Below are 55,090 nucleotides of genomic sequence, written 5' to 3'. Positions count from 1 at the left end.
CCATCGCCCGCGAAATTAAAGACCGTCTAAGTGAGGGTGAGGCATTGGGCAATTTGGCAGGTGCTTACTACTCTCTGAGCAACTCGGCCAAAGCCATTGAGTATTCACAGCAGAGTTTAGCGATCGCCCGCGAAATTAAAAACCGCCAGGGGGAGGGTGCGTCACTGGGCAATTTGGGACTCACTTACCACTCTCTGGGCAACTGGGCCCAAGCCATTGAGTATTTGCAGCAAAAGTTAGCCATCGCCCGCGAAATTAAAGACCGTCTAAGTGAGGGTGAGGCATTGGGCAATTTGGCAGGTGCTTACTACTCTCTGGGCAACTCGGCCAAAGCCATTGAGTATTCACAGCAGAGTTTAGTGATCGCCCGCGAAATTCAATACCGCCAATTGGAGGCTATGTCACTGGGCAATTTGGGACTCACTTACGAGTCTCTGGGCAACTATGCCCAAGCCATTGAGTATTTGCAGCAAAATTTAGCCATCGCCCGCGAAATTAAAGACCGTCCCAGTGAGGGTAGGGCATTGGGCAATTTAGGAATCGCTTACCGCTCTCTGGGCAACTATACCCAAGCCATCAAGTATGCAGAGCAGTGCTTAGCCATCGCCCGCGAAATTAAAGACCGCCAGATAGAGGGTGCAGCACTAAGCAATTTGGGAGCCACTTACCACGATCTGGGCAACTATGCTAAAGCCATTGAGTATGCACAGCAGCCGTTAGCCATCGCCCGCGAAATTAAAGACCGCCAAAGTGAAGGTGTGGCGCTCAACAACCTTGGAGTGGCGTTCTTGGAAGCTGGCAACCCAACAGAAGCTGAAAAAATGCTCCTCAATGGGATTCAAGTTTGGGAATCAATGCGTCAAATGCTCGGCTCCAACGATGCGAATAAAGTCTCCATCTTTGAAGGACAAGCTGGCACTTATCGGGCTTTACAACAAGTTCGGGTGGCTCAGAATAACCCCAATGCCGCGTTAGAAATTGCCGAACGGGGACGTGCTCGTGCCTTTGTCGATCTCCTGACAGAGCGCTTATCAACTGGTGATGCCAATCCGGTCATCGCCTCTGCTCCCAACCAGGAGCAAATCCGCCAAATCGCCAAAGCACAGAATGCCACTTTGGTTCAGTATTCCATCATCTACAACGACTTCCAGATTCAGGGAAAAAGGGAAGCGCGAGAATCCGCGCTCTACATCTGGGTGATTCAACCGACGGGCGAAATTACGTTCCGCGAGGTAGACCTCAAACCCCTCTGGCAGCAGCACAAAGCCTCTCTAACCGATCTAATTATTGGCAATCAGGAGTTTCTTGCCGTTCGCAGCCGCAGCAGTACGGGTTTTCTTCAACCGCAACCCAACTTACCGACACTGCATCAACTGCTGATTGACCCAATTGAAACGCTTTTGCCAAAAGATCCCAATGCCCATGTCATTTTCATTCCCCAAGGTTCCCTGTTCCAGGTGCCTTTTCCCGCCCTGCAAGATGCCAACGGCACTTACTTAATCCAAAAACACACCATTCTCACCGCCCCTTCGATTCAAGTATTGGATTTGACTCGACAACAACGGCAGAAGTTGGTACAGAAGCCAGCCAACAGCAGTAACGCTCTAGTCTTGGGCAATCCCACGATGCCGAGTGTGTCTCTCTCTCTGGGAGAACCCAAACAGCAATTGTCTCCTCTACCGGGAGCCGAAGCTGAAGCGATCGCGATCGCACCTCTGCTCAACACCCAAGCCATCACAGGCGCACAAGGTACAAAAGCTGCGATCGTCCAAAAAATGCCGCAAGCATCGATTATCCACCTGGCAACGCATGGATTGCTGGATGATGTGCGCGGATTGGGAAGTGCGATCGCTATGGCTCCTTCTGGTAGCGATGACGGCTTATTGACCGCAGAAGAGATTTTCGACATGAAACTGCAAGCAAATTTAGTTGTTTTGAGTGCCTGCAAGGAGAAGGGAGAATTACTGGGGATGGGGTGATTGGTTTGTCGCGGGCGTTGATTTCGGCAGGAGTGCCGAGTGTAATTGTTTCTTTATGGTCAGTTCCCGATGCGCCGACATCCGAATTGATGCAGTCGTTTTATCAAAACTTGCAAAATAATCCCGACAAAGCACAGGCACTTCGGCAGGCAATGTTAACCACGATGAAAACTCATCCAGGGCCGCGAAATTGGGCGGCATTTACTTTAATTGGGGAGGCAGAGTAAGGACGATCGCCACAAGCAGATTACAGAGTACGATCGGGGATACTGCTCCTACCGCGAAACTGGCGGCTGCAAAACTTTAGCATCCTTTGCTATTGCCGCTGACTCCAAAACCTGCTCTAAAACCCGAGAAGGAATCGGCACTTCTTCAACTACCTGATGCTTTTCCAAAGTCAAGCGAGACTGCGACGAACCCGACAATCTTTTCAACAACTTCGGTGTCGGATCGTACAGCAAATAAATAATTCGATCGCCTGCTTGCCAAATCTGGGCCGCCGACACTACTTGCAAGTACCCTTGCCTTTCCAGCAGCAGCGGCGCTAATTCCCCGGCCTGAACCAAAGCTTGCAAGTGAGCAATCTGAAACTGCAATCCCTCACTTTTTAACTCAGTTTCCCCCAATTTTACTTCTTTGTCAATCAGATATTCGTTCCAATCCTTCAGCGACAAATCGGAGACAAAAGCTTGATTTATTTTAGTCTGATTTGCAGGCGTATTTGCTTGCGGATCTTTGGGGAATATTGCCAAAACCCTCGGCGGTGCAAACTCTTCGGCCGCCCGCTGAGCTAACACTAAGTTTACCTCGCCGTTGTGAGTCATTGCCAAAAAAGTTCCCATCGAATCCAGTCCAGCTTCTTCTAACACGCTGTGGTCGAGAGCACTGCTCAAAAACACCCGCAAACCTTCTCGTTCTGCTTGTTCGCAAGCTTCCGGGTTCGTGTCAATAATTGCCACCGATTCTCCGCGTTCTTGAAACAAGCGAGCAATTAATCTGCTCAAAGGATTTGACCCCACAATGACGGCACCGGTGGCCGATTTTGAGGTGATGCCCAAAAGTTGAGCCATCCGTCCAGCCGTTAGTCCCTGGACGAAAACTGTCATAATAATTGTTAGGAAAACTAAGGCTTTAATCGAGTCGCCGCCGTTGATTCCTCGCTGGGTAAGCAAAATTGCAAATAAAGATGCGATCGACGCTGAGACAATTCCCCTCGGCGCTACCCAACACACAAATAATTTCTGCCGCCAATTCAGTCCGCTGTTCCAAGTACACAGCCAAACGTTGATCGGCCGCACTACCCACATTAAAGCTAAAACTGTAAACAAACTTCCCCAACCGAGGGCGACCACACTAGCGAGGGATAAATCGGCCGCCAGCAGCACGAACAGCATGGAAATAGCAAGAACTGTGAGTTGCCCTTTAAACCTCCTCAGCAGCCTTTCTTCCGGCACAGCCGCAGCTCTGAGGACAATGCCGGAGAGGACTGTTGCCATCAGTCCCGATTCGCTGCGGATTTCTTCTGCTAAGCCGAAAAATCCCCACAAACCGGCTAAAACTACTAAGTTTTTAAGGTCTTCTGAGAGAAATTGCGATCGCTTGAGAATGAATCCCAGCAGCCAACCTCCCGCAATCCCGATGACTGCGCCAACTAAGAGTCGCACGATTAAATCTCGGAACAAAACCAGCAAATCAGCATTGCCGTTCAAAATAATATTCAGCACCAATACTGCCAAAATTGCCCCGACAGGATCGATTAAAACGCCTTCTGCTTCTAGCAAGGCGGCAACTTGTTTGTCAACCGATACTTGTTTGAGCAAAGGGCCGATTACCGTCGGACCAGTGACGACTACTAGAGAAGCATACAGAAATGCGATCGGCCAGGGAAATTCCCCCAACCAGTGTGCGGCCATTCCGCCGCCAATTAGCGTAATTAAAGTGCCTACGGTAACTAAATTGCGGATGCTGCCGGAAAGTTTGCCCAAATCTCGCAATTCCAAATTCAAGCCGCCTTCAAACAGAATTAAAGCTACGCAAAGCGATACCATAACTTCCAAACCGCTGCCCAGCAGATTCGGGTGCAGCACTCCCAAGCAGTCTGGGCCGGCTAAAATGCCAAACAACAGCAAAAAGACGATCGCCGGAACTTTCAGATAAGCGGCGAGAACTTGAGCACTGATGCCACAGATGACAGTCATGACCATCAACTGGGTAATGTTAAAGGGGATTTCCATAGATATAATTGTTACAGGCTGCCCGCTTAGTTTTAAATGTTCGATAGCGGGTAATTGCAGTGCAGGCGCTATTTTCGGCGCAGCTTACAAACTCGGCACGGCCCGGGATTTTTCCCAATAAGATTAAAAACCTTGATAGTGGCTATAACTTTATCAGATAATTCTCTTGGCGTCAAAGATGGCAGTAAGCTGTAGCTAAGCGAGAGATTGTCTGTTATGTTCGAGAGTCTCATGGAGATGCGGGGAGTGAGGGAGAGGATTTGACTTGTTTTGATGTGGACTCAATCTCAAATCTCCAATAGCAAGATTTGGCGGCTTTTCAATTACAAAGCGGTCAAACCCCCAGATTTATTTGTGGAGTCAATCTCCCATCTAAAAAACTCTAAAATCGCCAGATTCATCTTTAGAGTCCATCTAAAATCTATAATCGATTAGCATTCTGCCACCTGCGAAAAAACTCCGATAGAATGGCCGGCGAAATTCGCCCTTCCAGCCAATCTAAAGCCTGGTTTTGGTTTGGTGCGGCCCGATAAAATTTGCACGCATCTATCAGCCGAATCGGAGAATTAGTGACAATAGATTGAGAGCGCCATTTTTGTGCAAACTCGTTAATAATAGCCGGAGAAATTTGTTTTTGCAGCCAATCTAAAGCTTGGTCTTGTTGTGCTAAACCGCGATAAAATTTGCCGACATCTATCAATCGCAAATTACTGTCTTGAGGTAAGGTAGTTGCCCGCCATTTTTGAGCAAATTCCCCTAAAATAGAGTTAGAAACTTGACTTTGCAGCCAAATTAAGGCAGTATCTTGGCTAGCGCTAGCTTTATAAGACGAAAATACCTGAGTCAGTCGCACGTTTGATATGGGAGTAGGAGTCGGAGCGGGAGTCGGCTGCGGGACTGGTGTCGGGGTTGGAGGGGGGACAACTACTTTGGGAGATTTTCGCATCAAAGTGGCCCAAGTTTTGAGGCTGGCAATGCCGTCTGGATTGAGATCTTGAGATTTCTGAAACGAGATGAGCGCCGCTGTGGTGGTGGCTCCAAATTTACCATCCATCGCACCTTGATAAAAACCTTTAATTCTTAATTCCCTCTGGATGTCTGCAACTTTATAACTTACGGCGCCTTCTCGGACGCTTTCAAAAATATTGGTGTCTACATTCCCCGAGACGCCGGACACGGTGCCGGTGTCGCTATACTGCCAAAAAGTCCAAGTTTTCCAGCCGCCGGGAACCCAAGGTTCCTCAGCACTCGTATAGTGAGCAATCCACAGTGGGTAATCCGCCAACCGTGTCGTTCCCAAGTTGTCCCAGAAACCGGGGTAAGTGTAGATAATAGGCCGCATCAAGGTGACTTTTTCGACTGCTTCTAACCAAATTGTGGCTCGATCGCACAATTGATCAACACTCAAACCGCCTGTAGTTTCCAAATCCAAGACGGCCGGTAAATCCCCCGCTTCGAGTTTTACAGTTTTCAAGAACAAATCTATTTGTCCTTGAACGCTGCTTGCAGGTTGAAAAAAGTGGTAAGCACCGCGTTGAATCCCCGCCGCTTTCATCGCCGCCCAATTGCGAGCGAAAGTTTGGGAAACGAACGTTGCACCCTCCGTCGATTTGACAAAAGCGAAGACAATACCTTCCTGGGCAACTGCTTGCCAATTGACATTGGGCTGGTAGTCGGAAACATCTATACCGCGAATACTCATATTACGAAGAGGTGAGAAAAGCTGGTTTGCTCTGAAGCAGCGACTCGATTAAGGGTACATTAAATTGTAATGCTAAGTCGCTAATTGTTTGTTTTCAGGGGAGATTGTGCACATGAACTTCGATCGAATAGAGCCTGGCCCTGGTGAAGAGTCTGTTTGGGATTACCCACGTCCCCCTCGGCTTGAGGAATCGACCAAACACGTACAGATAATTTTTAATGGAGTGACGATCGCCGACACGCGCCGTCCTCAGCGGGTATTGGAGACCAGTCACCCTCCTGTCTACTATATCTGCCCCGATGACATCAAAATGGAATATTTGCACAAAACTTTACGGGGTTCTTGGTGCGAGTGGAAGGGACAAGCCGGTTATTACACTGTGACGGTAGAGTCGAAAGAAGTAGTAAATGCAGCTTGGTTTTATCCCAATCCTAATCAGGTTTTTGCAGCTATTAAAGATTATGTGGCTTTTTATCCCAGCAAGATGGAGGCTTGTTATGTGGACGGGGAATTAGTGCAATCTCAACCAGGGGATTTTTACGGCGGCTGGATTACCAAAGATATTGTCGGCCCGTTTAAGGGAGGGCCAGGAACTTGGGGGTGGTGAGGGAATGTTGAGTGTTGAGTTTTGAGTTTAAAACAGCGGCAGAGACCACGTTTTTTACGCAAAACCTTGTTACAGCCTCGATCCTGGTTTTAAAACCAGGTTTCTTGAGTTTGTTTGCGCCGTGAATGAGTTAAGAAATAGCGCTGAAATCTTTTTTTTACCGCAAAAAATCACCATTAAAAAATTAAGTAATAATTCAATAAATCTCTAATTGAGTAAGGATGAATCAATCCAAGGGAATGCAGGCAGGAAATAAACTCATGCGTTAGTTTATCCCCTTAAATATTATATAGTGTAGTAAATACAGCCAATGGTACGAAACAAATACTAAGATAAGTTAATAGTTTAGACTAGCTTTGTTGCTGCTTTATTTTTTATTCTGATCTGCGCTGTGTCTGTTGAATTTATCCCGCCATCTAACTCGCCCGAAAAACTACCAAAAAATCTATCTTTAGAGTCTACTCTTAAGGATCTGCCTGTATTTAATTTTCAAGTGGAAGCTTCATCCCTAGCCAAAGAAGTAGCCCGGTTTTTTCAAGCTCACCCGCTGCTTCCGGGAGTTATCTTGACCGTAAAAGGCGAATTTTTAGGGATGATATCGCGCAGGCGATTTATGGAACGCCTGAGCCGCCCTTACGGACTAGATACATTTGCTGGCCGACCAATTCTGGCTTTGTATCAGATAGCTCAAACTGATATTTTGATTTTACCAGGAGTAGCCTTAATTGTCGTGGCAGCTCAGCGAGCCATGCAGCGGCAGCCCGAACTGCTTTACGAGCCGATTGTTGTGCAGTTAGAACCTCAAGTTTACCGACTGTTAGACGTGCATCAAGTATTGGTAGCTTTATCCGAAATTCACCAACAAGCTACTGGGTATATTAGGCAACTGTATTACAATTTATCGGTAACACAAGCCGAGTTAGAAGCAGCTAATTCTCAATTACAATCAGCTAATTCCGAATTGTATCGCCTTGCGAACTCAGATGGGTTAACTCAGGTGGCGAACCGGCGCTGTTTTAACGAATACTTCGAGAAAAAATGGCAGGAATTGGGACAAGAAGCAGCAGAACTATCTTTAATTTTATGCGATATTGACTTTTTTAAACAATACAACGATACTTACGGACATCAAGCGGGAGACGCTTGTTTGCAACAGGTAGCGAAAACTATTGTTGAGGCTGTAAATTACTCGACAGGCGAAGTTTCGGGGGAGACTCTGGTAGCTCGTTACGGAGGCGAAGAATTTGCAGTGATTTTGCCTCGGACTTCACCTGAAATAGGTGTCTCGATTGCAGAGAAAATTCGAGTGTGGATAAGAGAACTAGAAATAGAACACATTAATTCGGAGGTGTGTTCTCTCGTGACGCTGAGTTGGGGAGTAGCGAGTACGGTTCCTCGATCGTCTGCAGCACAAAAAAACTTGATTGCAGCGGCAGACCGCGCACTTTATCAAGCTAAAGACCGAGGGCGCGATCGAGTAATTTTAGATGCCGATGAATTTTAGATTGGAAAATCGTTTCCATCATAGATTATCTGGCAAATCGCCGATCGACCTGCCGATGCTAGCCAGCAATTTCTCCAAAGCTTTCATCTGCTTGACGGTGAACGTCGGCACATTCTTTCCCAACTCCCAACGACTGATTGTTTGCGACGAAACGCCAGGCTCTCGCGCCCAATCTTTCTGACTCATCTCCAGTTCTTCCCTGAGCTTCTTCAAATGCGACTCTTCATCTTCAGGTCGCGGAACGGGCTTTTTCGGCATAACTTCGATCGCAGATTTTTCCGATCAGATGCTTAAACATCTTACTCCCTTCCTCGGAGAAGATTATCTACTTGTGATTCTTCCTGACTCTTCCTTCGCGTTTTTCGCGTCTTCGCGGTTCAATCATACTAATTTTTCCGACCCGAAAACAGTAATTAAACAACAAACAGATCACGGAAGGGTAAGGCGCATAGCTGGAAAGGCGCGATCGCTCCTATTCTCATTTGAAAAGTTATCGGGCGATCGTCCCGTGGCTACAAAGAGTCGCACCAAGCACGTTCTGCCGTCCAATGTCTGTCTGAAGATTCATAAATCCTCAACCCATCCAACCCGGCATTTTGGATCATCTCCTCAACTTCATCCAGCGTAAATGCTGCTTGCAACGAATCGCTGAATAACTGTTTCTGATGCGCGTTGCAATCTCCCGCATACAGATTGACTAAATTATCCCTGATTTCCGCTTTTTCCGGCCGCAGCAAATCCCGCAAAAAAATTGCTCCCTGCGGCTTCAACACCCGCTTGACTTCCTGCAAAAATGGCAGCGGATCGGGCAAATGGTGGATAATGCTGTTGGAAATCACCATGTCAAAATAACTGTCTGGATACGGCATTGCCTTAGCATCAATTAATTCGAGACTGATTTGCGATCGCACGCCGGCCTTTTCCACATTTTCTGCCCCGACTTTCAGCATATTTGCCGACAAATCGATGCAAGTCAATTTCCATGCTGGCCGGAGTTGACAAAGGGCGATCGGAATTCTCGCCGTACCCGTCCCCGCATCCAAAACGTTTCCAAAAACCGGCCCCAACGCCGCAGCACTCTTAGCAAAAGCAGTATTAACCTCAGTAAAGTCCATCGAATCGTATTCGATCGCCTCTTCCAAGGAATCCATCACTTCCGGTTCCAAAACTCGCTGCATAAAATTTATCTCGTTATCTGGCATTTCCATATAGGGGTTCAGTTTCGCCTGCAAAAGCTCGACTAACTCCGGTTCCATATATTCGTAGTTGTCCGGGATTTGCAGGCAAATAACTTTCTTGCCTTCGAGACTTTCGGGAAATTTGCTGCGAAGTCGATCGCCATGCTTCTTCTCCATCACAAATATCAAATCTGCCCAACCGACAAGACCCTCAGTGACTCTAATTCTTGCACCTTTTTCCGTTCCAGCCGATCGCACGCTGTAGCCGCTAACGTTCTCGCATATCTTCTCGGCAGTCAAACTCCTCCACTTATTCTGACTGCACACAAACAATATCTTGATTTTATCCATCTAGACACAATTACAAAATTCTATGTTTATCGTGGCACGGGCGTCCCGCCTGTGCTTCCGAAGCGGTTAAAAATTTCCTTCTAATTTTCCCCCGATCCCACCTTGCATACCACAAAGACTGTATTTTGTCAAAATTGGCAAAATCTCCGTTACAATTCTTAAACCATAAAATTCGGACTTTGCATAAATAATTGCACTAATTACATTTGAAGAGGTTGCTAATTTTATGAATTAATTAGGTTTCAGCGTCACCAAGTCAAATTAGTCATAATACCCCTGGATTATGAAAATCCTACCACAAGCCTCAAAGCAAGTAAATAGGTAAAATAATTGAGAATGAAGTCAATAATTTCGATCATCTTTAGATTTTCTTAAGAATTGAGGACTCAAAATAGATCGAACATTTAAAACTAAATCGACTTTTAGATTGTTTTTGCTTATAAAACAAGCTGGAATTGCCCCGAAGACCGATCGACCCTCAACAATAGATACAGATGCTCGATCGCCCAATGGCATCCAACCAAACTCGATCGAACTCTGCTAGAATTAGTAAAACGAAGTCGTTATGAGTTTAAGTAAACAGCTATGACCAACGAAACCGTAGAAAACCTAGTAATTATCGGCTCAGGCCCTGCAGGCTACACAGCAGCAATCTACGCAGGTCGGGCAAACCTGAAACCCGTAGTGTTTGAAGGCTACCAAGCGGGAGGCGTCCCCGGCGGTCAACTGATGACCACCACAGAAGTAGAAAACTTTCCCGGTTTCCCTGAAGGGATCACCGGGCCGCAGCTCATGGATCGAATGAAAGCTCAAGCAGCGCGCTGGGGTGCAGAATTATACACAGAAGATGTAACTTACGTAGATTTGAGCCAGCGTCCGTTTACAGTGCGCTCAGAAGACAGAGAAATCAAAACCCACACGATAGTAATCGCTACAGGCGCGACCGCCAAACGGCTGGGGCTGCCTAGCGAACACGTATTTTGGAGTCACGGCATTTCGGCCTGTGCCATTTGCGACGGCGCTACCCCAATTTTTAAAGGAGTAGATTTAGCTGTCATCGGCGCGGGCGATACCGCAGCGGAAGAATCTATTTATTTGACAAAATACGGCTCTCACGTACATATGCTGGTGCGGCGCAATCAAATGCGCGCCAGCAAAGCCATGCAAGACCGAGTGCTGAGCAATCCCAAAATTACCGTGCACTGGAACACCGAAGCAGTGGATATTTTGGGCGAAGCGGGCGGCAAAATGGACGGGGTGAGGCTTAGAAATATCGAGACGGGCGCCGAGAGCGATTTGCTGGTGAAAGGATTGTTTTATGCGATCGGTCACACTCCCAACACTCAACTGTTCCAAGGTCAGCTAGAACTCGACGAAATAGGGTATATCGCCACCAAACACGGTTCGGTAGAAACCAGCGTCGAGGGAGTTTACGCCGTCGGCGACGTGCAAGACCACGAGTTTCGCCAAGCAATCACCGCCGCCGGCAGCGGTTGCATGGGGGCGATGCTGGCAGAACGTTGGCTGTCAGTCAACGGTTTAATGCAGGAATTCCATCAAACTGAGGAATCCGAGCAACCCACAGCAGCGCCGGAAGCTCAAAAAGTACGCAAAACCAGCGAGAACTTTGATATCCAAGACACGCGCCACGAAGGAGGTTATGCTTTGCGGAAGTTGTTCCACGATAGCGATCGACTGATCGTGGTCAAATATGCCTCTCCGAGTTGCGGCCCTTGCCACAGCCTCAAGCCGATTTTGAACAAAGTAGTAGATGAGTTCGATGGCAAAATTCACTACGTGGAAATTGACATCGAAGAAGATCCAGAAATTGCGGAAAATGCTGGCGTGATTGGTACGCCGACGATTCAGTATTTCAAAGACAAAGATATGGTGGCTGAGCTCAAGGGAGTTAAGCCGAAAAGCCAGTACCGCGAGTTAATTGCCAGTAATTTGTAGGAAGTCGATTGATTTTAGATTTCAGGTTCGCCAAGGGAGATTTAACTTAAACTCGACTTGCGTCCCGCCTGCCAAAAACACAGTTTATCCCCTGCGCGCCAGTCCCATGCAGGGGATAAACTGTGTTTTTTTTAGCCCTATCGCGCGAAAAAACCCGGTTTGTCGCGAGTGTTTGGCGAAGGAGAAAGAGGATTTTTGACTGTTCCGGGTTTTTTCGCCTGAGTGCTACTAAAATCTAAAAGTCTTTCTTATATTGGTCGATCGTCATTATGGCTCAAAGCCGCCTCCGACTGCCGCGATTTCTCAACAGTGCCTCACCGTCAAGCCTGTCAATGAAAATGATGTGGGCAGGTTTGACAATAACTGCCGTGTTTATATTCGTAGCCACCTTGTCTCCAGCTATGCAAGCTTGGGGATGGCTGCAAAATCCTACCGAGGCTTTGATTAACCCCATCCACGAACCGCCGTCGGGGAATTATTGGTTTGGTACTAGCCGCAGCGGCTACGATGTGTTTTCCCGCACGCTGTTTGCTTCTCGGGCCGCTTGGCAAGTGGTGATTTTAGCCACATCTTTGAGTTTGTTTATCGGTGTGCCGCTGGGTTTGGTTAGCGGTTATGTGGGCGGTAAGCTCGATCGAGTGTTGTTATTTTTAATGGATACAATTTATACTTTGCCGGGGCTGCTGCTTTCTTTGACGCTAGCGTTTGTAGTAGGAAAAGGAGTTTTGAATGCTGCGATCGCCCTGAGCATTTCCTACATACCTCAATACTACCGCGTAGTCAGGAATCACACCGTCAGCGTCAAAACCGAATTGTTTGTCGAAGCCGCGCGAGCAATGGGTGCTGACACTTGGACAGTGCTTTCCCGCTACCTATTCCTGAACGTGATTCAGAGCGTACCGGTGCTGTTTGCGCTCAACGCTGCCGATGCAATTTTAACATTAGGAGGTTTGGGATTTCTTGGATTAGGACTTCCCGAAGCGACTCCTGAATGGGGACACGACTTGCGTTTAGCTTTAGATGCGCTACCTACTGGCATTTGGTGGACAGCTTTGTTTCCCGGTTTGGCAATGACTTTAATGGTAGTGGGATTGTCTTTGGTGGGGGAAGGATTAAACGAGTTTGTTAACCCTCGCCTGCGGAATCAGTAATCATTTTTCTGTAGCACAATCTCAAAAAACCAAACACCCAGATTCCGGACTTCTTTGAGAAGTCGGGAATCTAACGAAAAAGCGTTTTATGTTTAATGAAAACGACCTACTTATCCAAGAAACACCAAGTATAGTTAAGGATGTGAAATTATGAAAAATGTTCCACGGATAGAATATCTCAAAGTTCAAAATTACCGAGCTTTACATAATCTAGAACTTAAAAAAATTACCCCCTTAACTGTCCTCTTGGGGCCTAATGGTAGCGGAAAATCAACTATTTTTGATGTTTTTGCTTTCCTGTCTGAATGTTTCAATGAAAGCCTCAGAAAAGCATGGGATAGAAGGGGCAGATTTCGAGAATTACGCACCAGAGATAGTACAGGCTGCATCATTATTGAATTAAAATATCGAGAGACATACAAATCGCCGTTAATTACCTATCATCTCGCCATAGATGAAGAAAATAATCGTCCTTTCATTGCTGAAGAATCGTTACAGTGGAGGCGAGCCAGCCAAGGTAAACCTTTTCGGTTTTTAGACTTCAAGAAAGGCGAAGGACAAGTCATTAGTGGCGAAAGTCCTGATGAAGAAGGTGAAAGGATTACCGAACAACTGGCATCACCTGAATTATTAGCAGTAAATACATTAGGACAATTTGCCAAACATCCTCGCGTCAGCGCATTAAGACGCTTTATTACAGGTTGGTATTTATCCTATTTAACCGCAGATAATACCCGCAGCCTTCCCGAAGCAGGTGCACAGGAAAGATTGTCCCCCACTGGTGACAATTTACCTAATGTTATCCAATACCTAAAAGAACAACATCCCCAACGGTTAGAAGAAATACTAAAAACCCTTTCTGCTCGTATTCCACGCCTCGAAAAAGTCGAGGCTCTTGTCATGCAGGATGGCAGACTTTTGTTGGAAATTAAAGATGCTCCTTTTTCTCATCCCATTTTGGCAAAATATGCCTCCGACGGTACGTTAAAACTCTTAGCTTATTTGACAGTTTTATTCGATCCAAATCCCCCGCAATTAGTGGGAATAGAAGAACCAGAAAATCATTTGCATCCGCAATTATTACCTCAGCTTGCAGAAGAATGTCGTTCGGCTTCGGCGAATACTCAATTAATGATAACAACCCATTCTCCCTTTTTTGTAGATCGTTTAAAACCCGAAGAATTATGGGTATTATATAGAGATGAAAAAGGTTTTACTCAAGCCAAAAGAACCGCCGATATGCAGGGAATCAAACAATTTATAGAAAACGGTTCCTTACTCGGTTCGCTGTGGATGGAAGATTTCTTTGATGTGGGAAATCCCCTCAAAAATGCGGGTGCACCGCAATGATTTTAAACTTAAAATTAAGAGGAGGTGAGCATTTTGCATCTTGAGTTTTTAGTGGAAGAAGCATCACTAGAATCAGCTTTAACCCACATTGTACCCAAAATATTGCCATCGACTGTTACCTATAAAATTCATGCTTTTCGAGGGAAAACAGATTTACTGGCTAAATTGCCTAACCGTTTGAAAGGTTATCAAGCATGGCTTCCGCCTGATTGGAAAATTGTTATTTTAATAGATGAAGATCGAGAAGATTGTCTCAAATTAAAACAAAAACTAGAAATAATGGCAATATCTTCGGGATTAATCACTAAATCTTCCTGTCAAAAAGATAAATCATTCCAAGTCTTAAATCGAATTGTAGTTGAAGAATTAGAAGCGTGGTTTTTCGGCGATGTTGAAGCAATTTGCCAAGCTTATCCTAAAGTCTCTGCCAATTTAGCTAATCAACAACCGTATCGCGACCCCGATGCTATTAAAGGGGGTACATGGGAGGCTTTGGAAAGAGTCCTGAAAAAAGCTGGATATCATGCGGGAGGACTAGAAAAATATAAAGCCTCTAGCGAAATTTCTCAATATATGAATCCTGAATTAAATCGCTCTAAAAGCTTCAAAGTCTTTTATCAAAGTTTATTAGAAATCATCAATAGTAAAGAGGTATAATCAACTTTATAGACAATTTTCGATCTCGTCATTGCTGAGCTAGGAGCGTGATCAATGATTTAGAGCTCAAACCTAGAGCCACGCTTTCGGAGGACACGCTGTAAATAAATGTAACAAAAGTTTTAGCGATCCCACCAGCGTCCTACCGTTCCCTTTCTTTAAGCCTCCTGCAGTTTATGCCTTCTCTAACAATAGCAAGCACATCGCTAACTGCGTAAATTTTTCTTCCCTGGCGGACTTATCATCGGCCGACAGTTGCAGCAACGCCCGCTGTGCTTTTGTTTCGTCTGCTTGAAATTATCAAGACAATTCGGGAATGCTACCTAAAATTGATTGAGGGGCTTTATGGAATCTTCACAGTGTCACGATATATTTAAAGGAATCGTGAAGTTATACTTCCGGGAGATGGCGAATTGTGTTGTTTGTGAGGAGAAAGTGCGATCGCGCAAGTGCGAACCGAAAGCAAAAAAAATTTAGAGAAGTCCGCAGCCGAGAGTTGCGCGGCGGGTTAACTCTCAGTAGAATTTATCCGGGTGGTTTTTGCCATTGACGCGACAAACTCGTGTCGAACTGCTTAAATAAGAATGTGACGTTAAGAACTTAATGTGATTTAACGTGAAAATTAAACCCAATTTCTGAGATTTGAGCTAACTTAACAATGAAAGCCCCTGTTGCACTACTCAACCCGCAACGCTTCATTTGGGGTCCGAGTCGGTCTCTAATCCAGAGTGGCCGGCTTAAAACTAAAGCTACGAGCTTTATTCAATCGCACATTGCGTATGATTCAATTCAGGGAAACAGGGTAATGATGGGTGTATCTACACGGATTGTATTGGTTCCAATTTGGGCAACTCAAAAATTGTCTGCTAACTGTCTGGCCAACTACGCCGCAGCCGTTCACCCAGATATACGCAGAAAACAGCGCCGTTTGATCGTGCCAAAGTTTTTGCGGGCCGTTCTCAGGATTTAGCAGAGCCGGACATGAGTTAGTATTGTCAAGCTAAGCTGACAGAGTTTTCCTAGTTCTTGACCAACAATGGAAAACAACTTCCATTTTTTGTGAGAAAGGCTACAATCGGGAAGGTCTTTGCAATATCCGATTCTCCCCGTTTGGTGCTTCAACCCTCTGCTGTTGCATTTGAGGCAGCAGACTAGCATCCAAAGTGGCGAAAATTTGCCGTGCAACTGTCATGTCTGACAACCAGAGTCAAAGCAAGGCGAATCAAAAGTTCGACACCTCCAATACAAAAGTTAGAGGGTTCCGTGCCGGAAAACTTGTACGGGTAAAAGCTCGAAGTACCGAGTAAAAAAGCCAGTATTTTTGGAAGTGCGATCGATCGCATTTCATGGTTTGCTTCTCTGGGCAAGATATCACAGATGATGTGGTCACTCGCTCCGAAAAAAAAAGCCGCACGCTCAATCCCAGGTCGCGATGTTAAAATCTGCGCTCAATTGAAGGCGCTGGCTGCTTCAAACCAGAACTCGAACTTTGACTGATAAAACTGGTGCAGTTTCGGTAACAGATTCAGCTAGCAGACCGAAAATCCCACTATTTTTTCCTGCGGGAATGTCAATACTGGCTAACTTGTCTAAACTACAAACAGACACTATTCCACTGTTATTTATTCTTTAATTCAGGAGCATGAGGAAGACGGCATGATCCAGGCTAACACCGTACTCGAAACCACAATTACACCGGAAATGGAAACAATCGAGTTGCTTCGGAGCGCCGAAAGCGTTCTACCTGAGAGCGAGTTAGAACTCTTTATCGACGAAGAAGACGATAGAGAAGAATTCTTAGACTCTCAATCTGAGGAAGACCCTAAATCTGGCAAAGGCGCCAAAGCCCGCCGTCGGGCACAGGCAAAGAAAAAGCATTATACTGAAGACTCTATTCGTCTTTACCTGCAAGAAATCGGTCGGATTCGACTGCTGCGAGCTGACGAAGAGATTGAACTAGCGCGCAAGATTGCAGATTTGCTGGAATTAGAGCGAGTTCGAGAACAACTGCTCGAAGAGTATAACCGCGAACCCAAAGACAGCGAATGGGCTAATGCTGTAGATATGGCACTTCCTGCATTCCGTCACCGACTACACGTCGGCCGTCGGGCCAAGGAAAAAATGGTGCAATCAAACCTGCGTTTGGTGGTGTCGATCGCCAAAAAATACATGAATCGCGGTTTGTCTTTTCAAGATTTGATTCAGGAAGGCTCCTTGGGTCTGATCCGGGCCGCTGAAAAATTCGATCACGAAAAAGGCTACAAGTTTTCAACCTACGCAACTTGGTGGATACGTCAAGCCATCACCCGGGCCATCGCCGATCAATCGCGCACTATCCGCCTGCCGGTTCACCTTTACGAAACCATTTCGCGGATTAAGAAAACTACCAAACTCCTGTCTCAGGAAATGGGTCGCAAGCCTACGGAAGAAGAAATTGCTACCCGCATGGAGATGACGATCGAGAAGTTGCGGTTCATTGCTAAGTCCGCACAGTTGCCTATCTCTCTAGAAACTCCGATCGGCAAAGAGGAAGACTCCCGTCTGGGAGACTTTATTGAATCTGACGGGGAAACACCCGAAGATCAAGTCTCGAAAAACTTGCTCAGGGAAGACTTGGAAAGCGTTTTGGATACTCTCAGCCCCCGAGAACGGGATGTACTGCGACTGCGTTACGGCTTAGATGACGGACGGATGAAGACCTTGGAGGAAATTGGTCAAATCTTTAACGTCACTCGTGAGCGAATTCGCCAAATCGAGGCTAAAGCCCTGCGGAAGTTGCGCCATCCCAACCGGAACAGCATCTTAAAAGAATATATCCGCTAGAGTAATTTGCTAGCATCACCCAAAAGAGTGATTCGCACTCTTTTTTTTGGGGGGGAGACCCCCCGCCCCGGTTTGGGCTATAGCTGTTAAATTTTGTGCTGCTAACTGCCCGGAGCAAGTGGCTATTTGCTGGCCAAATCGCGCTGCCAAAATTTAGGGAGTCCGTTACGGAACTCCCCAGCTTTGCAGTGTCACAAAAGTCTTAACTAGAAAATTACATCAGGCCCCAAAAGTGAAGCAGGCCTTGACCGGAAACCAATTCGATTATGACAGCGGCAGAGAAACCAATCATCGCCAAACGACCGTTCCAATTTTCGGCTCCTTCGCTGAAGCCCCACTTCCAAGCGTTGCGTTTTTGTTCTTGCATAGTGCGAACTCCTTTAGTTAACTTTTGTAAGGCTTATGTAAATTAATATAACAGTGACTTGCCAAAAGGGCAATTTTGTGGATAGTGAGAGCGGTGATAACGGTCGATCGACCTTGATGATTTTACCTAACAGGAAAAATAGCCAACTCGGTATCAGGGTCGAACAAGTGAATTTTGTCATGGGCAATGGCCAACCAAAGCTCCTCGCCAACTCGGATCGATCGCTCAGGAGGAACCCGCACTTGCATCCGCACCGCCGGAGCATCCGTCAAACCAACCCCCAAATAAGTTTCGTGTCCCAAAGCCTCTACAATTTCCACTTGTACCGAAAGATTTTTGGTAGCCGGAGGGTTAATGCTCAGATGTTCCGGCCGAATGCCCAAAATTAGCCCTCGCCCGTCATATTGTTGTAGACTTTTTGCCCAAATATCGGGTAAAGTAAAGCGAAATTGCGGATGAGAAATCAACAACGGGGCACTAAATTGCACCGACAAAAAATTCATCGGCGGAGAACCGATAAACTCAGCAACAAACAGATTAGCCGGCTTGTTGTAAAGCTCTAGAGGTTGAGCTACTTGCTGAAGCTGACCTCTATTCATAATAGCAATCCGATCGCCCATAGTCATCGCCTCAGTTTGGTCGTGAGTCACATAAATAGTTGTAGTTCGCAACTGTCGCTGCAACTGCACAATTTGCGATCGAGTTTCCGCCCTCAATTTCGCATCAAGATTAGATAGCGGTTCGTCCATCAAAAAAACTTCAGGATTCCTAGCCATCGCCCTACCCAAAGCTACCCGCTGCTTTTGCCCTCCCGAAAGTTGTTTTGGCAAGCGATTTAAAAGAGATTCTATTTGCAATAATTCAGCTACCTCTCGCACTCGTTTTCCTACAGCCTTTTCCCGTTCCGACAAATAGCGCAAACCCGGAGGCAACTTGCGAGTGGCTCCTCCTAAAAAGTCCTCACACAAAGGATAAAGTAGATTAGTTTTAAAAGAATTAGAAGCTAAATAATTAATAACTTCTTCTATCTTCTTCCTAATTTTTTCTCCCTTCTGGATGCTTCCTTCTTCTCCTTGTATCTTCTCCATTCTTCCTTCTTCCTTCTTCCCTCTTCCTTCTTCCCTCTTCCTTCTTCCTTCTTCCTTCTTCCTTCTTCCTTCTTCTTTCTCCCTTTCCGAGCGGCGCAATCCAAAGGCGAGATTATCGTAAACTGTTAAGTGAGGATAGAGAGCATAATTTTGAAATACCATAGCGATATCTCGGTCTTTAGGAGGCAAATCGTTAAGGAGCCGATCGCCAACCCAAATATTGCCGGCAGTCAAAACTTCCAAACCGGCGATCGATCGCAGCAAAGTGCTTTTTCCGCAGCCCGAAGGCCCCACCAGCACCATGAATTCCCCGTCTTCGACCGTCAGGTTAATGCGCCGCAAAACGCTGTTAGACGAAGGGCGATCGGCAAAAGACGAGACACTTTCTGGGACGGTGTTTGCTTCTTTTTCCTGTTCTCCTTGGCGGAGCGGAAAACTTTTGTAAATATTTTCTAATACAACTTTCGCCATCAAACAATTTTAGATTTTAGATTGGGGATGTTAAAGTCTGATGTTCGGGGGGAAGAAGTCTTGCAAGAAGAATAATTCCCCATTACCAATGACCAATGATTAATGACTATTTACTGCTGATAACTTTGATAATTTTTTCACCCGGATTGAGGTCAAAAACTCGATCGCCCGCAGCATCTTTCCCCCAAAAAGCTATAGCATCAATAGCCGATCGCAGCAGGCGGCCAGAATTAGTAAAAAGTTTGACATCCGTACCCGGAACAGCCTGCAGCAAGCCAACTAAAGCATCTTTAGGCTCTGAGAAACGAAAAGCTTGAGTGCCAATTTCGCCCCGGTTAGTAAGTCTGACAGAACCTGCAGGCATTCGTTTTGCCCAACCCAACTCGGAAAATAGCACCAGACTGTCGTTCGGATCGAGAGTGATGCAACCCACCAACTCTTCCTGCTTCCGCAACCTGGTTACTTGAGAACCCTGGGCCGCGCGGCCCATTGGGGGCAGTTGTTCATCATCAATCTCAAACCGCAGGACTCGACCTCCTGAAGTGGCGATCGCCACTTGCTCGCCGACTTTACCCAGACTCGCACAGCGCAGCCGATCGTCCTCCTTGAGTTTAACAACTGTAACGCCACGATTAGTCAAATCAGCAAATTCCTGCATCGGCAAGCGCTTAATTTTCCCTTGCTGAGTCAGAGTTACTAAATCTGCAGCTTCCGAATTTTCCGGCAAAATAAAGTGTGCAACTGTGATTTCCGACAAAGCGCGACCGGCACTTTCTTTAGTAGCACTCGGCGACAACAAACTAACGATCGGCGTTCCCCGGTCTTTGGCGCTACTACTAGGAATATCGGCGACTTTCAGCGGGTAAGCTTTGCCGTTAGGAGTTAAGACGACCAAAGTGCGATCGGTTTTCGTCAGATTTGCCGTCACAATAAAATCTTCATTTTTTTCTAAAGCTGAAACCGATTTTTCGCGACTTTTCGAGCGTGGCTTTTCCCCAGTCGGCAAGCGTCGCACGTACTGCTTGTGCGAAAATTCAACAATAGTTTCCTCTGCCTCTACAACGGGCAATAAGTTCGGCTGAATCGTTGCCGGCGACAACTGCTTCACTGCAGAATTTTTCTTACCAGAAAATTGTGGTTCGGCGTTTGCTGCGCGTGCAGTTCCATTGGCGAATTTAGTGCGGCGGGGGTCAGCGTACTTGCGTTTGAGCGATCGAAGTTCCTTCTTTAAAGCCTTCAGAAGTTCGCGCCTGTCGCTCAACAACCGCTGCAATTCTTGAATATTAGCCATCAACTCATCAAACTCAGACTGCAAATTTTGCCTTTCCAAACCAGTCAGTCTACGCATAGGCATCGCCAAAATCGCATCAGCTTGACTTTCGCTCAAATTGAGGCGAACTTGGAAAGTTTGCTTAGCAGTAGAGCCGTCAGGAGAATTTCTGAGAATGTCGATCGCTGTATCGAGATTTGTCAAAGCCAACATTAAGCCTTGGACAATGTGACAGCGGCGTTCTGCAGCTTGCAACTCGTAATTGTAGCGGCGGGTAAGAGTCACTTCCCGGAAATCGAGAAATTCCTGCAACAATTGTCTCAGCGTCAACTGTCGCGGTTGACCGTTGACAATTGCCAGCAAAATTGCGCCAAAATTTGTTTGCAGGTCAGTTTGTTGGTAAAGGCGAGCGAGAACCGCTTCTGGCGTAAATTCCCGCTTGAGTTCAATCACAACTCGAATGCCTTCGCGATCGCTCTCGTCACGCAAATCAGAAATACCGTCGAGGCGGCCAGCATTGACCAACTCCGCCACCTTTTCAATCCAAGCCGCCTTATTTACCTGAAACGGAAACTCCGTCACAACGATCGCCGTTTTAGTACGCACCTTGCGATTACCTGGCACCTCTTCCACCCCGGCCACACCCCTGACCGCAATGCTGCCTCGACCCTTAGTGTAGGCGTCAACAATGCCCTCTGTAGCAACGATTTCCCCTCCTGTTGGAAAATCCGGACCCGGAATCAGTTCTATCAACTTCTCGTCCGATAGTTCCGGGTTTTCAATCAAAGCAATTAAACCGTCTACCACCTCTCCCAAATTGTGCGGCGGGATATTAGTTGCCATCCCCACAGCAATGCCCGTACAGCCGTTGAGTAACAGAAACGGCAACTGAGCAGGCAGCGCCGTCGGTTCCTGCTGGGAACTGTCAAAGTTAGCAGTAAAATCAACAGTTGCATCGCCGACTTGGGTTAGCATAGCTTCGTGGGCGATCGGTGCCAGCCTAGTTTCCGTATAGCGCATAGCAGCCGCCGGATCATTGTCCACCGAACCAAAATTGCCGTGACCCGCCAGTAAAGGATAGCGGCTCGAAAACTCCTGAACCATGCGTACCAGAGCGTCGTAAACCGATTGGTCGCCGTGGGGATGATATTTTCCCAAAACATCTCCAACTACCCGGGCGCACTTACGGTAAGGTCGATCGGGCGTCAGACCAAGTTCGTGCATCGCATATAAAATTCGACGGTGAACAGGTTTTAAACCGTCGCGGACATCAGGCAAAGCTCGCCCGACGATCACACTCATGGCATATTCGAGGTACGATTGCTGCATCTCGGCGTGCAGAGGCGTAGAAATTACTTGCCCGGAAAGTAGGTTGAGTTGTTTAGCCATGAGTCCTTGTGTCCGTTAATTCCTGAGTGAAAACAGCCTCTGTCAATAATGCCGAGGTTCCCTGTCTCGATTGAAAAGCCTTTGCCGCAGGTGAACCGAAAGTTCGACCCAACCGCCCAGTTGAAGAATAAAAATAAACTTAACTTGTGAAAGCAGAATCAGAGTCCCGAAGACGAGCAACACTTGCCTCTTACTCTCTATTCTTACCCTAACCTCTATGTTGCCTTCATTTGCGCCTACCTGTCTATTTACCTTCTGCTGTGAGAAGGTTGATTCACAGGAGAACACGGAATGCCAGAAACTCAGAACGTAGTGAGGCTGTAGCTCTTCCTAGGAAAGCGTCACGAGGGACTTGAGTCCCCGTCAATCTATGATAGAATTTAATTGCAATTAGGAATAACCATCTACACGAAGAAATATTCTATTCAGGAGAAACCCCAGATTGAGATCGTCTCGGTACAACCGTAGTGTGGATCCAGCACCAATGGTAGAAGATCGAGCTTACCGTATTTTGGCAAGCGTGAAAGACTCCGAAAGTATTAAAAAAGAAAAGTAAGCCGAATTGGAATACCTCTGGTACTGGTACCTGTTCTGATCGTGTAGAGGCAACTGGACTATGAGTGAAGTCCAAGTTTTGGGCTTATTCAACCATAGAGCGTGGCCGTGACTCGCTGAGAGTCTCAAAAATGCCGATATTGATGAATTCATCAGTCAAAAGCTCTCCGGGCGATATCTCCTAGTCTGACATCCCGTTGCTCAACGGAAGCGTCGATATTTTAAGCCGTTTTGAGGGGTTAAAACTGAGAATTTGGAATCTCCAACAATCCCCGCTCGATTCGCTACTCCGAATGCTGTGGCGACGGGAGTATGTGAATAAACATGGCTTGATTCTAATTAGGAGGAAGGAAAATAATTATCACACATTCCCGACTCTAATACCCGTTAAAAAAATAATGCAACTGTAGGCCCGTGATCCAAACTGATATCCAGTCAATCAGTTCCCATCTAAAATCTAAAATCTAAAATCTAAAATCTAAAATCTAAAATCTAAAATGGTAGAAGCCGCAGGCTTGACCGAAAGAGAGGATACTATAAGTCCAGGACGCACGGGTAGTCAGAAACCGGGTTTTTTCATAGCAATAGTTCGTTATAGCCCGCCGAAACGATCAAAAACCCGGTTGCGAGGCGTCGTCCATGCGTCCGGGATTGTACTAGAAACCTGCTACCTGAGAATCTGGAGACTCTCACCAGTGCCAGGTCTAGTTATAAAAAAGAACTAAACTGTCTGTGTGTAGTAGTCTAAATGATGGTACTGGATGCTTCTAAGCATCTGTAAACCCTCTCACAGCTAGTGGCTCAAGGATATACATACGGGTTTTGCAGGGTTCCCGGCTGATGGCGCTAAAAACTCTGCATTTTTGACGGGGAATGTAGTCCCCGTGTCGTGTTCCTCTTTGGACTAAAGTCACAAAGTTTCTATACTTCCCATATTTATTTATGAAAACCGTTCTGATTGTAGAGGACGATTTGGTTAATGCTCGGGTTTTTTCCAAAATTCTGACTAAGCGGGGGGGCTTAGCCGTGAAGCACACGGAAAATGTTGAAGAGGTGATGCAGATTGCTGCCAACGGCGAAGCGGATTTGATTTTAATGGATGTGTCTCTTTCGCGCAGCGTGTACCAGGGCAAATCTGTTGACGGCATTAAGATTACTCAACTGCTCAAAGCTGACCCGCAAACGGCCTCGCTGCCGATTATTTTGGTGACTGCTCACGCGATGGCTGGTGATAAAGAAACATTTCTGGATCAAAGCGGTGCCGACGGTTACATCTCTAAACCTGTGGTAGACCATCAAGAGTTTGTTAATCAAATCAAGGCTTTGTTGCCTGATTGAGTGAAGCATACATCAAGAAGGAATAAGAAGGAAGAAGGAAAAAGGAAGAAGGAAGAAAGAATTGTTTGTTTGAACCAACAAACAATTAAAACTCTAGAATTACAAAGTTTGCTTAAACTCTGAATCTTCCTTCTTCCTTCTTCCTTTGGATGTCCCGATTACACAAGGCGATGAGTTCGGACTGTTAATTAGTGAGGAAAAATTTGAGATTTTTCAACTCATGAAATCGAAGTGTGCGTTGCGGCGAGGAACCAAATTATCGTCAGCGAGCGCAACGCTGTTCACTCATTCATGCAATCTCAAAACTATGATTAATCTTCGTCCTCATCGAAGTCAAAACCGATATCATCCTCATCGTCAACATCGGGTCCCAAGGCATCATCCTCAGTCTCAGCGACAAAATCGTCCTCATCAACCTCAACTTCCTCAAAATCCTCATCAGCCTCAAGCTCTGACCCGCGCCCGATCTCAAAACCGCTCTCGATCGTATAGGCGCGGCGCGCAGTACGGTCATCAAGTACCACATCCTCCTGTAAATCGTGGATGTCGTCATCAAACACAGCACCATCAAAACCCGCATCCTGAACCCCAGCATCTTCGTAGGCATTGAACCCAGTACCCGCAGGAATCAGGCGGCCGATAATCACATTTTCCTTGAGTCCGCGCAGCCAGTCAGACTTACCTTCGATCGCAGCCTCAGTCAACACCCGCGTAGTCTCCTGGAACGAAGCAGCGGAAATAAAGCTATCAGTATTCAGCGAAGCCTTAGTAATCCCCAGCAACACCGGAGTATAATCCGCCGGCGCTCCACCAGTAATTGACATCGCCTCATTCACCTGCTCAACCTGCCGCAATTCTACCAACTCGCCGGGGAGCATAGTAGTATCGCCGCCATCTTCCATCCTGACTTTGTTGGTCATCTGGCGGACAATCACCTCGATGTGCTTGTCGGAAATATCTACGCCTTGAGACTGATAAACCGACTGCACCTCATTCACCAAAAACGTCTGTACCTGTTGGAAACTCTCCAAGGCAGCCTCAAAAGTAGACTGCCGCTCCTTGAGCACGTGGAAGAACACCTCCAGAATTTCGTGAGGGTTAGCAGGCCCGTCGGTCAAAGCTTCGGCGACGCCTACGCGCTGTCCGTCGGAAACGATCGGGTTTTGACCAGGCAACAAAGGATACTCCTCAATCCGGCCATCATCCTCAATCACCGCAAGTTCCACAACATCGTCATCCGTAACCACGCGAGCCGTCCCCGGCCGCTTGGCTAAAATACAGGCTTCCTTCGGCTTCCGCCCTTCGAGAAGTTCCTCAATCCGTGGCAAACCCTGAATGATATCCCCAGTCTTTGCCCGCTCAAACACCAGAATCACCAAATTGTCACCCCGCTGCACCAAGTCGCCGTCGTCTACGTGCAGCACCGCACCGGCCGAAACCCGGTAAGGACGAGCCACCCGGAGCAAGAGTTTCGCCGATTCTGTCTCCGACGCAGGTACAACCTTCACAACTTGGCCGGACTCTTCTAGAACAACCCCCGGAGCTATTTCGGTACCAGCCACCAGCAGTTGACCCGGACTCACATCCGGCGTACCCGCCACAGAGATCGAAATAGAATCCGCATCTCGCATCACCAACAGTCGGCGCACTGGTTCGCCGTGTCCCTCACGGATGCCGCGAACGATACCCGCTTCTTTGCAGAGAATCTCTGTGCGGGCGACTACTGCCCCAGGCGCGATCGACTGCCCGTCTTCGACCAACAGTCGCGTGTGAGTGCTTCCCTGAGTCGGATCGGCAGACACATCCCGCCGAATCACCAGCGATTCCAAAATCACCAACTGCAGGCGGAAAGTCCTTGAAGTTCGATCGCCCCCATCAGCCACAGCCATCGCCAACTCTTGCGACGCACTAACGTCTTCAGGCGAGCCCCAAGCAGGGCCCGAACCGTCCGCCCCAAAAGCCGTAGCATCCTCCTCATCCGGCAGCAGCTCGATATCCGCCGCCAGTTGCGGAGCTCCCGAACCAATTTCCAAAATGAGCTGAGTCCGCAGCAGTTCCAATCCCTCGACAGATTTGACACGCTCCCCATCCTTATAAGGGAGTCGCTGCACCGCTTTCAAAGAGATCGACTCATTCAGCGCCGTCTGAGAAGGCACTGGTGGCTTATCCGGCACCGGAAACTCCACCACAGGCCGCAGCAGCAAAGCCGGGCCCTCGGGAGTTTCGATATACTCCGCATAGCCCAACTCTTCGGCAACTAAGCCTGGGAAAATTTCTTGACCGGCGTTGACGATTTGACCTTCCCCGAATGTTAGCGGCGGGCGGTCAACTACATGGAGTGTGCCCGGCTTAATCACAATTTCCCGGAGAATGTCATTTTTCTGAGTGATTTCCACTGCCCCGCTGGTTTGGCAGAAAATATCCTTAACGACTTCTGTACCGGCTTCTACGTACTGACCATCTTCGACCAGCAGCAGAGAAATATCCTTATTGACTTCGTGGCACTCTTCCGGTATCCAGAGCAGAGTCCCCCCCTTCACGACTTCGTAGCCAAGTTTAGCTTTGCCGCGCTTGTGGACTTCCACCCCGCCGTACTTGACAATGCCCCCTGTAGCTGTGCGGTAGCTGTCGTCGAGCAGTTCGGCTACGACTTCCCCGTTAATGACTTTGCTCCCGGGAGCGGTTTTGAGGGAAAACCGCTGCTTAGAAGCTGTTTCGATCGTGTAGTGGTCGCGGCCGCCTGCACTTTCCGCCCGCACGACTGCTTGGTCGAGCAGGACTTGGGCGGTGATAATTTCAATTTCTCTGGGGTCAGCGATGCGGACTACGCCACCATGTTCGGAGACGAGTTTAGTTTCGGCAATCACGCTTTCGGCCGGAATGCGATCGCCATTTTTCACCGCTGGTTCGGCGCCAGGGGGCAAGTTGTAGACTTCTCCTGAGAGAATCCAAATCAGCCCGCCTTTGCTGGCTGTGCGGGTTGTGTTCCCTTGGCGGTCTGTTTTTTCTTCAGGCACCAAATCAGCAAATTTTGCTTCTCCCGCTAAGTCGGAAGCCACGTCTGTAGTCACTTTTTCAGTGGTTTTGCGGGCGGCGCGACCGATGATCGGCACTTCTGCCAAAACTTGACCGGGAATGGCGCGCTGTCCGTCTTTGACCATCAGAGTAGAACCCTGGACGATCGCCAATTCGATTTTCAGTTTTTGATTTTTGGCGCCGGATTTCCCTTCTTCAAATCCGTCGCCTTCAAATACAAGTTTGCCGTTGTTTTCTGCCACCAGTGCTTCTTCGCCGTGTCTGGTGCGGAAGGAGCGAGTACGCAAGTTCTTGAATTTCACTACCCCGGGGAAGGGGGCGCGTTCTTGTTTCGCGACTTCTCCGGTGAATACGCCGCCGGTGTGGAAGGTACGCATGGTGAGCTGGGTTCCCGGTTCCCCGATCGACTGAGCTGCAATAATCCCGATCGCTTCTCCCATGTCCACCATTTTCAAGTGGGCGAGACTCCAGCCATAGCAGTGCTGACAAACCGATCGGGTTGATTCACAAGTCAGGGGCGATCGTAAATACACCTCTCCCACCCCAGAATTACCAATTTCCCCCGCCAACTCCTCGGTAATTGGCTGATTTCGGACGGCTTTTTCACTGCCGTAAGCCACAATTTCCCCGGTTTTGGGGTGAACCACATCTTTGGCGAACACCCGCCCCAACAGCCTATCCTTCAGGGGAATCAGCACTGTTGCTCCGTCCGTCATCGGCCGCACTCGAATTCCCCGCTGGGTGCCGCAGTCCACTTCCCGCACAATTACGTCTTGGGACACATCCACTAAGCGACGTGTAAGATAGCCAGAGTCTGCCGTCCGCAACGCTGTATCTACCAAGCCTTTGCGCGCGCCGTAGGAAGAGATGATGTATTCGGTGACGGTGAGTCCTTCGCGGAAGTTGGTTTTAATTGGCAAGTCGATGATTTCTCCTTGGGGGTCAGCCATCAATCCGCGCATTCCGACTAGCTGCCGCACTTGAGAAATGTTTCCGCGCGCCCCGGAGAAGGCCATCATGTAGACCGAGTTTAGGGGGTCTGTGGCTCGGAAGTTTTTGACTACTTCGTCTTTGAGGTCTTCTGATGTGCTGTTCCAGGTATCGATTACTTTTTGGAACCGTTCGACTTCGGTGATTTCACCTCTGGTATATTTTTGTTCGGTGATGCGGATTTCTTCTTCGGCTGCATCTAGGAGCGATCGTTTTGACGGGGGAACCTGCAAATCGTCTACGCTAATCGAAACTCCCGCTCGTGTCGCAAAGCGGAAACCCAAGTCTTTGAGTTTATCGGCCATTTGCGCTGTACGGGCCGTTCCGTAGTGCATGAAGGACCAAGAAATTAATTTTTTGAGCTGACCTTTGTCAACAACTCGATTGCGAAAAACAATTTCCTTATTTTCTGTCATTTTTCTGAGTAGTGGTAATTGGTAATTGGTAACTTTTACTGCCGTTCGACTTCGGCTCCACTGAGCGAAGCCGAAGGATTGAGGAACCGCGTAGCCGAAGTATTGGTAATTGGTAATTGGTAATTGGTAATTGATAAGTAGAGCGACTGGAAAAAACAACTAGCCTTTTGTAGGGGCTGGTTTAGCCTATAAGGAATAGAGCTAAGCTAGGAGATGAAAGGGTTCACCTGCCCTTCCTATAATAAAGTTTATTTGCACCTACCTACTTGGTAATGGGTAACTTTTACTGCCCTTAGACTTCGCTCATTAACCACGTCGCTGAAGTATTTGTAAGTAGTAATGGGTGAATTTTCCGGTTTCAATCACTATTATGTGTTAGTGATTATTTGTCAGTTATTACCCATTACCTCTTACCCGTTACCTCTTATCCCTTACCTCTTACCCTTACCCCTTTCTAATTGTTAATTACCGATTCGATGGTTTGGTGATAGATAATCCTGCCCGGAGTAGTGCGAATGAATTGATTGAGTACCTTGCCGTCTCCGTCTTCCCGAACCCGGCGGAACTTGTATTCTTTCGTCACGATACCGTCGGTAGAGCGTTCCACCTTCAGCGGTTCTCCTTCGGGTTCTGTGTTTTCTATGGCGCCTTGAAACCTCACCCACACGTATGAGTGCAAGTCAACAACTCCTTGTTCGTAAGCTACAACCGCGTCGGTAAGGTTGGAGAAATAGTGACCGGCGCCTTTTTGAGCGTCAGGATTTTCGGCTGTCAAGTAATAGCAACCGAGCACCATATCTTGAGAAGGAGTAACGATCGGTCTTCCGGTTGCCGGCGACATAATGTTGTTAGAAGCCAGCATCAGCAAGCGCGCTTCCGCCTGAGATTCCAGAGACAAAGGCACGTGCACGGCCATTTGGTCGCCGTCAAAGTCAGCGTTAAAAGCCGGACAGACTAGCGGGTGAAGCTGAATTGCCCTTCCGTCTACCAAAATCGGCTCAAAGGCTTGAATCCCCAAACGGTGGAGGGTAGGCGCCCGGTTTAGCATTACCGGGTGTCCTTCAATCACCTCCTGAAGCACGTCCCAAACGCTGGGATCGTTGCGCTGGATCAGTTTTTTGGCAGCTTTGATGTTGTTGACCAATCCTTGACGGATCAAGCGGTGGATAACGAAAGGCTGGAAAAGTTCGATCGCCATTTCCCTCGGCAAACCGCACTGATGAATTTTCAGTTTCGGCCCCACCACAATCACCGAACGCCCGGAGTAATCAACCCGTTTCCCCAGCAAGTTTTGCCGGAAGCGGCCTTGTTTCCCTTCAATGATGTCCGACAGCGACTTCAGCGGGCGGTTGTTTGCCCCCACCACTGTCCGGCCCCGGCGACCGTTGTCAATCAGCGCATCCACAGCTTCTTGAAGCATCCGCTTTTCGTTGCGGATGATAATCTCCGGCGCCAGAATTTCTTGCAGTCTCGCCAAGCGGTTATTGCGGTTGATGACTCTCCGATAGAGGTCGTTGAGGTCACTCGTTGCAAAACGCCCGCCGTCTAACTGCACCATCGGCCGCAAGTCGGGGGGAATCACCGGAATCACATTGAGCACCATCCAATCGGGTTGAGATCCCGTAGCGATGAAGTTGTCAATTACCCGCAAACGTTTAATTAACTTTGCCCGTTTTTGACCTTTAGCATTAGCAATATCTTCCCGCAACTTTTCCGCTTCACTTTCTAGCGGAATATTTTGCAGCAAAACTTGCAAAGCTTCAGCACCTATGCCTACTTCTACACCTGTGAGTGTGGAATCTTCGCTGTAAAGTTCGTCTTCTATTTCCAGCCAAGCATCTTCCGTGAGCAATTGCTTGTATTGCAGCTTTTCTGCATTACCTGCATTGAGGACAACGTAGGCATTGAAATACACGATTTGTTCTACATCTCGCAGCGGCATATCTAACAGAATTGCCATGTAACTGGGGATGCCTTTGAGATACCAAACGTGAGCTACTGGAGCTGCTAATTTGATAAAGCCCATGCGATGGCGGCGGACGCGAGATTCAGTTACTTCAACGCCGCATCTTTCGCAAACAATGCCTCTATGGCGAACTCGTTTGTACTTCCCACAATGACATTCCCAATCTTTTGCAGGCCCAAAAATGCGCTCGCAAAACAAGCCATCCATTTCAGGTTTTAACGTGCGATAATTTATGGTTTCCGGTTTTGTCACCTCTCCAGTAATCTGACCGTTGGGTAAAGTTCTCTCTCCCCACTGTCGAATTCTTTCTGGTGAAGCTAACCCAATCTTGACGTAATCAAAGCGTTGTTCTATTTTAGCCATTCTTGACTCCAATTAATAATTTACAGTCGATTATTTGTGGTTGTTTATCTTTTTTGGTTGCTTGTTTCACGGCTTAAATCAATGTTATACTCCTCTATATGTGACGTGATTTTTAATATCAGAGATGACACTTGACGATACTCCAAAGTCATCAGCGATTTTAGAGATTGATTCTCTACCTCTAATTCTTTTTCGTACCTCAAGAGCTTGCTCGAAAGTCAATTTGCGATCGAGATATCCGCCCCTGCGAGGAACTGGAACCTCTTCGCCTGCTTCCTTCCAAGTGACGTGATACTTAATATCGTGTATGGTTTTGCGACCAACACTGTATTCTTGAGCTATATCCTTCACTCTCTCTCCTGCGGCTAGTTTTTGTCGAATTTCTTGCACCTTTTTCCAATTTAATTTGGCATTGGAAAGGGGATGACTTTTGCCTTGAGTGCGTCCTTTCTTAGAAGCATCTAATAAATTTTGAGTGCGCGTTCCACCCCAAAGGTGTTCTGGATTAATACAACTAGGATTATCGCAGGTATGACAAGCATCTATCGAAGTCGGCACTTCACATCCTAATTTCTCTGCTAAAACAGCACGAGTAACTGATTGGGACTTCCCATTTTTAAAGTACCTGCCATAACCACCTTGACCATCCTTTGCACCTTGAAAAATTATGCAGCCACTGTCTTGAATTTCTCCTACAAAACCGGGGGGAACTGTAGTGAAGTTATCGGGAATATTTGCCTGAAGTATCTTAGTAATAGTTTCATAGTGTACGCCATACTCTTTTATTAGGTGGCTTTTCATGGTTCCAGCTAAATATTGACGCTGAATTTCCCGCAGTTGTTGGATCGATAGTTTACCAATACCGGGAATACTTTTGCGTCGGGGAGTTTTGCGAACGCGCCCCATCATTTGCGCTGTATTCTCAGCCGCAGTTCCAGGTACGAGATGTGCTGGGTTAATGCAGCTTGGATTGTCGCAGGTGTGGCAAGCAAAATAACCGGAACCGAGGAATCCTGCTATTTTTGATTCGAGGACTAATCGGTGGACTAATACCGTTTTACCATCGAGCCACTTGCGCCCGTAACCATTTTTGAGCTTACTCCCTTGCCAATTAATACAGCCAGTCTTCAGGTCAAATTCTCCTTCTATTCCTGGGACAACTGTTACAATAGTCATGTCAGCGTCTCTCCTCTTAAGAGCGTTGATTCGCCTCACCAGTGTTCGTACCACTGCTGAGGCATTTTTATTTGAGATTGCCGATTAAAGATTAAAGAATTGAATCCGGTCAAAAAATCTTTAATCTTTAATCTTTAATCTTTAATGCCTAATCCTCGTCAAGTTCGTCACGAGAAAGGGATTCGTAAGTAGGCCGAGAGGGCGATCGCTTGCCCCCAGCATCTGCCATCAAATCCACCTCAACGTGCTCGCTGCCCTCGTCGGACGTATTCACCTTGTGCACAGCAATATCCAAGCACAAAGATTGCAACTCCCGCATCAGCACCTTGAAAGATTCCGGCGTACCTGGGCGCGGAATAGCTTTGCCTTTGACGATCGCATTCAGCGCTTCATTCCGCCCCTGCATATCGTCCGACTTCACAGTCAGCAACTCTTGCAAAGTATAAGCTGCGCCGAACGCTTCCAGAGCCCAGACTTCCATTTCTCCGAACCGCTGACCCCCCTGCTGCGCTTTGCCACCCAAAGGCTGCTGCGTTACCAGCGAGTAAGGGCCTGTGCTGCGGGCGTGGATCTTATCGTCTACCAAGTGAACCAGCTTCAGCATATAGGCGATGCCGACTGTGATCGGGCGATCGAACGGTTCCCCAGTTCTGCCATCGTAGACAATTGTCTTGCCGGGGTGCTTTTCGTTAAACACCCAAGGCTTGCCGGTCTTTTCGCGTGCCTCCTGTAGCTTGCCGTGTACGGTTTCGCGCGACTTTTCAGCGCCGTGCATTTCATCAAAAGGCACCATCTTGAACCGCATCGACAGATTTTCGCCCGCCCATCCCAGCAAGCACTCAAAAATCTGACCCACGTTCATCCGCGACGGCACGCCCAATGGGTTGAGCACTATGTCAACCGGAGTCCCGTCGGGCAAATAAGGCATATCCTCCATCGGCAGAATCCGGGACACAATACCCTTATTTCCGTGGCGGCCGGCCATTTTGTCGCCGACTTGAATTTTGCGCTTTTGAGCCACGTAGACGCGGACGACCATGTTTGCGCCGGGGGGGAGTTCGTCGCCCTGTTCCCGAGTAAACACCCGCACGTCCACCACGCGGCCTTTTTCGCCGTTAGGGACGCGGAGGGAATTGTCGCGCACGTCGCGGGCTTTTTCGCCGAAGATTGCTCTGAGCAGTTTTTCTTCCGGCGGTTGGTCGGATTCGCCTTTGGGGGTTACTTTGCCGACTAGGATGTCGCTGGCTTCTACCCAGGCTCCTTTGCGGATAATCCCCTGTTCGTCTAGCTGGCGCAGCGCGTCTTCGCCGACGTTAGGAATTTCGCGAGTGATTTCTTCGGGGCCGAGTTTGGTTTGGCGGGCTTCGATTTCGTATTTTTCAATGTGGATCGATGTGTAGACATCTTCGTACACCAAACGCTCGCTAATTAGCATCGCGTCTTCGTAGTTGTATCCTTCCCAAGGCATATAAGCTACGAGGATGTTGTGACCCAGAGCGAGTTCTGCCCCTTCGGTGGAGGAACCATCAGCGAGCACTTGACCTGCTACGACGCGATCGCCCTCATAAATCAGCGGACGCTGGTTTAAACAAGTATCTTGGTTAGAGCGCTGATATTTTTGCAGTTCGTGTTCGATGCAACCCGCATATTTTTGCTTCCAAACCGAGGGCTGTTTGACTTTTAGCTCGTCGTATTCCCGAATCAGGAAATGTTCTTCGCTGGAATTAGATTCGGCATCCTCCGCCAGGGGTTTGACAATAATCCGGGTAGCGTCGATGTAAATCACCTCGCCGTTAATTCGGGAAACCACAACCATCCCCGAATCTCGTGCCGCCTGAGCTTCTAAGCCCGTACCGACTAGGGGCCGTTCTGGTTTCAGTAGCGGCACAGCTTGCCGCTGCATATTCGATCCCATGAGAGCTCGGTTGGCGTCGTCGTGTTCCAGGAACGGAATCAGCGATGTCGCGACGGAGACGATTTGCACGGGCGAAATCGCCATGTAGTCCACCTGCATGGGTGTGGTGGTAGTAAACTCTTGGCGGTAGCGGACGGCTACGGTTTCGCCCAAGAGGTTGTTGTTTTCGTCGAGGCTGATGTCTCCGGGGGCGACGCGCAAATCGTCTTCTTCATCGGCTGTCATGTAGACGGGGGCTTTGTCGCGCAGCACTTGTCCTTTTTCTACTGGATAAAAAGGAGTTTCGATGAAGCCGTAGGGGTTGACGCGGGCGTGGGTTGCTAAGGAACCGATCAGACCGGCGTTGGGGCCTTCTGGTGTTTCGATCGGGCAAATCCGGCCGTAGTGGGAGGGGTGAATGTCCCGTACTGCAAACCCGGCGCGTTCGCGAGTCAGACCTCCAGGGCCCAAGGCTGAAAGCCGACGTTTGTGCGTCAGTTCTGCCAGAGGGTTGGTTTGATCCATGAACTGCGATAGCTGGGAGGAACCGAAGAATTCCTTGATTGCTGCTACCAGCGGTTTGGGGTTGACCAGAGAAGCGGGGCTGAGGGAGTCGGCATCGGAGACGGTCATTCTTTCGCGGATGATCCGTTCTAAGCGGTTGAGGCCGACGCGCACTTGGTTTTGCAGCAGTTCTCCGACACTGCGGACGCGACGGTTGCCTAAGTGGTCGATGTCGTCGGTGGAGCCGATGTCAAATTCGAGGTTAATTAAGTAGTCGATCGCTGTCAAGATATCTTGCGATGTCAGCACCCGCATCGTATCGGGGACTGTCAAGCGCAATTTTTTGTTGAGTTTGTAACGGCCGACTCGGCCCAAATCGTAGCGTTTGGGGTCGAAAAAGCGCGAGTTGAGGAGCTGTTCGCCGCCCGCCACCGTGGGGGGTTCCCCTGGACGGAGTTTGCGGTAGAGCTCCATCAAAGCTTCTTCTTCGCCGAATTGTCCTTCTTTCTCGATCGTCTTTTGGAAGTATTCCGGGTGCCGCAGGGAGTCGTAGATTTCACCGTCTGTGAGTCCCAAAGCTTTGAGCAGCACCTGGGCTGAGAGTTTGCGGGTTTTGTCGATTCTGACCCAGACTAAATCGTTTTTGTCTGTTTCAAATTTCAGCCAAGCGCCGCGGTTGGGGATGAGCGAGGCGTTATAGGAACGGCGACCGTTTTTGTCGGTTTCCGATTTGTAGTAGACGCCTGGCGATCGCACGATTTGGTTGACAATCACCCGTTCGGCGCCGTTGATAATAAAAGTGCCGCGCTCGGTCATCAAGGGCAAATCGCCGATGAAGACTTCTTGTTCTTTGATTTCCCCTGTTTCTTTGTTAATCAGGCGGGTGGGTACGTACATCTGCACCGAGTAGGTGCTGTCCCTGCGCTTGGCTTCGTCCACGTCGTATTTCGGGCGCTTGAGTTTGAAGTCTTTGCCCATGAAGTGGAGTTCCAGCTTGCCCGTGTAGTCTGTAATCGGGGAGAAACTGTCGAGTTCTTCGATCAGCCCGGCTTCTAGGAACCAGCGGAAACTTGCCCGCTGGATTTCGATCAGGTCAGGCAAGGTGAAGGCGAATTCTGTGTAATCTTTAGTGGTCATGGGTATCCTTTTTCCGCAGTGGCTCTAGCTTTTTACATGGCGCCAAGGCTGGGCTTTTTTACCTTGTTGCGTTTTTTTGATGGATTGTGTGAGAGAATTTATATGATGTTTTCGATCGCCTTCCAACTGCTGCAACGGTTATTATTGCGGGTGGCTCGCAGTATTTTTGTGCTGATTTTAGTTTCGATCGAGATGCTTTTAGATCTGATCTCGTGGTATCTCGGGGTGAATTCCCTACACTTTTGACTCCTAAAATTGACTTGACAGCTATTGCCAAATGGCTGAGGTTCCAAGTTTTTTCTGATGTGTAAGTTTGAGGTATTGCGTGAAGTTTTGACCGATCCCGTAGTTTAGCGTACTCGCGTTATGTTGGTAGTTCCGGGGCGACATCGCAGTCGCGGATACTAAGCCAACGCCGGCTCGGTCGGTTCTTTTTATTATAGGACGCAAATCCGATCGCAACAGGCAACGCCAAAAGAATCTCCCATAAAGGATGAATCCGGTTTTTCTGGCAGGATAGAAATGGGATTGTCCTGATCGCTGGCTCCTAAATCGACCTGTTTTCCTCGTTTCTCTGTTCTGCTATAACTAAACTGAAAAGCCGAATAGCTGACAGGCATTTTGGGTTGTTTGCTGGGACAAAGTTAAGAGAGAAACTCCTCTCAATTTAGCAACTTGCTCGGCTACGTAGTAGACATAGGCTGGTTCGTTGCGTTTTCCCCGCTGGGGTACGGGGGCGAGAAAAGGGCAATCAGTCTCTACTAGGATGCGATCGCTATTTACCATACAAGCTGATTCTTGTATTTGCAAGGCTTTTTTAAAGGTGACTGTTCCGCTAAAACTGATGTAGAAACCTAGGTCTAAAAACCACTGGGTTTCTTCGGGTGTGCCTCCCCAGCAGTGCATGACCCCGCGCACTGGCCCGCGTGTTTGCCAAAAGTTCCTCAGCATTTCGGCCATTGGAGCGGCGGCGTCGCGACAGTGGATAATGACTGGTTTGTCAAGTTCCTGGGCGATTTCAAGCTGTGCCTCAAACACTTTAAACTGGTGTTCTCGATCGTCAGCTTTATAAAAGTCCAGTCCGGTTTCGCCGATCGCCACTACCCTAGAGTCCGAACTTGCTAATTCCCTAATCTGGCTCGCAGTCTCGTCTTTCCACTTGTCCGCATCTAGGGGGTGGAGTCCAACCGCAAACGAGACTTCTGCAAACTGATTGGCGATTGCTTGAATGCCGGCAAACTCTTCTGGCTCTACACAAGAATGAACCAGCCGAACTACACCAGCTTCGCGCCAGCGTTCTCGAATGGCTTCTAACTCAGATTTGTAGGTCTCAAAGTTGATATGAACGTGAGTGTCGATGAGCTGCATGGGGGAAGCAGATTAGAGGTGATACGGGAGAGTCCTGGTGGGATAGGGCGAGGGGGAGTGAGAGAGTCTGGGAGTGGGAGTGGCAGAGAGAGAGTGTGTGGGAAAAATCTTCCGTCTTCTTTCTTCCTTCTTCCTTCTTCACGCTTGACTTCTTCCCTCAACATCCATCCCTTCAATCTTGTACACTGCTTCGTTGCCGAACTTTCTGCTTCCTTAAGATGCTACCGATACTTCATGCGGTTTGAGGGTTCTTGCCAAGCGGGACTTTTTGCGAGCGCCGTTGTTGCGGTGGAGTACACCTTTTTTGACAGCTTTGTCAATTTTGCTGTAGGCCTCAGACATTCGTTGCTGGACTTCTTGCATTAATTCCGGGCTCGGAGCTGCGGCGTACTTGTCTACAGCAGCGAAATACTTCTTCATCAAAGTTTTGACCGCTGACTTGTAAGATTTGTTGTACAAGCGGTTACGTTCGGCGATTTTGACTCGTTTGACGGCGGACTTAATATTTGCCATAGTTCAGTTGCTGGAAGTAGGTATTCATTGATACACCCTAGTCTCAAGACAATCTCAAGACACGGGGATTTTGAAGGACAACCTTTTCGGGATCGATCCGCAAAAAGCTTGATTTTTAAGGGCGGAGTGAGACAGCCACTCTCGATTCGCTCAGATTGAGCTGAGTCTGTGGCTACTTTTTGGCGACGCCCGCGCAATAATTTTTTATTGACTCATTTAACTGCCTGTTTTTTACCCCTGACAATACCCACAGGTATGACACGGGTTTTACGGAGGCGTTTTGCGGTGTTTCCACCGTCACGAGTTAAAGTCACGGTTTCTTGCGCGCAATTTTCAAGTATACAATAATTTGGCGTTTTTTTATAAAAAAATTATCAGGTGTTGGAAAAACTAATATAGCACCTATTTTGCTTAAAATCCAATTCTCTGAAAAATCCAAGTTAAGCTATAACAAAGAATACGGGTTATTTGGGCTTCGCCAAGAAGCACTTACCGAAGGTAGAAGGTAAAAAGCTGAAGGTAGAAGGTAGAAGGTAGAAGACAGCCGGATCTGAAGGTAGAAGGTAGAAGGCAGAATCAAAATTCTCCCGCTCGAACACTCTCCCTCTCGGATCATATCGGGGTCGGACACACTCCCCCTCTGCGTTCCAACCCTCTCCCTCCGCAATCGGTTCTCTGGCGGGCAATTCAAGAGAGAAGGTTGTGACTTGTCCTCAGTCTGGCAAAATCCTCGACAGAGATTTAAACGCTGCACTGAAGCCTTTGAAAATGCCGCGACTATCGCGGTTTAAGCTTGTGGACTGGTGGTGGCCTACTTCTTTAGGAGAACGCCACAAAAATCCCCAATTGTCAAGCAAATGTTAGTGAAGTTATAGACGGCATTCCTAATCTCCATGCTGCGAATCATTACTCAGTGGGTTGAGGCACAAGCTGAACTGCGACGGATCTGCGATCGCACCCATGACGAACTTGTTGTTCACAAAGAAGCCACCGTGCGGGAGGTGCTGCAAGCTGTAAGGCGCAGAGGCGATCAGGCTGTGCTGCACTACACTGCTGAATTTGACCGCATGACCCTAAATGTGGAAGATTTACGGGTGAGCGGCGCCGAATTGGATGCTGCTTACCAGCAGGTGTCAAAAGAATTATTAAATGCCATCCGGCTGGCTTGCAAACAGGTAGAGGCGTTTCACCGACAGCGCGTACCCAAGTCTTGGGTGCAGTTTGGCGATGACGAGATTGTTTTGGGCAAGCGCTACACGCCGGTCGATCGAGCGGGAATCTACATTCCTGGCGGTCAGGCGTCCTATCCAAGCTCGGTGATCATGAATGCGGTTCCTGCCAAGGTCGCCAAGGTGCCGAGACTGGTGATGTGTACTCCCCCCGGACAGGAGAAGAAAATGAATCCTGCGGTGCTGGTAGCGGCTCAGGAAGCGGGAGTTGATGAGATTTATCGGGTAGGCGGGGCGCAGGCGATCGCGGCTTTAGCCTACGGTACGGAAACTATTCCGAAGGTGGATTTAATTACTGGCCCGGGGAATATTTACGTCACCCTGGCTAAAAAACTGGTTTACGGGACTGTGGGGATCGATTCTCTGGCTGGCCCGTCGGAAGTGCTGATTATTGCTGATGGTTCGGCGAATCCTGTGCACGTGGCTGCCGATATGTTGGCTCAAGCTGAGCACGATTCGATGGCGTCGGCAATTTTGCTGACGGCGGATTCGGTGCTGGCTAGGAAGGTGGTGGCTGAGGTAGACAGACAGTTGGCAAATCATCCGCGCCGAACTTTAACAGAAAAGGCGATCGCTAACTATGGTTTAGTCGTGGTAGTTGACTCGCTCAAAGCGGCCGCAGAACTCTCTAACGAGTTTGCGCCCGAACACTTGGAATTGCAAGTTGCAGATCCTTGGGCTTTGCTCGACCAAATTCGCCACGCTGGGGCGATTTTCTTGGGCTGCTCGACGCCGGAAGCTGTAGGTGATTATTTGGCTGGCCCGAATCACACTTTGCCGACTTCTGGGGCTCCGCGCTATGCGTCGCCGCTAGGTGTCGAGACTTTTATGAAGCATTCGAGTTTGATTCAATATTCGCCTGCTGCACTTAAGAAGGTGGGCAAAGCGATTAATGTTTTGGCGGAAGCAGAGGGGCTTCCTTCTCACGCTGATTCGGTGCGGCTGCGGACTGAAAAGGAGGGAGAGGGTGAGTTTTAGATGGTAGATAGGAGATTGGCGATCGAGATTTTAAGTAGATGATCGGCAAAATACATAGGTAGTCAAAAGTCAGTGAAATGCAGTGAAACGAAGCACTTCTCTTGCGATTATGGTAGCTTTACATTTTGTGACAAGCGACCGAGTTTATTTGCACCTACTTACTTACGCACTGCGGGCTTAAGAAACCCGGTTTCTTCAAGTATCTTGCTTAAATGACGCAATTATGTTAAGAAACCGGGTTTCTGGATAGGTAATAATGATGTTGGTGGGAAGCGCGAAATTGTCGAAAGTAGGCGACAATCATCGAAAAATTTAAAGTCTAAATATCGGAAATTTAAAGGTGCATGGTATTGAATACTGTTTTGGTAGCGATCGACAATTCAGAGTTAGCGACTCAGGTATTGCAAGTTGTAGGACAATTTCAGCTAGAACCGACGGCAAAGGTGATTCTAGTTCATGTTGTGAGTTCTGGTACATCGGATTTTGACGCGGTTGTCGATCGACCTCACCCTCAAGGAGATGAGATTGCTTACCGAGAGGTGGAAAAGTTACTGCAATCTTATCAGGAAAAGTTGCTTTGCCAGAGCGAATTGGAGATTGTTTCGGGACAACCTGCAGAAGAAATTGTCCGTTTGGCTCATATCTATAAAGCGGATTTAATTGCGATCGGCTGTCGGGGTTTGACTGGTTTAAAGCGGATTTTGGAGGGATCGGTGAGTGCGGAGGTTGTGGCTGAGGCTCCTTGTTCGGTGTTGGTGGTGCGGGCTAGGTAGGTAGGGGGAATTGAACCGCAGAGGTTGACAGTGCGATCGGCTGATTGATATTTTACTAAATTTATTTCTGGATCAAGCCTTCCATAGAATAATTATGAGCCTGACTCTCAACATCCCTACAATCAATGATGATGTGAAGGATTTTGACAAGCTGTTTCAACTTTGGGAGCAACTAAATGAGGATTGCTCAGAAGTAATTATTGACTTTTCTAAATGTTATTTTCTCAGACCAAATGCAGTAGCTTTTCTGGGAGGATTGATTCGTCTCATTCAATCCCGCTCGATAAAATTAATCATTAATAGGGATAGTATTCATAAGAACATAAAAATGAATCTTGAACAAAACGGATTCATGTATGCTTTTTGTGAGAATAAAGAATCTTGGCAGGGTAATTCTATCCCTTATCGAGAAGATAAAAAACAAGATAAAGATGGCTTGGTTGACTACCTAGCAGAAAAATGGCTAGGACGAGACTGGGTTGATATAAGTCAAAACTTGCGGAACCTCATCGTAGGAACCGTCTGGGAGATTTACGCCAACGCCTTTGAGCATGGGCAAACAGATATCGGAGTCTTTAGCTGTGGACAGCACTACCCCAAACTAAAGGAACTAAAACTGACTGTGGTTGACTTCGGTGTCGGGATTCCCAAAAATGTCCGCCTATTCCAAAATCTCCCTGATTTACCAGCAGACGAAGCCCTAAAATGGGCATTTGAAGCCGGAAATACCACCAGACGCGGTAATGTAACTGGGGGCGTTGGACTTGACTATCTGAAAAGATTTGTAAAGATGAATGGAGGAAAGTTGGAGTTTTTCAGTCACAATGGGTATGTCCTGATTAACAAAGATGAGGAAACTTACCAAAATCGCCCAACCTTTTTCGGAGGGACACTGGTTAACATTACTCTCCAATGTGATGAAGCCATTTATGTGCTGGCTTCTGACACCGACGGCGACGCCCCACTTTTCTGAGGGAACTTCTGAAATATGAAATCTTACAAGATTGGCACTTTGATTGGGAAAACTTGCATGACACCCGATGACGGTATGAAGGTTTATGAGTTGACATACCCCGAACTACGGGCAGAGCACGCTGTGGAACTTGACTTTGCTGGTGTAGAGATTTTTGCATCTCCCTTTTTCAATTTTGCCATTGGACAGCTACTTAGGGATATCTCCCCAGACACTTTAAACCGTCTGCTGACATTTTCTCATCTTAATAGTGTAGGCAATCAAATACTCAAACAGGTGATTAAGAACTCAAAACGCTACTACGCAGCAGATGATGCAACCCGCAATGCAATTAATGAAATTGTCAGCCAACAGGTGGGAAATGTATAATGGCAGTCCAATATGCAGTCAAGGCTGAGGTAGTTAATATCCAGTTTGACACACCTCAAAAAGATGACATTTTTCTGGTAGATACTAATGTATGGTACTGGCTGACTTACACTCAAGCCAGTACCTCTCCTCCTCCCTATCAAATAAATGATTATCCTGCTTATTTAACAAAAATTATTTCTGCTCAAGGATTGCTTTTATATTGTGGGCTTTCTTTGGCAGAGTTAGCACATATTATTGAAAAAGCGGAACGAGAAATTTTTTCGACTACATTAAAACCAAAAGAATATCGCCATAACAAGCCAACAGAGAGAGCTAACGTAGTAGCTGAAGTTATAGCCGCTTGGGGTCAGGTAACATCTATTGCTGTATCGACTGATATAACTATTGATGAAACTACGACTAACGCATCTTTAACTAGATTTCAAACTCAACTTTTAGATGGCTACGATCTGCTAATTCTCGAAGCAATGGATAAAGCAGGGGTAGTTCAAGTAATTACTGATGATGGTGATTATGTGACTGTTCCTGGTATCAAAGTTTTTACTGCTAACCGCAATGTAATTACGGCAGCAAGAAATCAAGGTAAGCTGATTACTAGATAAGAAATAAGACCAAATGCTTCATAAGTAATCAACACGCGATCGCAGCAGATATACTGTCTCTATTAAGCTTGCCAATTCGTCAGTGGCAATTAAGGCTACATTTTCGCCGTCAGAGCGGGTGATGATGGCATCGCGATCGCTTATGACTTGTTCGCACAGTTCATCGAGATTGGTCTGAGCTTCAGTATAAGTTACTTGGGTTTATGTGAGTGACATGGTTTTTGGCTTCCCAATACTTTGGACTTTCTTCGAATCGACAAGACTTAGCTTTTATAGTCACAATCATCTTTAAGAGGCACTATTATAGCTTTCCCATAGGAAAAAAATGACTGCACAACCATTATCCCTCCCCCAAGCAAACTTAAAAATGGCTCTCTGGGCTGAAAATGCTGTAAAAGGTTCGATCGCACATCAACGTCTATCTCTGTTCCAAAGCACTTAAAAATTTAATAAATTCGATCGCCACCACCACCCCAAACGCTGCAATCGGTAGAGTAAATATTAACCCTATTGCTGCAATCCCTTAGTGTGCAAATTCTGCTCGATGTGCTGCATATCCTTCATATCCTCACCCGCAACTATCCCGTAAATTTCCGTGTAGATTTTCCCGTATTTAACCTTCTCTAAAGCTGACAAGATTATCAAGTCCTTGCGATCGAGTTCTGGTTTCAGGGTGACAAGAATCGATTCCAAAGTCCCATCCATTCGCCAGTCACTCGAATATTTAGCCACCTCCTTTCCCAGCCCCAGTAAGGTATGGCGCTGCACACAAAGCGGAGTCGAGCCATTAACTCGGAAATTGGCATCGATCGCATACAACTGTCCCTCAGAGTCTTCCAGCACGTCGAAGCCAATAACGCCGAAATAACCCTGTTGATGAGCATATTTACCAATAGCGGCAATCATCTCAAAAAACCTACTCATGTCGGTTTCGCGGTAGTGAATCAGTCCCCCTAGATAGCTGCCCTCTGGAGTGACAAGTTGGCTGGTAGTGCCGATAAGCGTGATATTTCCCGTTTTGCTTACATAGAACTGCACACAATAGTTCTGCACTTCATTCTTGACGAATTCTGAGACTATAATCGTATCCACCAACTTAATATCGAGATATTTCCTCACTTCCTGCAAGCAGTAGTTCAGATCGCTGGCGCTTTTGATAATATAAGTCCCTTCTCCAGAAAGTCCGTGGGATGTTTTAATCAAGTAGGGGAATTGCTCTGGTAACTGAATGCTTTCGAGATTGACTTCGTGCAGATTGTAGCTTTCGTATTTCGGACATTGCACGCCTAATTCTGCTAGCGTTGGTTTGCTGAGCAAGTGGTAGTGGATGTCGGGATGGACGGCGTGTTTTTCAGGTTTGAGATTGTCGAAGGGAAATAGAGTCAGGAGTTTGTCAAAGCGATCGCTTACGCTGAGATCTTCGAGATAAGTTGAGCAGTCTATCATCTCCATACTGCTGTTGCTGAAGCCCAAATGCTCCCGCCAATAGTCAATCAGCGAGTTCGGCGGCTGATTAATCACAATTCCTGGGATGGCATCGCCTAACACTGCCAGATTTTTCCAAGGTTCCTTCTGGCCAATCTTGTCGAAAGAAGTTTTGGTGGCTTCACTGCTGCCGTCTTGAATAAAGTATTTTTCCCTGTTGGGGTAAGCAGCCCAACTGGCAGTTGCAGGGTAATTTAGGATGAACGCATAACGTGCATCTGTGATGTCTGGAGCAAACAAATGGGAAAGAGAATTACCCTGAAAGTAAGGAAAGTCGTAGGTTGAGTTCATAAGAAACCTTCAAGTCGAGTTTGAATTGAATTGTTTTCCCGGCAAGTAAGTAGCTCGACATAATTAAACGTAGGGTGGGCAATGCCCGCCCTACAAATTGAAAGACTGTTTATTGATGTCCAGCTACTTAATACCTAGGAAATAAGATATTAGTTGAGGAATTTTAACTCTCTCCAACTAGAGAGAATGCAGCCTCAATAATTTCAATGATGGACGAGTTGTTTTTTCTTAGTGAACACAGCCACCTTGTCCATTTCTGAGGTTCTATAAGCACAAGCCATGTCCGTTGAATTATGCGCCCAGCCAACCCGCCCTTGAGGGTCAATGAGGATGCACCCAGCTTCTCCTGCCACCTTAGATGCCAGAGTCTCAATTGCCATCTTCGCTGCTTCGTCTGGGTGCTTGCCGGACGCTAGAAAGTCGATCGCCGTCTTAGCTAGAACTACTGGCATAATGGACTCGCCATCACCTGTGGTCGAGCAAGCGCCCTGTTGATTCTCAGCAAACAAGCCTGAGCCGATAATGGCGCTGTCGCCGACGCGACCGGCGGGCTTATTCATAGTGCCGCCTGTTGAGGTACCGGCCACTAAGGTGCCACTACTATCCAAAGCTACACAACCAACGGTATTGGGGCGGTCAATAACTTCTTTTTCTTCCTCCCACTCTTCCTGTTGCTCATCTGCGATTAAGTCTTCTTTTGTACACATCTCGGCTCCACTTTCTGCAGCAAAATCTTCTGCGTGATCCGCTACTAAGAACATGGGTTTTTTATCCATAATCTTTCGCGCCACTGAGATGGGATGGCGCACGCCTTGAACATTTGCGAGGGCTCCCCACGCTAACGAACCGCCTTCGATGATTGCTGCGTCTAGCTCTACCTCTCCCTGGTTGTTGAGAACTGCTCCAAAGCCTGCGTTAAATGTCTGGTCAGTTTCCAGAACCCGGATAGCTGCCTCAACAGCTTCTGCTGCGGAACCCCCGCTTGCGAGCACTGCCCAACCAGCTTCTGCGGCTGCGGTACAGCCTGCATTGTTGGCTGCAACCTTCTCTTCTGTGATGGTTTTTGCTCCACCGTGAACAATAATGCTTAGTACCATAAATTTCCTTTTTTTAATCTTAATATCTACTTAAAAATTTATTAGATTAATCAATTTTTAAGTAGTTTTTTCTCCCTCATAGTTTTATAGATTAGCGGTGTTGAATTTGGGGTTCTTCTATCTTCAGAGATAATTATTTTTGTCGAGATTGGTGTTCCTTCAGACCTAGCTATTTACTAATTATTAATAGATCTCTGACCAAAGTTATGTCAATAGTGTGAGACAATTTGGCTTCGAGTTAGTTACGGAAATTGAAAGATTTAGGAAGTAAAGATGAGGTAAAACTTAAGGTAATGCACTACACCTTAACAGGCAAAATGGGTAAACCTGAAGAATGAGACTTTGAGAGAAAATAAGTGCGATCGCCCTTCACATCAGTCTGAGCCTTTATGCTTATCCGCCAAAAACTCCCGCAGCCGCCACAAACTAGCCGTTTGCCCCAAATTCAGTGGCAGCAGCCACACTCCCTCCAACCGAGACTGCACCCAACCGTCGCCCCAATACCACTGGTGACAAATGAAAATGATCTGCCCCTCAAAGAATGTAGCGATCGAGTTTGGGACTGTTCCAATTAATCTAAATTGTATGGCCTGTCTTTGATTTTCCTGCGATTTGTTAAAGTAGACTGACAGCGTTCCCAATAAATTTTAGAGACGCGATCGCCCTGATTGTGACGCCAACACTCGGAAAACAGCCGCCCCGCTTCAAATAACTTCGCTTCCGAGTAAATCGCCAAGGCTTCTCCAAACAATTGCAGCGTAGCTAACTTGCCCGCTTTGATTTCTGGTGGATCGGCATCAAACACCTCATCCAGGTCACATAGCTGCCATGCCATCAATCATAGCTGACTGAATAATTGTATAAGCCTCTACCCAAGCTTTTTCAGTTTTAGGTGTCCACTCTAAACCCATCTGCGCCTTCAGGGCTTGAATGAGTGCATTGGCCACAACAGGATAATGTTCTACTGAAACGCCATATTTGGCATGAGTTGCACCTAATCCTTTAGCAAAAACATTAATTAACTGAGGTTTCCGTAAATTTTCAATAATTATTTCTAAGCTTTGCCAAAGCTTTTCTTTTTGCTGGGCCATTTTTGTATTCATGAAAAGACTTTTAATCTGAGAAGAATCCTTAAAAAGGATTTCATAAAAATTACTGACAAATTCATCCGATTGAGGTTTAATTAAAGCTAAACTTCTTTCTAATAGATCGATGTTTAAAGTGAGAGTTTTTTGCTCACACCAGTCCAAATAAATTTGGGCAACTTGATCCGAAGGGCAGAAGCTTAAACATTGAACAAAAAATTCTGTAGCTTCGATAAATTTTTGTTGGCGGTATAAGCTCAAACCTCGATCGAATAAATTTTTTGTTGTTAATTTACCTCGCTTTGTTTCAGGAATATCTGCCTCAAAAACTTCATAAATTGTAGATAAGTTTACTTTTCCCTTAACACTAACTTGAGCAATCATCCGCATAGCATAGTTGCTAGGATTAGCTAATTTGTTAAAAGTCTGCTCTGTAATCAGTAAAGCAATACCATAAGTTTTTGTTAATCCTTCCACACGAGAAGCTAAATTCACCGCATCACTAATTACCGTCGTATCCATGCGATTTTGCCCACCCACTGTGCCTAACATTAAATTCCCAGTATTAATGCCAATGCCAATCTTAATCGGGGCATAACCAGAATTAACCCGCTCTTGATTGTATACTTGAAGTTGATGCAGCATGGCAATACTGGCGTTTATTGCATTATCAGCATTACCGCTAAATAGGGCCATAATCGCATCACCAATATATTTATCAATAAAGCCATGATTTTCAATAATCGCTGATTCCATCCGAGATAAATAAGCATTAATAAACTGAAAATTGTCCTCCGGCGTCATACTTTCCGAAAGCGTGGTGAAGTCGCGAATATCAGAAAATAGCACCGACATTTCTAACTGTACTTGGTCGCCCAATTCGACATCGACAATGCTTGGTTTCTCTAAAAAATGGAGGAACTGATTGGGGACGAAGCGCTCGTAAGCTTTGTTGAGTTGAAAGAGTTCGTTAGTAAATCTTTGGCGTTCTGCTTCCGCTTTTTTCCGTTCCGTAATATCTTGAAATGCAGCAATAGAATAAGCTATTTTTCGGGTGCGATCGTAGATGGGGCTTGCCCAAACTTCTATGGGTATAATTTTATCAGGCTGGTGAATTTCCAAATCGTAAACTGTTACACTTTCGCCATTTAAAGCACGCACTACAGGCATTCGATCGCTAGGATATTGTTGAGAAGTACCTGCAATATAGACTTGATACGTTTCTGCTAATTCCTCGATAGTAGCATCAGGTATGACTCCTTTGCCCAGTAACTGCTGTGCGATGCGATTGGTGTAGAAAGGTTTACCACTGCTATCGACTATGAATATAGCCACTGGCATTGCTTCTAAGAATTGAGTTAATCTGCTTTCATTGTCTTGCAATTCCTGAAAAAGTTCTCTTATTTCATGCAAAACTTGAGAAAGATCGGTCGTTCGTTCTTGCACCCGTTGTTCTAATTCTTTATTAAGCTCCTGCAACGCAGTTTGCGCCGCAATGCGATCGCTTATCTCCTGTTTAAGGAGCACATTTCGCTTTTCCAGTTCCTTAGTTAAAGAACGCAGCTTCAAATGCACGTTAACACGGGCTAAAACTTCTTCTTGCTGAAACGGTTTTGTGATATAATCAACTGCGCCTACATTAAAACCTTTTACGCGATCGGCAGTGTCGGAAAGGGAGGTCATAAAAATTACGGGGATGTCGTTGGTTAATGGATTTTCTTTCAGACGCTTGCAGGTTTCAAATCCATCAATTCCAGGCATCACCACGTCTAACAAAATCAAATCGGGCGGGTAATATTCACTCTGTTTAATAGCTTTTTCACCGTCAATAGCCACAGCCACTTCAAAACCTCCATTACTCAAAGTATCGAATAGCACTTCCAAGTTAGTGGGGTTATCATCTACAATTAAAATAATGTCAGGATTTTTGCTGTCTGTCATTCTTATTTTATCCTTATCCAAAAAATTGCCATTCCCCTTTTTCTGTAGGGTAGGAATTACTCACCCTACAATTAAATTGTCATCTAATCGCTATCCATATATTGTTCGAGTAACTGCTGTATTTTGGGAATCTGGAAAGCTTTGGCTAATTGACGAATTTCTTGTCCAAAAGAGAAAAACTTTTCATTCGATTCTTCTATACGAGCGACTTGTTCTAAAATAGCTTTAACACGACCCTTCTTAGCCAAATCCAGCAGTATAGCCAGTTCTTCTAGACAGGGAATCGCCATAGTAGAAGTTTCTGCCTCGTGTTGGTCTTGATGTTCTTTTTTCCCCCTGGGTACTTCTCTCTTTTCTTCATATATCCACTCTAATTTCAAATGATTTTGCAACTTTTGGAATAAGTCATCCGCTTGCACTGGTTTGGGGAGAAAATCGTCAGCACCAGCTACCATAGTATTATGGCGATCGCTCTCATAAACGCTAGCCGAAGAACCAATTATCACTACCTGTTTGAATTCTTCTGACTGTCTCAAACATCGCGTCATTTCAAATCCATCCATCACTGGCATTACTAAATCGAGTATAATCAAATCGGGTTGAAATTCTATCGCTTTAGCTAATCCTTCTTCGCCGTTAGAAGATTCGGCTATTTCAAAGCCAATAGGAGACAGCAAATTAATTAGAACCGAGCGATTTTCCCATCGATCGTCCACTACTAAAATTTTCCGTTTATCTCCTCTAAATCCAATTACTTGTTCGCCTGTATAAACAGTGAAATTTTGATTCCAGCCTAGCAATGAAGGGAGTTGCAAATCTATCAAAAAAATGCTGCCATGCGCTAATTCACTTTTTACTTCGATGGTACTATCCATCAATTCAACAATTTTCTGGCTAATTGCTAATCCCAATCCAGTTCCTTCTGTTTTCCGTTGATTTTCGCCGACTTGCTCGAACGGTAAAAATATTTTCTCCACTTGTTCGCGACTCATGCCAATGCCAGTATCTTCTACTTGGAAACGAATTTTGTCAGTTGGGAATGGGTCAGAGTTTATGCTATTTCTCAATACCTCAACTTTGAAAGTGACTCCCCCTCGATCGGTAAATTTGATAGCATTACCCAGCAAATTAATCAGCACTTGCCGCAATCGTTTCTCGTCAGCACGGATACCTGTTGGCAAATCTGAAGGAGGTTGGTAAATAAATGAGATGTCTTTTTGTTCGGCTTTGATGCGGCAGATTTCAGCAACTCCCCGTAAAAAGGAGGGAAAATGGAAATCTGTTGGGTACAGTTCCATTTTCCTCGCTTCAATTTTAGACAAATCTAAGATATCGTTAATAAGAGTTAGCAGGTGTTCGCCGCATTGTTGAATGATGTTGACGCCGTGAATTTCCTGTGAAGACATCGTTGGGGATCGCCGTAATATTTGTGCGTATCCTAAAATGCCATTTAGGGGTGTTCGCAATTCGTGACTCATATTAGATAAAAATTCACTTTTGGCATGGTTGGCAGCATCAGCAGTTTCTTTAGCTTCTTTTAGTTCCGCTGTGCGTTCTTCAACTTTTACTTCCAAGGTATGGGTATATTCTTCTAATTGGGTGTAAAGTTGAGCATTTTCTAGGGAGATAGCAGCTTGGGAAGAAAGGATATTTAAAAGTTCTATTCGCTGTGGAGTAAAAGCGCCTGTGGTGAGATTGTTTTCTAGGTAAAGAATCCCAACCAGTTTGCCTTGTCCCTGAATTGGCGCACATAAAACTGACTTTGGCTGATGAGTGACGATGTAGGGGTCGTTGGTAAATTGTCCCTCTCGGAGAGCATCATCCAATACCACGCTTTCTTGAGTGCGGACAACATAATTGACAATCGCGGAGGAAAGTTGTTGACAATTCTCCACTAAGATTGACTGCAACACGGTTACTTGTTCATCTATGGCCATTTCAGCTTGAATTAACAGCTTTCCCTGGCTTGACAAAATTAGATAGCCCTTTTGTGCCCCTGCATTTTCAATCAAATTTTTCATCAAGCTAGACAGTAGCTTATCCAGCAATATTTCGCCGAAAATAGCCTGAGAAGCTTTCATTACTGTGGTGATATCTAGATTACTACTCGAACCCGTTGTCGTCACTGTTGCGGTAGTTTTATTTTTTTTACTTCCCGTTTGAGTTACCGTCAATAACTGGGGATATCGGGTTTCTAAATCTGTTACCTTAGCAGTTGCTCCCCATTGAGCATAACAATAATATGCTTCAATCATGTAGGTTTGAGCAATTTTTTCTTTGCCCCATTCTAGATAAAATTTGGCTGCTAGTTCGTTGGCAAGGGATTCTTCGTTGAGGAATTGATTTTCTTTAGCGAGGAAGATTGCGCGATCGTACATTTCCATCGCCTCAACTTTATTACCGAAAACGCGATGTTTTTCGGCCTCAACCAAATACCATTTATGCAAATGATTCATCGGAGCATTTTGCGCCCACTGTTGTAGAGTCGTTTGATGGGCTTGGGCCTGAGTAATAATTTCAGCTTGCTCGGTTCCTGGCTGTGTGGGGAAGAGTGCCAAGTGCGTCAGAGCTGCATAAAAATGGAAAGCGGGAACAAAAACCAATCCCGATAATGCCATCAAATACGGCTTGACTTGGCAAATATGGTTTAAGGCAGCCGGATAATTGCCCCATGAATAGGCAAGCAGCAGTTTATAAATGTAGACAAGAGCGATGGCACTGAGTTGATTATCCTGATGGTGCTTAGGAAGCATCACTGTTTCATCGTAGGCAGTTCCGATTAAGCAATCCGGTTGACTAACGGCTTCAGTTAAGTTCTGCACCGTCTGCCGTGTCATATCCAAAGAATCCTGAGCAGAATATTGCTTCACCAGAGCCAAGGCAGTGCTGTAATCTGCTAGTTCGGGTTCCCAAGTCTCTAGTTCTACCCCAGCCAAAAAGTTGGCGTGAAAGTAATTGATTATGCTGTAGCCAGCGTTACCAAAATCGCCAATTTCCATCCCAACCGTATAGCCATCTTTCAGCGTTAATATCGCGGATCTCATAGCTTCCTGATGATGCTGTATCAAAGCCCCAAACATCATCAGAATGATGGAATTGAATTCCCGTGAAGTGAACTCCTCCAGCAAGCTTAGTGCCAATCGACCAAAGCCATAGCCTGTTTCTACCTCTCCCAAAAAACCACACAACGCCATACCGTGAATTGCATACCCCACACTTGATGCGGGTGCATTCCCAAAGGAGATCGATAAACTAACCATCGTGGAGCTAAGCAGGGGCAGCAAACCGGGCATTCCCATGAAAATCGGTGCCGGTAACATTCTTAACAGTTGCATGGCTGCTTGATTCTGGGGATTTGTCATCAAAGGCAGATTCGCCAGTTCATCAATCTCTTTCTCGTGGAGCTGGCTCTTCAGGGTTTGTAGCGCTTTGCCAATCAAGGCTCCGTCAGGTTCGGTGGGGAGATCGATTCCCAATAGTCCCAGGGCCTCTCTACCGACTGCGATCGCCTCCAACAGCTTGCCCTGAGCTGTCTGGGCGGCAATTTGAATTTCGTAAATTTTAACTTTGTCTAAAATCGTCTTAGCTTCTTGCAACACCTGTGCTGCCATCTGTTCCATGCCTTCAATGTCAGCATTTAAATAGGCGACTTCGGCAGCAGCAAGATAGAGATTCAGGGTCAACTCATACTGACTTTGCCAGCAGTTGGCCCTCAGTAGCTCAATCCCTGTTTGCAGATAGACCATTGCGGCTGCGTAGGCGGTAGAACTTCTTGCCTTTCCTCCCGCTTCTAAGTTTAGTTTGGCTAAGGCTTCTCGTTCGCTTAATTGATTGATTAACTCAATTCCTTGATTCAAATGCCCCACAATATCAAATAGTTTTTCCTCTCTTTCTAGGTCCGAGTATTTGTGTAGGAGTAACTGTCCAATTTTGAGATGAGTGGCTTGTTTTTGGTTTTCTGGTATTAGGGAATAAGCTGCTTCCTGGACGCGATCGTGCAGAAACTTATAAGTTGGATTAGCAACAGATCCAGGAGGGGATTGAGCATCTGCTTGAATGAAGTTATAGCCTTCTGCACTGACTAAAATGAGTCCTTCAAGCAAAGCTTTCCATAGCACTGATGCCGTTGGTTCGGGTACTTCTTCGCTGACTACTGCTAATGTATCTAAATCAAACTGCGCCCCAATGCAAGCTGCCAATTTTAGAACATCCTGAGTTTCTTTCGGCAACTTCTGCAATTGCGCCGCCATAAACTCCAGCACATCCGAGGCGTCGGCAAATGTAACTTGAGTAATATCGCACTGCCACCCCCCTTTACTTCCCCCCTTACTAAAGGGGGACACAGGGCGGTCAAAAATAATCAGCCCATCTTCATGCAACGCCTTGAGTAATTGAGTCGAGAAAAAGGGATTACCTTTAGTTTTTTCATAAACCAATTCTGTCAAGGGCCCGGCTAAAGATAAATCGCAAATCAACGTATCTGCTACCAACTGATTGAGTTCTGCTAAACTCAACGGTTGCAGCGTAATCGTATTCACCGCTGCCCCAGACTTCACAATCTCATCCACTGTTAACATAAACGGATGAGTAGGTGACACTTCATTATCCCGATAAGCACCCAACACCAATAGATTTCCTGTATTTTCCATCAATAGTTGTAACAATTTCAGCGATGCTGAATCAGCCCACTGTAAATCATCCAAAAATATCACTAAGGGATGTTCGACAGTAGTAAATACTTGCACAAATTTCTGCATCAGCAGATTAAAGCGATTTTGGGCGGCAGCCCCCGACAGTTCTAGTGCAGGAATTTGAGCGCCAATGATGTGTTCTAATTCAGGAATTACGTCAATCAAAACTTGCCCACTCTCGCCTACTGCGGTGAGAATCAGGGTTTTCCATCTGTGTAACTGAGCGTCACTTTCTGATAATAATTGTCCCATCAATTCCCGAAATGCTTGCACAAATGCACTGAAGGGAATATTTCGCTGAAATTGGTCGTATTTGCCTTTAATAAAATAGCCTCGTTGTCGGGCTATAGGCTTATGGACTTCGTTCACGACTGCGGTTTTACCAATTCCAGAAAAGCCAGCCACCAGCATCATTTCGGCGCTACCTGTACTGACTCGTTCAAAGGCTGCTAATAGATTAGAAACTTCAGTTTCTCTGCCATAGAGTTTTTCGGGAATCAGGAAACGGTCTGTAAGATCCCGCGTTCCCAAGACCAATTGCTCAATGTTACCCGTTGCTTGTAATTGAACCAGACAACTCTCTAAATCCTGCTTGACCCCGAATGCAGTTTGATAGCGGTTTTCCGCATTCTTCGCCATCATTTTACTGACAAGTTGAGACACAATTAGGGGAACTTCTGGCTCGATTTCGTGCGGAGGAACTGACTGGCGAGCAATATGGCAGTGAACCAACTCTAAAGCATCGTCTGTCTCAAAAGGCAGTTTCCCCGTCAGCAACTCGTAAAATGTAACGCCAAGCGAGTAAAAGTCAGTGCGGTAATCGAGAGTGCGATTCATCCTGCCAGTTTGTTCCGGCGAGATGTAAGCGAGGGTGCCTTCAATAACGTTGGGGTTTTTCAGTATCGGTGTTTCTCTGGTTAGCTGAGTGGAAATGCCAAAGTCAATAATTTTTAATTGTTTTGTTTCGGGGTTGTAAACAATATTCGAGGGGTTAATATCTTTGTGGATGATGTTGGCGCGGTGAATTTGTCCTAAAATTTCCGTGGTGGCGATCGCAATTTGCAAAAATTCCTCCAGAGTAAACTTTCCCTGCTGCATCCAAATTGTCAAGGATTCGCCGCCAAAGTCCTCCACAAACATCACGAGGCTGTTTTGGTATTTTTGCAAATCATAAACTTGTATGACTCCCGCCTCCTTCAGCTCTTGGGTGATGCGGTATTCGGTGCGGTAGCGCACCAATTCTTGAGGTGTGGGGTAGCTTTCTTTGAGGAGTTTGAGGATAATCGGCTGGTTATCTGCTTCCCGAATCGCCCGGTAAACCAGAGAGTTGACACTTTCGTAAAGCAGCGTCTGGACAGCAACGCCTGGAATAGAGAGCATATTGATTTTTATGGTAAAAATTAACGCTAAGTCAAAAGGCACCAGCTTTGTGTATAGAATAGCACGTTTGAAAGAATTTTTTTTGTTTGTGTAACAAATGTTTAGTTTTTAATGTACCGATCGAGTTTTGGACTTGTATCCTTAATGTAAATTGTGTGGCCGGTCTTTGATTTTTGTGCGATTTGTTAAAGTAGACTGACAGCGTTCCCAATAAATTTTAGCAACGCGATCGCCCGGATTCTGACGCCAACACTCGGCAAACAGCCGCCCCGCTTCAAATAACTTCCCTTCCCAGTAATTTGCCCTCGCTTCTGCAAACAATTCCAGCGTAGCTAACTTGCCCGCTTTGATTTCTGGCGGATCAGCATCAAACACCTCATAAACTGTTACTAATTCAGATTTTCCCTTGACTTTTACCGTATCGAGGGTGCGGATTGCGTACTCGGATGGATTTTCTAAACGCGAGTAAGTTTCCTGGGTGATGAACAGCGACACCCCATAATTTTTCGTCAAACTTTCCACGCGAGAAGCTAAATTAACCGCATCGCTGATTACTGTCCCGTCCATGCGATTGGGTCCGCCCACCGTTCCCAGCATCAAAGAACCCGTATTAATTCCAATCCCAATCTGAATCGGTGGATAACCACAATTGGCGCGGTGTTGATTGTATTCAACGAGGCGATGCAGCATGGCAATTCCCGCTTTCACAGCATTATCAGCTTCGCCGCTAAACAGCGCCATAATCGCATCACCAATATATTTATCAATAAACCCGTTATGTTCATTAGACCTCTTGCGAAAGTCTCAGGCGATCTCTAATTTAGTCTTTAAAGAAAGTTCATAATTATAAATGCCAGCGA

The 55,090-nt window shown here is 46.7% G+C and carries 33 protein-coding genes and 3 pseudogenes; 16 read left to right on the top strand and 20 right to left on the bottom strand.

Going from position 1 to position 55,090, the window contains the following annotated elements; translation table 11 throughout:
* Positions 1 to 44: 44 nt before the first annotated feature.
* A pseudogene (locus QT996_RS19010) lies at positions 45 to 2,206 on the top strand (CHAT domain-containing protein).
* A gap of 48 nt (positions 2,207 to 2,254) precedes the next feature.
* On the opposite strand, the gene QT996_RS19000 reads toward QT996_RS19010, so the two are convergent.
* The gene (locus QT996_RS19000) at positions 2,255 to 4,213 is read right to left on the bottom strand and encodes a cation:proton antiporter domain-containing protein (RefSeq protein ID WP_333048322.1); all 1,959 of its coding nucleotides are present in this window, start codon (positions 4,211 to 4,213) and stop codon (positions 2,255 to 2,257) included.
* Between the two features lie 421 nt (positions 4,214 to 4,634).
* Positions 4,635 to 5,915: a GH25 family lysozyme gene (locus QT996_RS18995; protein WP_333048321.1), complete on the bottom strand. Its 1,281-nt coding sequence runs from the start codon at positions 5,913 to 5,915 to the stop codon at positions 4,635 to 4,637.
* A 112-nt stretch (positions 5,916 to 6,027) separates the two neighbouring features.
* Here QT996_RS18995 and QT996_RS18990 point away from each other — a divergent pair, with 112 nt between their 5' ends.
* Together QT996_RS18990 and QT996_RS18985 are read left to right on the top strand one after the other, a co-directional pair.
* Positions 6,028 to 6,522 carry a DUF427 domain-containing protein gene (locus QT996_RS18990; RefSeq protein WP_333048320.1) on the top strand — a complete coding sequence of 165 codons (495 nt, stop codon included), beginning with the start codon at positions 6,028 to 6,030 and terminating at the stop codon, positions 6,520 to 6,522.
* Between the two features lie 391 nt (positions 6,523 to 6,913).
* The gene (locus tag QT996_RS18985) at positions 6,914 to 8,026 is read left to right on the top strand and encodes a diguanylate cyclase (RefSeq protein WP_333048319.1); all 1,113 of its coding nucleotides are present in this window, start codon (positions 6,914 to 6,916) and stop codon (positions 8,024 to 8,026) included.
* Between the two features lie 18 nt (positions 8,027 to 8,044).
* Here QT996_RS18985 and QT996_RS18980 read toward each other — a convergent pair whose 3' ends face one another.
* Together QT996_RS18980 and QT996_RS18975 are read right to left on the bottom strand one after the other, a co-directional pair.
* Positions 8,045 to 8,284: a helix-turn-helix transcriptional regulator gene (locus QT996_RS18980; protein ID WP_333048318.1), complete on the bottom strand. Its 240-nt coding sequence runs from the start codon at positions 8,282 to 8,284 to the stop codon at positions 8,045 to 8,047.
* 254 nt (positions 8,285 to 8,538) lie between these two features.
* Positions 8,539 to 9,555 carry a methyltransferase domain-containing protein gene (locus QT996_RS18975; RefSeq protein ID WP_333048317.1) on the bottom strand — a complete coding sequence of 339 codons (1,017 nt, stop codon included), beginning with the start codon at positions 9,553 to 9,555 and terminating at the stop codon, positions 8,539 to 8,541.
* Positions 9,556 to 10,140: 585 nt separating this feature from the next.
* Here QT996_RS18975 and trxB point away from each other — a divergent pair.
* From trxB to rpoD, 6 genes are all read left to right on the top strand, one after another.
* Complete coding sequence (trxB, locus tag QT996_RS18970; protein WP_333048316.1) at positions 10,141 to 11,511, top strand: thioredoxin-disulfide reductase; 1,371 nt, start codon at positions 10,141 to 10,143, stop codon at positions 11,509 to 11,511.
* 269 nt (positions 11,512 to 11,780) lie between these two features.
* Positions 11,781 to 12,662 carry an ABC transporter permease gene (locus QT996_RS18965; RefSeq protein WP_333048315.1) on the top strand — a complete coding sequence of 294 codons (882 nt, stop codon included), beginning with the start codon at positions 11,781 to 11,783 and terminating at the stop codon, positions 12,660 to 12,662.
* Positions 12,663 to 12,812: 150 nt separating this feature from the next.
* Positions 12,813 to 14,012 (top strand): AAA family ATPase, encoded by a 1,200-nt coding sequence (locus QT996_RS18960; protein ID WP_333048313.1) that lies wholly within the window; start codon positions 12,813 to 12,815, stop codon positions 14,010 to 14,012.
* A gap of 51 nt (positions 14,013 to 14,063) precedes the next feature.
* Positions 14,064 to 14,669 (top strand): DUF4276 family protein, encoded by a 606-nt coding sequence (locus QT996_RS18955; protein ID WP_333048312.1) that lies wholly within the window; start codon positions 14,064 to 14,066, stop codon positions 14,667 to 14,669.
* 805 nt (positions 14,670 to 15,474) lie between these two features.
* Complete coding sequence (locus QT996_RS18950) at positions 15,475 to 15,639, top strand: hypothetical protein (RefSeq protein ID WP_242728775.1); 165 nt, start codon at positions 15,475 to 15,477, stop codon at positions 15,637 to 15,639.
* Positions 15,640 to 16,325: 686 nt separating this feature from the next.
* Positions 16,326 to 17,492, top strand: a complete 1,167-nt coding sequence (gene rpoD / locus QT996_RS18945) for an RNA polymerase sigma factor RpoD (RefSeq protein WP_333048311.1) — start codon at positions 16,326 to 16,328, stop codon at positions 17,490 to 17,492.
* A 214-nt stretch (positions 17,493 to 17,706) separates the two neighbouring features.
* On the opposite strand, the gene QT996_RS18940 is transcribed toward rpoD, so the two are convergent.
* The 3 genes from QT996_RS18940 to QT996_RS18930 form a co-directional block, all read right to left on the bottom strand.
* Positions 17,707 to 17,859 (bottom strand): chlorophyll A-B binding protein, encoded by a 153-nt coding sequence (locus QT996_RS18940; RefSeq protein WP_333048310.1) that lies wholly within the window; start codon positions 17,857 to 17,859, stop codon positions 17,707 to 17,709.
* 122 nt (positions 17,860 to 17,981) lie between these two features.
* Positions 17,982 to 19,250 (bottom strand): ATP-binding cassette domain-containing protein, encoded by a 1,269-nt coding sequence (locus QT996_RS18935; protein ID WP_445304577.1) that lies wholly within the window; start codon positions 19,248 to 19,250, stop codon positions 17,982 to 17,984.
* Between the two features lie 274 nt (positions 19,251 to 19,524).
* The gene (locus QT996_RS18930) at positions 19,525 to 22,077 is read right to left on the bottom strand and encodes a DNA topoisomerase (ATP-hydrolyzing) (protein ID WP_333048308.1); all 2,553 of its coding nucleotides are present in this window, start codon (positions 22,075 to 22,077) and stop codon (positions 19,525 to 19,527) included.
* A gap of 1,497 nt (positions 22,078 to 23,574) precedes the next feature.
* On the opposite strand from QT996_RS18930, the gene QT996_RS18925 reads away from it, so the two are divergent.
* Positions 23,575 to 23,970: a response regulator gene (locus QT996_RS18925; RefSeq protein WP_006632892.1), complete on the top strand. Its 396-nt coding sequence runs from the start codon at positions 23,575 to 23,577 to the stop codon at positions 23,968 to 23,970.
* Positions 23,971 to 24,281: 311 nt separating this feature from the next.
* Here the strand turns inward: QT996_RS18925 and QT996_RS18920 are convergent, their stop codons facing one another.
* The 6 genes from QT996_RS18920 to rpsT form a co-directional block, all read right to left on the bottom strand.
* A complete protein-coding gene (locus QT996_RS18920; RefSeq protein ID WP_333048307.1) occupies positions 24,282 to 28,412 on the bottom strand; it encodes a DNA-directed RNA polymerase subunit beta'' in 4,131 nt (1,376 codons plus the stop codon).
* Between the two features lie 454 nt (positions 28,413 to 28,866).
* The gene (locus QT996_RS18915; protein WP_333048306.1) at positions 28,867 to 30,741 is read right to left on the bottom strand and encodes a DNA-directed RNA polymerase subunit gamma; all 1,875 of its coding nucleotides are present in this window, start codon (positions 30,739 to 30,741) and stop codon (positions 28,867 to 28,869) included.
* An 84-nt stretch (positions 30,742 to 30,825) separates the two neighbouring features.
* Complete coding sequence (locus tag QT996_RS18910) at positions 30,826 to 31,917, bottom strand: HNH endonuclease (RefSeq protein WP_333048305.1); 1,092 nt, start codon at positions 31,915 to 31,917, stop codon at positions 30,826 to 30,828.
* A gap of 148 nt (positions 31,918 to 32,065) precedes the next feature.
* The gene (rpoB, locus tag QT996_RS18905; RefSeq protein WP_333048304.1) at positions 32,066 to 35,452 is read right to left on the bottom strand and encodes a DNA-directed RNA polymerase subunit beta; all 3,387 of its coding nucleotides are present in this window, start codon (positions 35,450 to 35,452) and stop codon (positions 32,066 to 32,068) included.
* Positions 35,453 to 36,040: 588 nt separating this feature from the next.
* Positions 36,041 to 36,820, bottom strand: a complete 780-nt coding sequence (locus tag QT996_RS18900; RefSeq protein ID WP_333048303.1) for a TatD family hydrolase — start codon at positions 36,818 to 36,820, stop codon at positions 36,041 to 36,043.
* A gap of 213 nt (positions 36,821 to 37,033) precedes the next feature.
* On the bottom strand, positions 37,034 to 37,333 hold the full coding sequence (rpsT, locus tag QT996_RS18895; protein WP_006632886.1) for a 30S ribosomal protein S20: 300 nt from the start codon (positions 37,331 to 37,333) through the stop codon (positions 37,034 to 37,036).
* 893 nt (positions 37,334 to 38,226) lie between these two features.
* Between rpsT and hisD the strand changes: the two genes are divergently transcribed.
* The 5 genes from hisD (at position 38,227) to QT996_RS18870 (ending at position 42,260) form a co-directional block, all read left to right on the top strand.
* A complete protein-coding gene (gene hisD, locus QT996_RS18890) occupies positions 38,227 to 39,540 on the top strand; it encodes a histidinol dehydrogenase (RefSeq protein WP_333048302.1) in 1,314 nt (437 codons plus the stop codon).
* Positions 39,541 to 39,884: 344 nt separating this feature from the next.
* On the top strand, positions 39,885 to 40,313 hold the full coding sequence (locus QT996_RS18885) for a universal stress protein (protein ID WP_333048301.1): 429 nt from the start codon (positions 39,885 to 39,887) through the stop codon (positions 40,311 to 40,313).
* A 133-nt stretch (positions 40,314 to 40,446) separates the two neighbouring features.
* Positions 40,447 to 41,286, top strand: coding sequence for an ATP-binding protein (locus QT996_RS18880; RefSeq protein WP_333048300.1), 840 nt, complete (start codon positions 40,447 to 40,449; stop codon positions 41,284 to 41,286).
* Between the two features lie 15 nt (positions 41,287 to 41,301).
* Positions 41,302 to 41,655: an STAS-like domain-containing protein gene (locus QT996_RS18875; protein ID WP_193976172.1), complete on the top strand. Its 354-nt coding sequence runs from the start codon at positions 41,302 to 41,304 to the stop codon at positions 41,653 to 41,655.
* Positions 41,655 to 42,260 carry a hypothetical protein gene (locus QT996_RS18870; protein WP_333048298.1) on the top strand — a complete coding sequence of 202 codons (606 nt, stop codon included), beginning with the start codon at positions 41,655 to 41,657 and terminating at the stop codon, positions 42,258 to 42,260. Before QT996_RS18875 ends, QT996_RS18870 begins: the two co-directional genes overlap by 1 nt.
* 18 nt (positions 42,261 to 42,278) lie before the next feature.
* On the opposite strand, the pseudogene QT996_RS18865 reads toward QT996_RS18870, so the two are convergent.
* From QT996_RS18865 to QT996_RS18855, 3 genes and pseudogenes are all read right to left on the bottom strand, one after another.
* A pseudogene (locus QT996_RS18865) lies at positions 42,279 to 42,446 on the bottom strand (type II toxin-antitoxin system Phd/YefM family antitoxin); the annotation flags it as partial.
* A 321-nt stretch (positions 42,447 to 42,767) separates the two neighbouring features.
* The gene (locus QT996_RS18860) at positions 42,768 to 44,036 is read right to left on the bottom strand and encodes a carbamoylphosphate synthase large subunit (protein WP_333048297.1); all 1,269 of its coding nucleotides are present in this window, start codon (positions 44,034 to 44,036) and stop codon (positions 42,768 to 42,770) included.
* Positions 44,037 to 44,239: 203 nt separating this feature from the next.
* Positions 44,240 to 45,133 carry an isoaspartyl peptidase/L-asparaginase family protein gene (locus QT996_RS18855; RefSeq protein WP_333048296.1) on the bottom strand — a complete coding sequence of 298 codons (894 nt, stop codon included), beginning with the start codon at positions 45,131 to 45,133 and terminating at the stop codon, positions 44,240 to 44,242.
* Positions 45,134 to 45,522: 389 nt separating this feature from the next.
* Here QT996_RS18855 and QT996_RS18850 point away from each other — a divergent pair, with 389 nt between their 5' ends.
* On the top strand, positions 45,523 to 45,708 hold the full coding sequence (locus QT996_RS18850) for a hypothetical protein (RefSeq protein WP_333048330.1): 186 nt from the start codon (positions 45,523 to 45,525) through the stop codon (positions 45,706 to 45,708).
* Here QT996_RS18850 and QT996_RS18845 read toward each other — a convergent pair.
* From QT996_RS18845 to QT996_RS18830, 4 genes and pseudogenes are all read right to left on the bottom strand, one after another.
* Positions 45,705 to 45,968: a hypothetical protein gene (locus QT996_RS18845; protein ID WP_333048294.1), complete on the bottom strand. Its 264-nt coding sequence runs from the start codon at positions 45,966 to 45,968 to the stop codon at positions 45,705 to 45,707. The genes QT996_RS18850 and QT996_RS18845 overlap by 4 nt on opposite strands.
* Positions 45,949 to 48,159: a response regulator gene (locus tag QT996_RS18840; protein ID WP_333048293.1), complete on the bottom strand. Its 2,211-nt coding sequence runs from the start codon at positions 48,157 to 48,159 to the stop codon at positions 45,949 to 45,951. Before QT996_RS18840 ends, QT996_RS18845 begins: the two co-directional genes overlap by 20 nt.
* 83 nt (positions 48,160 to 48,242) lie before the next feature.
* Positions 48,243 to 54,230 carry an AAA family ATPase gene (locus QT996_RS18835; RefSeq protein ID WP_333048291.1) on the bottom strand — a complete coding sequence of 1,996 codons (5,988 nt, stop codon included), beginning with the start codon at positions 54,228 to 54,230 and terminating at the stop codon, positions 48,243 to 48,245.
* 141 nt (positions 54,231 to 54,371) lie between these two features.
* Positions 54,372 to 55,016: pseudogene (locus QT996_RS18830) on the bottom strand (adenylate/guanylate cyclase domain-containing protein); the annotation flags it as partial.
* Positions 55,017 to 55,090 lie beyond the last annotated feature (74 nt).

Source organism: Microcoleus sp. S13C4 (assembly GCF_036700865.1).
Classification (GTDB): Bacteria; Cyanobacteriota; Cyanobacteriia; order Cyanobacteriales; family Microcoleaceae; genus Microcoleus.
The sequence above is the reverse complement of the archived record's forward strand: the minus strand, read 5'-3'. Positions and strand labels throughout refer to the sequence as shown.

What these genes read in the sequence shown, in the direction of transcription:
- QT996_RS18990 (WP_333048320.1), top strand. Translation starts at nt 6,028, where the DNA reads ATGAACTTCGATCGAATAGAGCCTGGCCCTGGTGAAGAGTCTGTTTGG.
- QT996_RS18930 (WP_333048308.1), bottom strand. Translation starts at nt 22,077, where the DNA reads ATGGCTAAACAACTCAACCTACTTTCCGGGCAAGTAATTTCTACGCCT.
- QT996_RS18995 (WP_333048321.1), bottom strand. Translation starts at nt 5,915, where the DNA reads ATGAGTATTCGCGGTATAGATGTTTCCGACTACCAGCCCAATGTCAAT.
- QT996_RS18920 (WP_333048307.1), bottom strand. Translation starts at nt 28,412, where the DNA reads ATGACAGAAAATAAGGAAATTGTTTTTCGCAATCGAGTTGTTGACAAA.
- hisD (WP_333048302.1), top strand. Translation starts at nt 38,227, where the DNA reads ATGCTGCGAATCATTACTCAGTGGGTTGAGGCACAAGCTGAACTGCGA.
- QT996_RS18910 (WP_333048305.1), bottom strand. Translation starts at nt 31,917, where the DNA reads ATGACTATTGTAACAGTTGTCCCAGGAATAGAAGGAGAATTTGACCTG.
- QT996_RS18835 (WP_333048291.1), bottom strand. Translation starts at nt 54,230, where the DNA reads ATGCTCTCTATTCCAGGCGTTGCTGTCCAGACGCTGCTTTACGAAAGT.
- QT996_RS18885 (WP_333048301.1), top strand. Translation starts at nt 39,885, where the DNA reads ATGGTATTGAATACTGTTTTGGTAGCGATCGACAATTCAGAGTTAGCG.
- QT996_RS18965 (WP_333048315.1), top strand. Translation starts at nt 11,781, where the DNA reads ATGGCTCAAAGCCGCCTCCGACTGCCGCGATTTCTCAACAGTGCCTCA.
- QT996_RS18845 (WP_333048294.1), bottom strand. Translation starts at nt 45,968, where the DNA reads ATGGCATGGCAGCTATGTGACCTGGATGAGGTGTTTGATGCCGATCCA.
- QT996_RS18940 (WP_333048310.1), bottom strand. Translation starts at nt 17,859, where the DNA reads ATGCAAGAACAAAAACGCAACGCTTGGAAGTGGGGCTTCAGCGAAGGA.
- QT996_RS18915 (WP_333048306.1), bottom strand. Translation starts at nt 30,741, where the DNA reads ATGGCTAAAATAGAACAACGCTTTGATTACGTCAAGATTGGGTTAGCT.
- QT996_RS18870 (WP_333048298.1), top strand. Translation starts at nt 41,655, where the DNA reads ATGGCAGTCCAATATGCAGTCAAGGCTGAGGTAGTTAATATCCAGTTT.
- rpoB (WP_333048304.1), bottom strand. Translation starts at nt 35,452, where the DNA reads ATGACCACTAAAGATTACACAGAATTCGCCTTCACCTTGCCTGACCTG.
- QT996_RS18960 (WP_333048313.1), top strand. Translation starts at nt 12,813, where the DNA reads ATGAAAAATGTTCCACGGATAGAATATCTCAAAGTTCAAAATTACCGA.
- rpoD (WP_333048311.1), top strand. Translation starts at nt 16,326, where the DNA reads ATGATCCAGGCTAACACCGTACTCGAAACCACAATTACACCGGAAATG.
- rpsT (WP_006632886.1), bottom strand. Translation starts at nt 37,333, where the DNA reads ATGGCAAATATTAAGTCCGCCGTCAAACGAGTCAAAATCGCCGAACGT.
- trxB (WP_333048316.1), top strand. Translation starts at nt 10,141, where the DNA reads ATGACCAACGAAACCGTAGAAAACCTAGTAATTATCGGCTCAGGCCCT.
- QT996_RS18875 (WP_193976172.1), top strand. Translation starts at nt 41,302, where the DNA reads ATGAAATCTTACAAGATTGGCACTTTGATTGGGAAAACTTGCATGACA.
- QT996_RS18840 (WP_333048293.1), bottom strand. Translation starts at nt 48,159, where the DNA reads ATGACAGACAGCAAAAATCCTGACATTATTTTAATTGTAGATGATAAC.
- QT996_RS18850 (WP_333048330.1), top strand. Translation starts at nt 45,523, where the DNA reads ATGCTTATCCGCCAAAAACTCCCGCAGCCGCCACAAACTAGCCGTTTG.
- QT996_RS19000 (WP_333048322.1), bottom strand. Translation starts at nt 4,213, where the DNA reads ATGGAAATCCCCTTTAACATTACCCAGTTGATGGTCATGACTGTCATC.
- QT996_RS18935 (WP_445304577.1), bottom strand. Translation starts at nt 19,250, where the DNA reads ATGGTGCTGGTGGGGCCTTCGGGCTGCGGAAAAAGCACTTTGCTGCGA.
- QT996_RS18900 (WP_333048303.1), bottom strand. Translation starts at nt 36,820, where the DNA reads ATGCAGCTCATCGACACTCACGTTCATATCAACTTTGAGACCTACAAA.
- QT996_RS18925 (WP_006632892.1), top strand. Translation starts at nt 23,575, where the DNA reads ATGAAAACCGTTCTGATTGTAGAGGACGATTTGGTTAATGCTCGGGTT.
- QT996_RS18950 (WP_242728775.1), top strand. Translation starts at nt 15,475, where the DNA reads ATGATGGGTGTATCTACACGGATTGTATTGGTTCCAATTTGGGCAACT.
- QT996_RS18860 (WP_333048297.1), bottom strand. Translation starts at nt 44,036, where the DNA reads ATGAACTCAACCTACGACTTTCCTTACTTTCAGGGTAATTCTCTTTCC.
- QT996_RS18980 (WP_333048318.1), bottom strand. Translation starts at nt 8,284, where the DNA reads ATGCCGAAAAAGCCCGTTCCGCGACCTGAAGATGAAGAGTCGCATTTG.
- QT996_RS18855 (WP_333048296.1), bottom strand. Translation starts at nt 45,133, where the DNA reads ATGGTACTAAGCATTATTGTTCACGGTGGAGCAAAAACCATCACAGAA.
- QT996_RS18975 (WP_333048317.1), bottom strand. Translation starts at nt 9,555, where the DNA reads ATGGATAAAATCAAGATATTGTTTGTGTGCAGTCAGAATAAGTGGAGG.